At 71.9% G+C, this 56,358-nt stretch carries 54 protein-coding genes and 1 pseudogene (1 of these 55 running past the window's edge); 12 read left to right on the top strand and 43 right to left on the bottom strand.

Annotation, left to right across the window (positions count from 1 at the left end; all coding sequences use genetic code 11):
• The 3 genes in view from LZ495_RS19385 to LZ495_RS19375 are tightly spaced (at most 10 nt apart) and all read left to right on the top strand, a layout consistent with a single transcriptional unit that may run on beyond the window.
• Positions 1-384, top strand: the 3' end of a protein-coding gene (locus LZ495_RS19385; RefSeq protein ID WP_235053609.1) for an NACHT domain-containing protein. 2,307 nt of this gene lie to the left of the window's left edge; the window shows 384 of its 2,691 coding nt (coding positions 2,308-2,691); its start codon lies off the left edge, out of view; the stop codon is at positions 382-384.
• Between the two features lie 10 nt (positions 385-394).
• A complete protein-coding gene (locus tag LZ495_RS19380) occupies positions 395-1,255 on the top strand; it encodes a sterol desaturase family protein (protein WP_235053608.1) in 861 nt (286 codons plus the stop codon).
• Positions 1,252-1,980, top strand: coding sequence for a lysoplasmalogenase (locus LZ495_RS19375; RefSeq protein ID WP_235053607.1), 729 nt, complete (start codon positions 1,252-1,254; stop codon positions 1,978-1,980). Before LZ495_RS19380 ends, LZ495_RS19375 begins: the two co-directional genes overlap by 4 nt.
• 38 nt (positions 1,981-2,018) lie before the next feature.
• On the opposite strand, the gene LZ495_RS19370 is transcribed toward LZ495_RS19375, so the two are convergent.
• From LZ495_RS19370 to LZ495_RS19360, 3 genes are all read right to left on the bottom strand, one after another.
• Positions 2,019-2,399, bottom strand: a complete 381-nt coding sequence (locus tag LZ495_RS19370) for a tetratricopeptide repeat protein (protein ID WP_235053605.1) — start codon at positions 2,397-2,399, stop codon at positions 2,019-2,021.
• 99 nt (positions 2,400-2,498) lie between these two features.
• On the bottom strand, positions 2,499-3,281 hold the full coding sequence (locus LZ495_RS19365; RefSeq protein WP_235053604.1) for an SDR family NAD(P)-dependent oxidoreductase: 783 nt from the start codon (positions 3,279-3,281) through the stop codon (positions 2,499-2,501).
• A gap of 55 nt (positions 3,282-3,336) precedes the next feature.
• Positions 3,337-4,086, bottom strand: a complete 750-nt coding sequence (locus tag LZ495_RS19360; RefSeq protein WP_235053603.1) for a TetR/AcrR family transcriptional regulator — start codon at positions 4,084-4,086, stop codon at positions 3,337-3,339.
• A gap of 172 nt (positions 4,087-4,258) precedes the next feature.
• Here LZ495_RS19360 and LZ495_RS19355 point away from each other — a divergent pair, with 172 nt between their 5' ends.
• Positions 4,259-6,412 carry an MMPL family transporter gene (locus LZ495_RS19355; RefSeq protein WP_235053602.1) on the top strand — a complete coding sequence of 718 codons (2,154 nt, stop codon included), beginning with the start codon at positions 4,259-4,261 and terminating at the stop codon, positions 6,410-6,412.
• Positions 6,413-6,530: 118 nt separating this feature from the next.
• A complete protein-coding gene (locus LZ495_RS19350) occupies positions 6,531-7,352 on the top strand; it encodes an AMP-binding protein (RefSeq protein ID WP_235053601.1) in 822 nt (273 codons plus the stop codon).
• Here LZ495_RS19350 and LZ495_RS19345 read toward each other — a convergent pair.
• Both LZ495_RS19345 and LZ495_RS19340 read right to left on the bottom strand, forming a co-directional pair.
• Positions 7,321-7,572 (bottom strand): DUF397 domain-containing protein, encoded by a 252-nt coding sequence (locus LZ495_RS19345; protein WP_235053600.1) that lies wholly within the window; start codon positions 7,570-7,572, stop codon positions 7,321-7,323. The two genes, LZ495_RS19350 and LZ495_RS19345, sit on opposite strands and share 32 nt — an antisense overlap.
• Before the next feature lie 62 nt (positions 7,573-7,634).
• Positions 7,635-8,489: a helix-turn-helix domain-containing protein gene (locus tag LZ495_RS19340; protein ID WP_235053599.1), complete on the bottom strand. Its 855-nt coding sequence runs from the start codon at positions 8,487-8,489 to the stop codon at positions 7,635-7,637.
• 153 nt (positions 8,490-8,642) lie between these two features.
• Here LZ495_RS19340 and LZ495_RS19335 point away from each other — a divergent pair, with 153 nt between their 5' ends.
• Positions 8,643-9,053 (top strand): ATP-binding protein, encoded by a 411-nt coding sequence (locus LZ495_RS19335; protein WP_235053598.1) that lies wholly within the window; start codon positions 8,643-8,645, stop codon positions 9,051-9,053.
• A 175-nt stretch (positions 9,054-9,228) separates the two neighbouring features.
• On the opposite strand, the gene LZ495_RS19330 is transcribed toward LZ495_RS19335, so the two are convergent.
• The gene (locus LZ495_RS19330; protein WP_235053597.1) at positions 9,229-11,757 is read right to left on the bottom strand and encodes an ATP-dependent Clp protease ATP-binding subunit; all 2,529 of its coding nucleotides are present in this window, start codon (positions 11,755-11,757) and stop codon (positions 9,229-9,231) included.
• Positions 11,758-12,260: 503 nt separating this feature from the next.
• Between LZ495_RS19330 and LZ495_RS19325 the strand changes: the two genes are divergently transcribed.
• The gene (locus LZ495_RS19325) at positions 12,261-13,100 is read left to right on the top strand and encodes a hypothetical protein (RefSeq protein WP_235053596.1); all 840 of its coding nucleotides are present in this window, start codon (positions 12,261-12,263) and stop codon (positions 13,098-13,100) included.
• Between the two features lie 72 nt (positions 13,101-13,172).
• Here LZ495_RS19325 and LZ495_RS19320 read toward each other — a convergent pair whose 3' ends face one another.
• The 4 genes from LZ495_RS19320 to LZ495_RS19305 form a co-directional block, all read right to left on the bottom strand.
• Positions 13,173-13,517, bottom strand: coding sequence for a histone-like nucleoid-structuring protein Lsr2 (locus LZ495_RS19320; RefSeq protein WP_235053594.1), 345 nt, complete (start codon positions 13,515-13,517; stop codon positions 13,173-13,175).
• A gap of 220 nt (positions 13,518-13,737) precedes the next feature.
• Positions 13,738-14,241 (bottom strand): amino-acid N-acetyltransferase, encoded by a 504-nt coding sequence (locus LZ495_RS19315; RefSeq protein WP_235053593.1) that lies wholly within the window; start codon positions 14,239-14,241, stop codon positions 13,738-13,740.
• A 179-nt stretch (positions 14,242-14,420) separates the two neighbouring features.
• Positions 14,421-15,731 (bottom strand): DUF11 domain-containing protein, encoded by a 1,311-nt coding sequence (locus LZ495_RS19310; RefSeq protein ID WP_235053591.1) that lies wholly within the window; start codon positions 15,729-15,731, stop codon positions 14,421-14,423.
• A 205-nt stretch (positions 15,732-15,936) separates the two neighbouring features.
• On the bottom strand, positions 15,937-16,308 hold the full coding sequence (locus tag LZ495_RS19305) for a BlaI/MecI/CopY family transcriptional regulator (protein ID WP_235053590.1): 372 nt from the start codon (positions 16,306-16,308) through the stop codon (positions 15,937-15,939).
• 573 nt (positions 16,309-16,881) lie between these two features.
• On the opposite strand from LZ495_RS19305, the gene LZ495_RS19300 reads away from it, so the two are divergent.
• Positions 16,882-17,817: a M23 family metallopeptidase gene (locus LZ495_RS19300; RefSeq protein WP_235053589.1), complete on the top strand. Its 936-nt coding sequence runs from the start codon at positions 16,882-16,884 to the stop codon at positions 17,815-17,817.
• 209 nt (positions 17,818-18,026) lie between these two features.
• Here the strand turns inward: LZ495_RS19300 and lysX are convergent, their stop codons facing one another.
• The 13 genes and pseudogenes from lysX to LZ495_RS19235 form a co-directional block, all read right to left on the bottom strand.
• A complete protein-coding gene (lysX, locus tag LZ495_RS19295) occupies positions 18,027-19,544 on the bottom strand; it encodes a bifunctional lysylphosphatidylglycerol synthetase/lysine--tRNA ligase LysX (protein WP_235053588.1) in 1,518 nt (505 codons plus the stop codon).
• A gap of 224 nt (positions 19,545-19,768) precedes the next feature.
• Entirely contained in the window at positions 19,769-21,388 is a 1,620-nt protein-coding gene (locus LZ495_RS19290; protein WP_235053586.1) for an LAETG motif-containing sortase-dependent surface protein, read from the bottom strand.
• Between the two features lie 298 nt (positions 21,389-21,686).
• A complete protein-coding gene (locus tag LZ495_RS19285) occupies positions 21,687-22,142 on the bottom strand; it encodes a hypothetical protein (protein ID WP_235053584.1) in 456 nt (151 codons plus the stop codon).
• 115 nt (positions 22,143-22,257) lie between these two features.
• Positions 22,258-23,493, bottom strand: a complete 1,236-nt coding sequence (locus LZ495_RS19280; protein WP_235053582.1) for an LPXTG cell wall anchor domain-containing protein — start codon at positions 23,491-23,493, stop codon at positions 22,258-22,260.
• Between the two features lie 175 nt (positions 23,494-23,668).
• A complete protein-coding gene (locus LZ495_RS19275) occupies positions 23,669-24,454 on the bottom strand; it encodes a type III pantothenate kinase (protein ID WP_235053580.1) in 786 nt (261 codons plus the stop codon).
• A gap of 91 nt (positions 24,455-24,545) precedes the next feature.
• Complete coding sequence (nadC, locus tag LZ495_RS19270) at positions 24,546-25,427, bottom strand: carboxylating nicotinate-nucleotide diphosphorylase (RefSeq protein WP_235053578.1); 882 nt, start codon at positions 25,425-25,427, stop codon at positions 24,546-24,548.
• A complete protein-coding gene (locus tag LZ495_RS19265; RefSeq protein WP_235053577.1) occupies positions 25,424-27,061 on the bottom strand; it encodes an L-aspartate oxidase in 1,638 nt (545 codons plus the stop codon). The genes nadC and LZ495_RS19265 overlap by 4 nt, the downstream gene beginning before the upstream one ends.
• Before the next feature lie 107 nt (positions 27,062-27,168).
• Positions 27,169-27,564 (bottom strand): annotated as a pseudogene (panD, locus tag LZ495_RS19260) (aspartate 1-decarboxylase); the annotation flags it as partial.
• Complete coding sequence (gene panC, locus LZ495_RS19255; protein WP_235053576.1) at positions 27,561-28,484, bottom strand: pantoate--beta-alanine ligase; 924 nt, start codon at positions 28,482-28,484, stop codon at positions 27,561-27,563. The pseudogene panD and the gene panC, both read right to left, overlap by 4 nt.
• Entirely contained in the window at positions 28,484-29,422 is a 939-nt protein-coding gene (locus LZ495_RS19250) for a Rossmann-like and DUF2520 domain-containing protein (protein WP_235053575.1), read from the bottom strand. The genes panC and LZ495_RS19250 overlap by 1 nt, the downstream gene beginning before the upstream one ends.
• Before the next feature lie 60 nt (positions 29,423-29,482).
• Positions 29,483-29,938 carry a hypothetical protein gene (locus LZ495_RS19245; protein ID WP_235053572.1) on the bottom strand — a complete coding sequence of 152 codons (456 nt, stop codon included), beginning with the start codon at positions 29,936-29,938 and terminating at the stop codon, positions 29,483-29,485.
• Positions 29,939-30,079: 141 nt separating this feature from the next.
• On the bottom strand, positions 30,080-31,303 hold the full coding sequence (locus LZ495_RS19240) for a cytochrome P450 (RefSeq protein ID WP_235053571.1): 1,224 nt from the start codon (positions 31,301-31,303) through the stop codon (positions 30,080-30,082).
• A gap of 11 nt (positions 31,304-31,314) precedes the next feature.
• Positions 31,315-31,776 carry a 2,4'-dihydroxyacetophenone dioxygenase family protein gene (locus tag LZ495_RS19235; RefSeq protein WP_235053570.1) on the bottom strand — a complete coding sequence of 154 codons (462 nt, stop codon included), beginning with the start codon at positions 31,774-31,776 and terminating at the stop codon, positions 31,315-31,317.
• A 171-nt stretch (positions 31,777-31,947) separates the two neighbouring features.
• On the opposite strand from LZ495_RS19235, the gene LZ495_RS19230 reads away from it, so the two are divergent.
• Complete coding sequence (locus LZ495_RS19230; RefSeq protein ID WP_235053569.1) at positions 31,948-32,814, top strand: SDR family NAD(P)-dependent oxidoreductase; 867 nt, start codon at positions 31,948-31,950, stop codon at positions 32,812-32,814.
• 58 nt (positions 32,815-32,872) lie between these two features.
• On the opposite strand, the gene LZ495_RS19225 is transcribed toward LZ495_RS19230, so the two are convergent.
• From LZ495_RS19225 to LZ495_RS19215, 3 genes are all read right to left on the bottom strand, one after another.
• Complete coding sequence (locus LZ495_RS19225) at positions 32,873-33,568, bottom strand: response regulator (RefSeq protein ID WP_235053568.1); 696 nt, start codon at positions 33,566-33,568, stop codon at positions 32,873-32,875.
• Positions 33,569-33,576: 8 nt separating this feature from the next.
• On the bottom strand, positions 33,577-34,884 hold the full coding sequence (locus LZ495_RS19220) for a sensor histidine kinase (RefSeq protein ID WP_235053567.1): 1,308 nt from the start codon (positions 34,882-34,884) through the stop codon (positions 33,577-33,579).
• A gap of 204 nt (positions 34,885-35,088) precedes the next feature.
• The gene (locus LZ495_RS19215) at positions 35,089-36,270 is read right to left on the bottom strand and encodes a sensor histidine kinase (protein WP_235053565.1); all 1,182 of its coding nucleotides are present in this window, start codon (positions 36,268-36,270) and stop codon (positions 35,089-35,091) included.
• A gap of 77 nt (positions 36,271-36,347) precedes the next feature.
• Here LZ495_RS19215 and LZ495_RS19210 point away from each other — a divergent pair, with 77 nt between their 5' ends.
• Positions 36,348-37,334, top strand: a complete 987-nt coding sequence (locus LZ495_RS19210; RefSeq protein WP_235053563.1) for an SAM-dependent methyltransferase — start codon at positions 36,348-36,350, stop codon at positions 37,332-37,334.
• Positions 37,335-37,451: 117 nt separating this feature from the next.
• Here LZ495_RS19210 and LZ495_RS19205 read toward each other — a convergent pair whose 3' ends face one another.
• From LZ495_RS19205 to LZ495_RS19195, 3 genes are read right to left on the bottom strand one after another with little or no spacing between them, the layout of a single operon-like run.
• Positions 37,452-38,690 carry a CaiB/BaiF CoA transferase family protein gene (locus LZ495_RS19205; protein ID WP_235053561.1) on the bottom strand — a complete coding sequence of 413 codons (1,239 nt, stop codon included), beginning with the start codon at positions 38,688-38,690 and terminating at the stop codon, positions 37,452-37,454.
• A 36-nt stretch (positions 38,691-38,726) separates the two neighbouring features.
• Complete coding sequence (locus tag LZ495_RS19200) at positions 38,727-40,100, bottom strand: PH domain-containing protein (protein ID WP_235053559.1); 1,374 nt, start codon at positions 40,098-40,100, stop codon at positions 38,727-38,729.
• Positions 40,101-40,113: 13 nt separating this feature from the next.
• Positions 40,114-40,602 (bottom strand): PH domain-containing protein, encoded by a 489-nt coding sequence (locus LZ495_RS19195; RefSeq protein ID WP_235053557.1) that lies wholly within the window; start codon positions 40,600-40,602, stop codon positions 40,114-40,116.
• Between the two features lie 81 nt (positions 40,603-40,683).
• Here LZ495_RS19195 and LZ495_RS19190 point away from each other — a divergent pair, with 81 nt between their 5' ends.
• Positions 40,684-41,835 (top strand): NADH-quinone oxidoreductase subunit D, encoded by a 1,152-nt coding sequence (locus LZ495_RS19190; protein ID WP_235053556.1) that lies wholly within the window; start codon positions 40,684-40,686, stop codon positions 41,833-41,835.
• Between the two features lie 76 nt (positions 41,836-41,911).
• Here LZ495_RS19190 and LZ495_RS19185 read toward each other — a convergent pair whose 3' ends face one another.
• The 4 genes from LZ495_RS19185 to LZ495_RS19170 form a co-directional block, all read right to left on the bottom strand.
• Entirely contained in the window at positions 41,912-43,564 is a 1,653-nt protein-coding gene (locus tag LZ495_RS19185; RefSeq protein ID WP_235053555.1) for a hypothetical protein, read from the bottom strand.
• Positions 43,565-43,668: 104 nt separating this feature from the next.
• Positions 43,669-44,589, bottom strand: coding sequence for an ABC transporter substrate-binding protein (locus tag LZ495_RS19180; RefSeq protein WP_372498600.1), 921 nt, complete (start codon positions 44,587-44,589; stop codon positions 43,669-43,671).
• 40 nt (positions 44,590-44,629) lie between these two features.
• Positions 44,630-45,304, bottom strand: coding sequence for an ABC transporter permease (locus LZ495_RS19175; RefSeq protein WP_235053554.1), 675 nt, complete (start codon positions 45,302-45,304; stop codon positions 44,630-44,632).
• Positions 45,301-46,104 carry an ABC transporter permease gene (locus tag LZ495_RS19170; RefSeq protein WP_235053643.1) on the bottom strand — a complete coding sequence of 268 codons (804 nt, stop codon included), beginning with the start codon at positions 46,102-46,104 and terminating at the stop codon, positions 45,301-45,303. The genes LZ495_RS19175 and LZ495_RS19170 overlap by 4 nt, the downstream gene beginning before the upstream one ends.
• A 151-nt stretch (positions 46,105-46,255) precedes the next feature.
• Here LZ495_RS19170 and LZ495_RS19165 point away from each other — a divergent pair, with 151 nt between their 5' ends.
• Positions 46,256-47,422 carry an ABC transporter ATP-binding protein gene (locus LZ495_RS19165; protein ID WP_235053641.1) on the top strand — a complete coding sequence of 389 codons (1,167 nt, stop codon included), beginning with the start codon at positions 46,256-46,258 and terminating at the stop codon, positions 47,420-47,422.
• Positions 47,423-47,451: 29 nt separating this feature from the next.
• Here LZ495_RS19165 and LZ495_RS19160 read toward each other — a convergent pair whose 3' ends face one another.
• The 10 genes from LZ495_RS19160 to tilS form a co-directional block, all read right to left on the bottom strand.
• The gene (locus tag LZ495_RS19160) at positions 47,452-48,150 is read right to left on the bottom strand and encodes a polysaccharide deacetylase family protein (RefSeq protein WP_235053553.1); all 699 of its coding nucleotides are present in this window, start codon (positions 48,148-48,150) and stop codon (positions 47,452-47,454) included.
• 154 nt (positions 48,151-48,304) lie between these two features.
• Positions 48,305-48,799, bottom strand: coding sequence for a DUF3180 domain-containing protein (locus tag LZ495_RS19155; protein WP_235053552.1), 495 nt, complete (start codon positions 48,797-48,799; stop codon positions 48,305-48,307).
• Positions 48,796-49,326 carry a 2-amino-4-hydroxy-6-hydroxymethyldihydropteridine diphosphokinase gene (gene folK, locus LZ495_RS19150; RefSeq protein WP_235053639.1) on the bottom strand — a complete coding sequence of 177 codons (531 nt, stop codon included), beginning with the start codon at positions 49,324-49,326 and terminating at the stop codon, positions 48,796-48,798. The genes LZ495_RS19155 and folK overlap by 4 nt, the downstream gene beginning before the upstream one ends.
• A gap of 23 nt (positions 49,327-49,349) precedes the next feature.
• Complete coding sequence (gene folB, locus LZ495_RS19145; RefSeq protein ID WP_235053638.1) at positions 49,350-49,709, bottom strand: dihydroneopterin aldolase; 360 nt, start codon at positions 49,707-49,709, stop codon at positions 49,350-49,352.
• 263 nt (positions 49,710-49,972) lie between these two features.
• Positions 49,973-50,452, bottom strand: a complete 480-nt coding sequence (locus LZ495_RS19140; RefSeq protein WP_372498599.1) for a nuclear transport factor 2 family protein — start codon at positions 50,450-50,452, stop codon at positions 49,973-49,975.
• Positions 50,449-51,243, bottom strand: coding sequence for a dihydropteroate synthase (gene folP, locus LZ495_RS19135; RefSeq protein ID WP_235053634.1), 795 nt, complete (start codon positions 51,241-51,243; stop codon positions 50,449-50,451). The genes LZ495_RS19140 and folP overlap by 4 nt, the downstream gene beginning before the upstream one ends.
• 197 nt (positions 51,244-51,440) lie before the next feature.
• Positions 51,441-52,049 carry a GTP cyclohydrolase I FolE gene (folE, locus tag LZ495_RS19130; protein WP_372498598.1) on the bottom strand — a complete coding sequence of 203 codons (609 nt, stop codon included), beginning with the start codon at positions 52,047-52,049 and terminating at the stop codon, positions 51,441-51,443.
• 2 nt (positions 52,050-52,051) lie between these two features.
• Positions 52,052-54,118 carry an ATP-dependent zinc metalloprotease FtsH gene (gene ftsH, locus LZ495_RS19125; protein WP_235053550.1) on the bottom strand — a complete coding sequence of 689 codons (2,067 nt, stop codon included), beginning with the start codon at positions 54,116-54,118 and terminating at the stop codon, positions 52,052-52,054.
• Positions 54,119-54,473: 355 nt separating this feature from the next.
• Positions 54,474-55,040, bottom strand: coding sequence for a hypoxanthine phosphoribosyltransferase (gene hpt / locus LZ495_RS19120; RefSeq protein WP_235053549.1), 567 nt, complete (start codon positions 55,038-55,040; stop codon positions 54,474-54,476).
• A 101-nt stretch (positions 55,041-55,141) separates the two neighbouring features.
• The gene (tilS, locus tag LZ495_RS19115) at positions 55,142-56,122 is read right to left on the bottom strand and encodes a tRNA lysidine(34) synthetase TilS (RefSeq protein ID WP_235053548.1); all 981 of its coding nucleotides are present in this window, start codon (positions 56,120-56,122) and stop codon (positions 55,142-55,144) included.
• Between the last annotated feature and the right edge of the window lie 236 nt (positions 56,123-56,358).

The raw sequence follows: 56,358 nt of genomic DNA, 5'->3' as shown, positions 1-56,358 counted from the left end.
CCCTGGCTCTCCGTCATCGGCGACGACGAGTCCCTCGCGTTGGCCGCCACGGTTCCAGGTCTGCGCTGCCTCATCGTCGAGCTCCCGCCCCACCCCGGCGACATCGCGCCGATTCGCCGGATCAGGTCGCTCCGGGCCGTGCACTTCGTCGGTCCCGACCGCGCGGTGAAGGTCATTGCCGGCCCGGTCGCCGATATACCGACCGAAGGTGTGCACTTCAGCATTCTGGAAACGGGCCGACGGGGCGAGCTCGTGCTGACCGACCGCTTCAACAAGGTCGTCGCGAGCTTGGTGACCAGCAACCAGATGACCGTGGCCCGGCACGGGCTCTCGCCGCAGGCACCCTCGCGAGGCCCTCTTCCCAGGCCCCCTACTCGCGAGTAATCTCCGCGTCATGGACCTCACGACCTACGCGATCCCGGCCTTTGTGCTGCTGCTTGTCGTGGAGATCCTCGCGTACCGGTTCGCGCCCGACGAGGAGCAGCGGGGGTACGCGGCCAAGGACACCGCGACGAGCCTGTCCATGGGCATCGGGAGCATTGCCGCCAACCTCGGCTGGGGAATCCTGGCGCTGCTGCTCTGGGACGTGCTGTTCGGCGTGACGCCACTGGACGTGCCGGGGACCTGGTGGGGTTGGGCGCTCGCGGTGCTGGCGGTGGACTTTTTCTACTACTGGGAACACCGGGCGATGCACGAGATCCGGCTGCTGTGGGCGAGCCATGTCGTGCACCACTCCAGCCGGCACTACAACTTGTCCACAGCCCTGCGGCAGAGCTGGACGGGGGCGCATCACCTGGTGTTCATGGCACCGGTGGCGCTGCTGGGGTTCTCGCCCGCGATGATCTTCGCGGCGTACTCGGTGAACCTGATCTACCAGTTCTGGATCCACACCGAGCGCGTCCACAGGCTGTGGAAGCCGATCGAGTACGTGTGGAACACCCCGTCCCACCACCGGGTGCACCACGGCTCCAACAAGCAGTACCTCGACCGCAACTACGGGGGCATCCTCATCGTGTGGGACCGGCTCTTCCGCTCCTTCGAGCCGGAAGGCGAGAAGGTCGACTACGGCCTGACGAAGAACATCACGACCTACAACCCGCTGCGGGTCGCGGTCCACGAGTACTGGGCGATCGGGCATGACGTCCGGCACGCCGCGGGCTGGCGCGAGCGCTTCGGGCGGGTCTTCCGCGGGCCGGGCTGGAGTCCCGCGCCGCGGGCCGAGGCCCTGCCGGAGCCTGCGGAGGCGGCCGCGTGAAGAGTCTCGTACGCCGGGCGGTGAAGCGGGTCTGCTCGGAGCCGCGGCTGCTGCTCGGGGCCTATCTCGCGGTGGGTGCGGTCGACTCGGTGCTGGCCGCCGTGGACGCGGAGTCCGGGGTGCGCTGGGTGACGAAGCCGCTGCTCATGCCGCTGCTGGCCGGCTACGTCGCGGCGGCCGCGCGGCCCGGGGCCGATCTGAAGCTGCCGCTGGCCGCGCTGGCGGGCGGCTTCGCGGGTGATGTCGGGCTGCTGACCGGGGACGACAAGCTGTTCCTGGCCGGGATGGCCGGGTTCGCGGTGGGGCATGTCGCGTACCTGAAGTCGTTCGCGGACGCGGGCGCGCACCGGGTGCTGGCCGCGAAGCCGTGGGTGCCCGCCGGGTACGCGGCCGCGTGCGCCGGGATGCTCGCGGTGCTCGGGCCGCGGCTGGACGACCTGCTGGTGCCGGTGGCCGGCTACAGCCTGCTGCTGACCGCGGTGGCCGCGGCCGCGGCGGGGTCGGACCGGCGGACCGCGCTCGGCGGCGCGCTGTTCCTGGCGTCCGACACGGTCATCGCGCTGGACCTGGCCGGGCTGGATCTGCTGCCCGGGCAGGACGCCGCGATCATGCCGCTCTACATCGCGGCCCAACTGCTGCTGATGAGCGCGTGGACGCAGGACGAGCGGCGGGCACGGGAAGAGGCGACGGCGGACGTGATGTCCACCGCCGCCTCGCGCGACTGAATCGTCAGCCCCCCGGTCAGTCCCAGGTCAGTCCCGGGTCAGTCCTGGGTCGGCGCCGGGGTGTGGCGCCACGCTGCGGTGATGTACTCCGGCTCGGGGCACATGGCCGCCGCAAGGCGCAGGTACGGGCCTGCCTCGTCGGCACGGCTGGCGCGCTCCAGCGTGCGCCCGAGCGCGTGCAGCGCCCACGCGTCGCGCGGGTCGAGGTCGATCACGCGCCGGAGCGTGGCCTCGGCGCGGCGCAGCTGCGCGGAGCCGAAGTACGCCTGGGCCGCGAGCAGCTGGACGGAGAGGTTGTCCTGCTCCGCCGCCAGGTGCGGCTCGATCAGCTTGAGGGCGCCGAGCGGGTCGCGGGCGTCGACGAGTTCCTGTGCCCAGCGGTAGTTCTCCACGGTCATGCCGGACATCTGCGTCGTCACGATTGCGCTCCTTTCGGCGTCCGGAAGATCAGGACATGCGTGTCAACCGAACCGCAGGCGGGCTTGTTCCCGCCACCGGTTTGCGGCCGGGCCGGCGCCTCAGCGGGCGGTGAAGCCGCCGTCCGCGGTGTGGATGCCGCCGGTGATGAAGCTCGCCCGGTCGGAGAGCAGGAACGCGACCAGTTCGGCGATCTCGGCGGGGCGGCCGAAGCGGTCCATCGGGTGCTGGGCGCGCATCACGGCCTTGGCGTCGTCGTCGAAGCCGCCGAGGAGCGGGGTGTCGACGCAGCCGGGGGCGACCGCGTTGACCCGGATGGCGCGGTCCGCGTACTCCAGGGCGGCGCAGCGGGTCAGGCCGACCACCGCGTGCTTGGCGGCGACGTACGGTGCGGCGCGGTCGATGCCGACCAGGCCGTGGACCGAGGAGATGTTGACGATCGCGCCGCCGTCGCCGTGCTCGAGCATCGCCGGGATCTGGTGGCGCATGCCGAAGAAGACGCCGTCCAGGTCGACGGCGAGCACCCGGCTCCAGGCGTCCGTCGGGTAGTCGGCGAGTTCGGCGACCGGTCCGCATATGCCCGCATTGTTGACCGCGAGGTGCAGGGCGCCGAAGGCCTCGACGGCGGCGGCGACCAGAGCGGCGGACGATTCGGGCCGGGTGACGTCGACGCGCATCGCGCGGGCCCGGCCGCCCGCGTCGTTGATGCGGGCCGCGGTACGGGCCGCGCCGACGTCGTCGATGTCGGCGACCGCCACGTCGGCCCCGCCCGCCGCGAGGCGGATCGCGACGGCCGCGCCGATGCCCGAGGCCGCGCCGGTGACCAGGGCGGTGCGCCCGGCGAACTCGGCGCGGCCGGCCAGGCCCGCGGTCTCAGTGCCCATAACGGCAACGATGGCCCGGCCTCCCGGAGCCGACATCCCGTGTGAGCCGAACGGGTCAGGCCGCGGAGGTGTCCAGGTTCGTCAGGATGCCGTGGAAGACGACGTCGAACACCCGCTCCACGGCGGCTTCACGGGCCCTCTTGTCGAGGCGGCTGAGGTCGGTCTCGAGCAGCAGGGTCGAGATGCCGTGCACCGCCGCCCACATCGCCACGTCGGTGAACGCCCGGCGCCCGGCGGCCAGTTCGCCGGCCTCGACCAGCTCGTCCAGGGCCTCGGACATCGACATGTACGAACTGTTCCGCTCGGTCAGCGGCGGCGCCTCGGACACCGGGTCGCCCTCGGGCATCGGGGCGTCCGCGTACTGCCGGAAGATGAGCCGGAACAGGCCCGGCTCCTCCAGCGCGAAGCGCACATAGCCGCGGCCCACCGCGCGCATGCGGCGGACGGCCTCCTCGCCCCGGTCGGCGCGCGCCGGCTCATCGGTGAGGCGGGCGGCGACCTCGGCGTCCATCCGGGCGCCGGCGCGCTCCTTGACTGCCTCGACCAGGTCGCGGTGGCTTTCGAAGTGCCGGTACGCCGCGGTCGAGGAGACGCCGGTGGCGCGCGCCGCCTCGCGCAGCACGATGGCCTCGGGGCCGCCGGTCCGGACCATCTCCAAGGCCGCGTCGACCAGGGCGTTGCGCAGGTCCCCGTGGTGGTACGCGCGGCGGCCGGGCGCCTTCGCACCGGGCTTCGTACCGGGCTTCGCGCCTGTTCCGCCGCCGGTCTCCGCGCCGCCGCCGGGCGCTTGCGCTCGTGGACTCACCGCATCCCTCCGAACCTGATCAGGACACCCATGTTGACAGCGCCAACATTGAATGCCAAGTTATCAGTGACAACATTGTTGACGGCATAAACATTGCTTGTCCGGCACCGGCTCCGGCCGGCCGCCGTCCGTACGGCCCGTCCCTTGCCTGCCCGCACGGAAGGCCCTCCTCATGCTCGAACGCATCGGCACCATCGCCGCGTACCGCGCCCGCACCGTTCTCGCCGTCTCCCTCGCCCTGCTGATCGCCGCCGCGGTGGCCGGCTTCGGCGCCTTCGGCGTGCTCAAGTCCGAGGGCTTCGAAGACCCCGGATCCGACTCGTACCAAGCCGGTGAAGTGATCCGCGAGAACTTCACCGGCAGTCCCAACCTCGTCGTCGAAGTGCGGTCCCGCGGCCAATCCGTGGACGACCCGGCGGTCGCCGACGCGGGCCGCCGCATAGCGGGCGCCCTCGCCGTCGAGCCCGGCTACTCCGGGGTGGTCTCGTACTGGTCCACCGGCGCCCCCGGGCTGAAGTCCACCGACGGCACCAAGGCGCTGATCCTGGCCCAGGCCCCCGACGACGTCGACGCGCTGCCCGCCTCGGTGCAGGCCGCGGCCGGCGGCGCTCTCGGCCCGGACGGCGCGGTCACCGTCAAGCTCGGCGGCGACAGCCCGCTCGCCCCCGAGGTGAACGCCCAGGTCGGGAAGTCCCTGGCGATCGCCGAGGCGATCGCGGTGCCCATCACGCTGCTGCTCCTGGTGCTCGCGTTCGGCAGCGTGGTCGCCGCACTCGTGCCGCTGGCGATCGGATTCGTCGCCATCATGGGCACGTTCGGCGAACTGTTCGTGCTCGGGCAGCTCACCGACGTGTCGATCTTCTCGATCAACCTCACCACCGCACTCGGCCTCGGCCTGGCCATCGACTACGGCCTGCTGATCGTCGCCCGGCACCGCGAACTCGTGCACGGCGGAGCCTCGGTGCCCGACGCGGTGGTCGAGACGGTCCGCACCGCGGGCCGCACGATCGTCTTCTCCGCGGCGACCGTGGCCGCCGCGCTGGCCGTGCTGCTGGTCTTCCCGATGTACTTCCTGCGGTCCTTCGCCTACGCCGGCATCGGCGTCGTGCTGATCTCCGCACTCGGCGCGCTGTTCGTCGCCCCGGCCCTGCTGGCCGTGCTCGGCCCGCGCGTCGAGGCCGGGCGGATCCGCGGCATCCGCGGCGTGCAGGGTGCCGAGACGCCGTTCTGGGGCAGGCTCGCCGGTGCGGTCGCCAAGCGTCCCGCCCGCGCCGCGCTGCCGGTGCTCGCCGTGCTGCTGGTCGCCGCGTCCCCGCTGCTCGGCGTCACCTTCGGCACGCCGGACGAGCGCGTCCTGCCCAAGGACAGCGCGATCCACCAGGTCGGCGACTCGCTGCGCGAGGACTACCCGGGCAACGACACGCACACCGTGACCGTGGTGGCCGACGGCAGCACCGGCGGCCTGCCCCAGTACGCGGCCGAGCTCTCCGCGCTGCCCGGCGTCACCCGCGTCGACACGGCGTCCGGCTCCTTCGCCGGCGGCCGCTCGGCCGTCGGTGCGCCGCACCCGGAACTGGCCGGCCCCGAGGCGCAGATGCTCTCCGTGGTCACCTCGCTCGACCCGAAGTCCGACGCGGTCCAGGACCTCGTCCGCGACATCCGCGCGGTGCCGGAACCGGACGGCGCCCGGGTCCTGGTGGGCGGTGACGACGCCGAACTCGTCGACACCAAGGCGGCGATCGCGGACCGCATCCCGCTGGCCGTCGGCCTCATCGCGCTGTCGACCTTCGTGCTGCTGTTCCTGTTCACCGGCAGCATCGTGCAGCCGCTGCGCGCCCTGGTCCTCAACGGGCTCAGCATCGCCGCCGCGATGGGCATCACCGTGTGGGTCTTCCAGGAAGGCCACTTCGCCGGCTTCCTCGGCTTCACCCCGATGCCGATGGACACCTCGATGACCGTGCTGCTGTTCTGCATCGCCTTCGGACTGTCCATGGACTACGAGGTGTTCGTGATCAGCCGGATCAAGGACCTGCACGAGGCCGGCTACTCCGACACCGAGGCGGTCACCCGCGGCCTGGCCCGCACCGGCCGCATCGTCAGCACCGCGGCCGCGCTGCTCGCGGTCACCTTCCTGGCGTTCGTGAGCAGTTCGGTCAGCTTCCTGCAGCTGTTCGGGCTCGGTGCGGCGCTGGCCATCCTCATCGACGCGACGCTGGTCCGCGGCATCCTGGTGCCGGCCACCATGAAGTGGCTCGGTCCGGCGGCCTGGTACTCGCCCAAGCCGATGCAGCGCGCGTACGAGAAGGTGGGCGTGAGCGACGGCTGACCGGCGGCCGGGCCCGCGCAGGCGCCCGGCCGACCCCACGGCAACACCCCCGAGAGGGCCGCGGATTGCTCCCGCGGCCCTCTCCCTTTCGCACCCGTGCACGACTACCGTGGGTGCAATGCCGCACAACACAGAGGTGGCCGAGGCTCGCCCGCGCCGGAGCGACGAGACGCTGGACTGCCTGCTGCGCGACCGCGTCGCGGTGCACCCCGAGGACCCCGCGGTCGCCGATCCCCCCGACATGCGCGCCCGTACCGGTCGCCCGCCGCAGCAGTGGACCTGGGCCCGGCTCGACCAGGAAGTCGACCGGCTCGCCGCCCTGCTGCTCGGCCACGGAGTGCGGCGCGGCGACACCGTGGCCCTGCAACTGCCGCCCGGCGCCGAACTGGTGCAGTCCGTGCTGGCCTGCTGGCGGATCGGCGCGGTGGCCATGCCGCTGTCCGTCAGCCTGCGGGACCGCAGCCTCACCTACCGGGCCCGGCGCACCGGCGCCCGCACCATCGTCACCAGCACGCGCATAGGCGGGCACCGCCCGGCCGCCGCGGCGGTCGCGCTGCCGTGCTTCCCGGCGGTGCTCGCCTGGGGGCCCGACGTCCCGGCCGGCGCGGTCGACCTGGACGCCGCGGCACCTGCTCCCGACGAGCCCGCAGCGTACCTGTCCCGGACCGGCATCGGGCCGGGCGACCGGGCCGCCATGCTGTGGACCGCCTGCGACGGCGAACTCCCTTACCTGCACCGCGATCTGCAGGTCGTCCCGCAGCCGGACGCGGCCCCCGCCGGGGAGCCGGACGCCGCCTCGCTCACCAACACCACCGGGCTCACCTGCCCGGCCGGATTCCGCGACGTCCTGCTCCCGTGGCTGCACAGCGGATGCCGCCTGGTTCACCCCGAAGAGGGAACTTCAGACCTCACAGGAAGCAGTCGAATTCCCCGGCCTTGACGCCCGCGATGAATGCCGCGAGTTCGTCGTACGTGTAGCAGAGCGCGGGACGGCCGACGTCCTTGGAATCGCGCAGCGCCACGCCGCCCGGGATCCCGGCGAGTTCGACGCATGCGCCGTTCTGGTGCGAGAAGGTCGACTTCACCCAGTCGGCTTCGCTCAGCGCACCGGAAGCGGCGGCATCGTAGAGCGCCGCGGCCGAAACGGCCGGAACGGGCATGTCGGCGAGGGCAGTACGGGAACTACGGGCAGTACGAGAAGTACCGGCAGAGCTGTTGGGCATTACACACTTTCTGCTCGCTCAAGGATCAGCGCGAGGGAATCGCCCGGCGACAGGGCAGCCTGCTCGATTCGGCCGAACAGCCGGTGGTACCGCTGGACTTCACGCTGCGAATCGCGAGGAATCATACCGGCGATACCCTCCACGAACGCGACTTCGCCGTCAGCCGGATCGGTGAATCCGAGGAGTGCGAATCCGGTCGCGTGCGCCGCGCGCGCCCCCGCTTCGAACGGCACCACCTGGAACACCACGTTGGGCAGCCGGGCCAGTTCCGCGAGATGGCGCATTTGCGTGCGCATCACACCGCGGCCCCCGGTGTCGAAGTGCAGCGCCGCCTCGGAAACGATGCCGTGGTACCGCAGCACCGGTTCGGCGCGCAGCCGGCGCTGCCGGGCGAGCCGTACCGCGACCAGGCTTTCGACCTGTTCGGCGGCCAGCGGATTGATACCGGCGTCCATGATCGCGGCAATGTAGTCGGCGCACTGCAGAAGTCCGCCGATCACCATCGGCTGATACTCGCGTTCGACCGTGGCACTGTCCTCGAAGGCCACGAACTCCTCGAGATGCGCGTTCATCACATCGGCATACTCGCGCCACCAATGCCGCGGACGCTTGCCGACCACCAACTGCTCCAGCTCCGACTGCACCTGCGCGGGCACTTCGTACAGCCGGCACAGCGTCGCCAGATCATGGGGCGTCACATAGGCGCGGGCGAGCTCCATGCGGCAGATCTTGCTGACATCCCCGCGGATGGCCTCGGCGGCGGCGATGCGGCTGATCCCCCGGTCCTCGCGGAGTCTTCGCAGCTCCTGGCCCAGACGCTTGCGCTTGAGGGCGTGGAGGGAATCGATGGCCACATCGGCTCCTCTCGGAACTTGCGCGCTCTTACTTGCATATGCGGATTCATCGGTGCTTCACTCATCTTGAACACCCTGTGCTCTCGAGTCAACACAGAGAGCTATATCAACGCGATGCACCTCAGTCGCACCGCGCGGCCCCCAGGGAGAGCTGTGCACGCCACCGCCGCGTATTCGGAGCCCGTCTATATCGTCCGGCTGCCGTCCGTGCCGAGCTCGGTGGCCACCGCCCGGGAACACGTCGAAGCACTGTGCCGCAAGTTCGGCCTGGACAGCTTCGGCCCGGTCCAGGTGGTGTCCGAGCTGGCCGGCAACGCGGTGGAGCACGCCGGCATGTGCGGCGGGCTGGAAGTCTGGGTCTCGGTCGGCCCCGGCTACCTGTGGATCGAAGTGGTCGACTTCGCCCCCGAATTCGTCCCCGATCTCGACCACGTGCAAGAGCCGGACGACGAGCAGGAGCGCGGCCGCGGCCTGCTCATCGCGCGGACCCTCGCCGAGCGCATCGAGGCGCTGGTCCTGGGCGACCGCAAGGCGCTCTGCGCCTGCTTCCCGGTTCCCGTGTAAGCCCTCCCTATACGGGCGCCGCGGGCAGTTGCCGGGTGCCCCGTGCGTACGCGTCCCCCTGTCGTACGCGCGCCGGCCCCGGCAACGGCGAAGGGCCGCCCCCGGTTTCCCGGGGGCGGCCCTTCTGCTTCGGTCTGCTTCCGCTCAGCCCTGCCTCGGGCTCAGCCGGTCGGGCTCAGGAGGCCTCGCCCTTGGTGAGGTCCGGGCCGGAGCCCGCGGCCTCGACCGGCGGGGCGTCCGGCAGCGCCGCCTTCTCCTCGCCGACGAAGGTGAACTTCTCCTCGTCGCCGTCGCCTTCGGTGCCGACCACCACGATCGAACCGGGCCGCAGCTCCGCGTACAGGATCTTCTCGGACAGGGTGTCCTCGATCTCCCGCTGGATCGTGCGCCGCAGCGGACGCGCGCCCAGCAGCGGGTCGTAGCCCTTCTTGGCGAGCAGCTTCTTGGCCGCCGGGGTGAGCTCCAGGCCCATGTCCCGGTCCTTCAGCCGCTCGTCCACCTTGGCGATCATGAGGTCGACGATCTGGATGATGTCGTCCTCGGACAGCTGGTGGAACACGATCGTGTCGTCGACACGGTTCAGGAACTCGGGGCGGAAGTGCTGCTTCAGCTCCTCGTTGACCTTGGCCTTCATGCGGTCGTACCCGGTCTTGACGTCCGAGTTGCCGGTGAAGCCCAGGCCGAAGCCCTTCGAGATGTCCCGGGTGCCCAGGTTGGTCGTCATGATGATGACCGTGTTCTTGAAGTCGACCACGCGGCCCTGGGAGTCGGTCAGGCGACCGTCCTCCAGGATCTGCAGCAGCGAGTTGAAGATGTCCGGGTGGGCCTTCTCGACCTCGTCGAACAGCACCACGGAGAACGGCTTGCGGCGCACCTTCTCGGTGAGCTGCCCGCCCTCTTCGTAGCCGACGTAGCCGGGAGGCGAACCGAACAGCCGCGACACGGTGTGCTTCTCGGAGAACTCCGACATGTCGAGCTGGATCAGCGCGTCCTCGTCGCCGAACAGGAACTCGGCCAGCGTCTTGGACAGCTCGGTCTTACCGACACCGGACGGGCCGGCGAAGATGAACGAGCCACCGGGACGCTTCGGGTCCTTCAGGCCGGCGCGAGTACGGCGGATCGCCTGGGAGAGCGCCTTGATGGCGTCCTTCTGGCCGATGACCCGCTTGTGCAGCTCGTCCTCCATGCGGAGCAGACGGGCCGACTCCTCCTCGGTGAGCTTGAAGACCGGGATGCCGGTCGCGGTGGACAGGACCTCGGCGATGAGCTCCTCGTCCACCTCGGCGACGACGTCCATGTCGCCGGCCTTCCACTCCTTCTCGCGCTTCGCCTTGTCGGCAAGGAGGGTCTTCTCCTTGTCGCGCAGCGCGGCGGCCTTCTCGAAGTCCTGCGCGTCGATCGCGCTTTCCTTCTCCCGGCGCACGTTCGCGATCTTCTCGTCGAACTCGCGCAGGTCCGGCGGCGCGGTCATGCGGCGGATGCGCATCCGGGAACCGGCCTCGTCGATCAGGTCGATCGCCTTGTCCGGCAGGAAGCGGTCCGAGATGTACCGGTCGGCCAGGGTCGCCGCGGCGACCAGCGCGGCGTCGGTGATCGAGACGCGGTGGTGCGCCTCGTACCGGTCGCGCAGGCCCTTGAGGATCTCGATGGTGTGCGACAGCGACGGCTCCGCGACCTGGATCGGCTGGAAGCGGCGCTCGAGCGCGGCGTCCTTCTCCAGGTGCTTGCGGTACTCGTCGAGCGTCGTCGCACCGATGGTCTGCAGCTCGCCGCGGGCCAGCATCGGCTTGAGGATGCTCGCCGCGTCGATCGCGCCCTCGGCGGCGCCCGCACCCACCAGGGTGTGGAGCTCGTCGATGAACAGGATGATGTCGCCGCGCGTGCGGATCTCCTTGAGCACCTTCTTCAGGCGCTCCTCGAAGTCGCCGCGGTAGCGGGAGCCCGCCACCAGCGCACCCAGGTCGAGCGTGTACAGCTGCTTGTCCTTGAGCGTCTCGGGCACCTCGCCCTTGACGATCGCCTGGGCGAGGCCCTCGACGACGGCGGTCTTGCCGACGCCGGGCTCGCCGATCAGCACCGGGTTGTTCTTGGTGCGGCGGGACAGCACCTGCATGACCCGCTCGATCTCCTTCTCACGCCCGATGACCGGGTCGAGCTTGCCCTCGCGGGCAGCCTGCGTGAGATTGCGGCCGAACTGGTCGAGCACGAGCGAGGTGGACGGCGTGCCCTCCTGCCCGGCACCGCCCGGGGAGGCGGTCTTCTCGCCGGAGTAGCCGGAGAGCAGCTGGATCACCTGCTGGCGGACCCGGTTGAGGTCCGCACCGAGCTTGACCAGGACCTGGGCGGCGACGCCCTCGCCCTCGCGGATCAGGCCCAGCAGGATGTGCTCGGTGCCGATGTAGTTGTGCCCCAGCTGGAGCGCCTCGCGCAGCGAGAGCTCCAGGACCTTCTTGGCACGGGGAGTGAAGGGGATGTGGCCGGACGGGGCCTGCTGGCCCTGGCCGATGATCTCCTCCACCTGCTGGCGGACCGCCTCGAGCGAAATCCCGAGGCTCTCGAGCGCCTTGGCGGCCACGCCCTCACCCTCGTGGATGAGGCCGAGGAGGATGTGCTCGGTTCCGATGTAGTTGTGGTTGAGCATCCTGGCCTCCTCTTGGGCCAGGACGACAACCCGCCGCGCGCGGTCGGTGAACCTCTCGAACATCGTTATCGCTCCTCAGAGCGGTCGTGCAGTTCGGGGACGGTCCCCTCCCTGTCCTTCCGCATGCTAGTCCCGCACGCGGGACCGCTCACTTCGTCCACAAGGACGTGCGACCCACGTGTTGCGGGCCGCGCCGGACACCTAGTCAAACCTGATAGTGCGGGGCAGTGTTCCCCCGAACCAAGCAGAGTGACCGATTGCGAGTACGCCAGAAGCGAACGCGGCTCCGACGAGGCGTTTCCGACGGCCCGAGCCCGGCCGGCCGGCACCCCGTTCCACCCCGTCCCGCATCGCATCCTCGCCCCCTCCCGTGCGGTCCTGCCGGGCTCATACCCAGGGCGGCACCCCGCATACGCCCGGCGACCGCCATCCGGACGGGGAAACGCCGCAGGTCGCGCAGCTTCCCCCGAGAGAGGGACGGGCAAGGTTACAGTTGGCGTGAATACATAGCGCAATCGGTCGATCACCTCTCGTAACCGGAGTCTTCCCCCGGAGTTGAACACGCTATGGCAGCGACACTCCTTTTCGCCCCTCGCTCGGCCGCGATGACCCCCGGGCCGGTCGACGAGGCGCTCTGGTACGCCGGTGCGCTGGGCTGGCCGGTGCTGCCCGGAGCCGCGCTCGGCGCGCCGCCCCGGACCGCCCCTGCGGTCCCGGGACCCACTGTCCCGCACCCGGCACCCGATCCTGCGGACGCGGGGACTGCGGCAGGCGCGCCGGGCGGCACAGCCTGCGCGCTCGCGGCGGCCGACCGGACCTGGCCGACCGATCCGGCCGACCCGGCAGAACCAAACGGCATGGCCCAGGGGACCACCGACACCGCGGCCATCGTGCGGCAGTGGGCCGCGCGGCCGCGTGCCGTGCGGCTCGCCACCGGGGTGCACTTCGACGTCCTGGACGTGCCCGGCGCGGCCGGCACCCGGGCGCTGCGCCGCGCGGAGCGCATCGGGCTCCCGCTCGGCCCGGTGGCGGCGACCGCGGCCGGGCGCGTGCAGTTCTTCGTGGCGCCGGGCGTCGCGGAGGACCTGCCCGGGCTGCTCGACTGGCTGGACTGGTCCGGCGTGGGCCTGGACCTGCGCGCCTTCGGAGCCGGGGACTCCGTACCGGCCCCCTCGCCGTGGCCTGCCACCTGGCTGGCGCCGTGGCCGCGGGACTGGGAGTCGGCCCGCTGGCTGCGCGCCCCGGCGGCCTCCCGGCTGCGCTGGGCGCCCGGTGCGCGGGCCGAGACCCTGATGCGCGTGGACGTGCGGTTCCCGGACGTCACGCGGCTGCTGAGCGGGCTTGCGGACGCCTGCCAGCACGTGCGGCTGCTGCCCGGCCAGCGGCACGCGGCGGCGTCCGCCTGAGGGTGCCCGGGATGCGCAAAGGGCGGCCGCCCGCTCGCGCACTGCGAGAAGGGGGCCGCCCGATGACGTCGGTCAGGCGTGCGCCTTGTCGTACGCCTCGCGGATGTGGGCAGGGACCCGTCCGCGCTCGCTGACCTCGTAGTCGTTCTCCCTCGCCCACTGGCGCACCAGCGCCGTGTCGGCCGCGCTCGTGCCGGCCGACTTGGCCGTCCCCCGCGCGCCCCGGCGGCCCGCGGCGCGGCCCCCGGTCTTGCGTGCGACCTGCACGTACGGAGCCAGCGCAGAGCGGAGCTCGCCGGCATTCGCTTCGCTGAGGTCGATCTCGTACGAGACACCGTCGAGGGCGAACGTCACCGTCTCGTCGGCCTTCCCGCCGTCGAGGTCGTCCACGAGAAGAATCTGGACCTTCTGTGCCACCGGTTTCCCTTTCATCGGGAGGGATCGCCACCAACCATGAAAAGGAAACCGCTTTTCCCGGAAAAATTCAAACCCGGGGAAGCGGAACCGAACGCCCCGGCAATGCGTTTGAGGCTGGATAGGAGATCTACCGGACAGTTCCGTGCGGTTGCCCGCGCGCATGGTGATCCGGCGCCCGGGCAAACGGAACTGCCGGGGCGCACACCGATCTACAGCCGGACTACAGGTGAAGCAGCATCCGCGTGTTGCCCAGCGTGTTGGGCTTCACGCGTTCCAGGTCGAGAAACTCCGCGACGCCTTCGTCATACGAACGAAGCAGTTCACGGTAGACGTCCTGATCGACCGGGGTGGCCTCGATCTCCACGAAGCCGTGCCGCGCGAAGAAGTCGACCTCGAAGGTCAGGCAGAATATCCGCCGCACGCCCAGCCAACGGGCCGTCTCCAGCAACTTCGCGAGAACCCGGTGGCCCACACCGTACCCGCGGCACGAGGTGTCGACGGCAAGAGTGCGGACCTCGGCAAGGTCCTCCCACATCACGTGCAGCGCACCGCAGGCGACCACGGCACCGTCCCCGTCGCGTTCCGCGACCCAGAACTCCTGCACGTCTTCGAACAGTGTCACCGTCGGCTTGTCGAGCAGGATGCGCTTGCCCGCGTAGTCGTCCACCAGCCTTCGAATGGCCGTGACATCCGAGGTTCTGGCCCGGCGGATCGTGACTTCCATGGGGGGAAGGTATCGCGATCGGCGGCAACCGCGGCGGCCGCCCCGGGTCATCGCGCGTGGACTGCCCGGAATGCGGACACATGCTTAGGCCGACTTAGGCCGAGTTAGCCGACAACCGGACGACAACTGGTGGGCAACCTGTCCGGTCGGTTTTGCAGGTGACCGGAACCGCTGCGGAATCACCCCATTCGGGAGGCGATTCGGGTACTCGAACACGCCGAGTCCGGATCGTCGGGGCAGGGGCTCGCGACGGCCGGTGCAGGATCCGCGGAAGCCACGAAATCCGAGCGGCCGGACATCACGGTGCCGGCCGCGGGATCCGGGACGCGGACCGCCAGGGTGAGCGTCGCGGTGCCGCCCGCGGCAATCCGGCCGGTCGTCCAGACACCGGTGGCCGTGTCGTACGTGCCCTGCGTCATCGCCCCCCAGAGCAGCGGGGCGCCGGCCGGGAGGCTGTTGCGGACCCGGGCGAAGAGGGCGGCGGCGTCCCCGCTGTCGGTGACCGCGACGGTGTGCGTGAGCGTCTGGCCGGGCCGCGCCTCGGTGGCGTCGACGGTCCGGGCCAGGCTCAGGCGCGGCTTGCCGAACCGCAGCTCGGCGCAGGCCGAGGCGGGGTCGTCCGGGCAGCGCTGCGCGGCGGGGACGTCGACCTCCGAGGTGGGCGGCGGGGGCGGGGGGGTCGGGGTCGGGGTCGGGGTGGCGGTGTCCGGCGGCGGGGTCGTCGGGGCGGCCGGGGTCGGGGGCGCACTCGTAGGCGGTGCCGTCGTGGGCGGAGCGGTGGTCGGCGGGCGCGAGGTCGGCGGCTTGGTGGTCGCCGGGGGCCTCGTGGATGCCGGAGGCCTGGTGCTCGGCGGCCTACTCGTCGCCGGGCGCGTGGACGGGGGCCTGCTGGTCGGCGGCTGGGACGGCACGGAGGCGGCGGTCGCGGACGGGCTCGGCACGGGGCCGGCCGGCGTGGACACGGACGGGCTTGCCGCAGGGCTTGCGGCGGGGCTGCCCGAGGCTTGCGGGGACACGCTCGCGGACGGCCCGAGCGCCCGGGCCCGGGTGCGCGGCGACGTCACCGTCACGCGGATCTGCGGGGCCGGCGCGCCCGCACCTCCCGCAGTCGCCTCGATGCGCCAGACGAGCACCGCTTCGCCGGCCCCGGGTGTGCTCGGCACGGTCCAGACCCCGGCGGTCGCGTCGAAGCCGCCGCGCGAGGGGTCCGCGCCGACGGTGCGCAGCCCCTCGCCGAGCCGGCCGGCGACCGTCACGCGGTCGCCCGGGCGGGTGCCCGACATGGCCAGCCGGACCACCGCGGTGACAATCTCGCCGTCCGCCGCGACCGGCGTGCCGAGGGTGAGGTCGAGGGCGAAATGCGGGCGGGCGTCGCGCGCCGCGGCCACCGCAAACTGCACCGCGGCCAATGCGGTCGCGGTCACCAGTGCCGTGCACATCGGCAATGCGGCGCGGCGTGCGCGCCGGTTCGCCAGGATGTTGCGGATCACCGGCGCCACCTCGTTCCCTGCGTCCCGCTGCTTCCCCACCGGACCAGTAGTCCGATAAGCGGGCAATTCACCCTCAGGAAACCGTGATCCCTTTAGGGGAACACGGTGGCGCCGACACTCCGAATATCGCCCGATTTCACCCGTGCGGCCCAGTCGGCCGACAGCCGGGTGCCAGTCGCGCGATCAGTCCGAGATCGGCCCGGGATCAGTCGAGTGGATCTTGAATCCACGGTTCGGCGGCACCGCGGATTTCCTCCGGAAGGGCGACCCGCAGCGCATCGCGGAGGATGTCGGTCTGCTCCGGGCTCATGCCCTCGACAAAATGGACCAATGCCCCGGCGCGCGCTCCCCCGGAAAGCCAGTCGTCGCGCATCAGCGCGGCCGTGTGCGCCTCTCGGGAAAGCACCGCTTCGTAGCGGTACGCCCGCCCGTCGAGATCGCGGCGCAGCACACCCTTCTTGTGCAGTTTGTCGAGAACCGTCATGACCGTCGTATAGGCGAGGTCGCGCTCCGGCAGCAGCAGCTCCCGCACCTCGCGCACCGCGAGCGGACCATTGGCCGCCCACAGGCGCAGCATCACTTGCTCCTCGAGCTCTCCGAACCGGGGCATCGGGGGCGACCTTTCCGGCCGAAAATTCGCGACGCATGTCGGGTTTGGCGCGAATCAAACCTGCGGGAATTGTGACGTGCCGCACACGCGTTTTCGGAAGTCCTATGCAGCATCGTAGCCGCCTCGACCCGGCAAAGCCGACATATCGCACGCTTTCCGCGTCACCGCCCCGTCACTACTATCCGGCGTCGTAGTGACCGCCCGGTGACAAGCTGGCTTCGCGTTCTGCCCGGGTGTTACCACTGATGAGCCGACATCGGATGCCGGGCAGCCCACCCGGGCCGGCCCCGCGCAGTCCAGCGCAGCGCACCGGTCGGCCGACTCGTACGAGGACGCATCCACAGCGACGTGGGCGCGGACGACTCGCCCGAGTCCGTCCCGCTCCGCCGCGGGTCACGGGCCGCCGGCTTCACCCCGAAGCCGGACGCGCCGACCGCGGCCGCCCACCGTGGCCTCACCGGCCCTGTCCAGGGTGCGTCCCTGCCCCAACGGCTTGTCCGTACGGGGGCGCGAGCATGCCGTCGAACCCCTGAGGTACTTGTGTCGAACACCGCTGACAGCTCCCGCACGCCCAAGACCCGCGCCGACCGAGTGCGGGCCCTGCGTCCCTCCCGGCCCGTCGTCATGGTCGCCGGGCTTGCCGCGCTGGCCTCCGCGACCGGTGTGGGCATCGCCTCCGGCCAGACCGAGACCGACACCACGCACGTGGCGGCGGTCGCCGCGGTCGCCGACGGCGGCACCGACCAGGCACTCGCGGACCGCGCGAACGACGTCGCGGCCCGCGGCTCCGAGCGCGCCGCCCTGGACGCCCCCACCGGGCAGGCCGCCCGCGACGCGCTCGGCACCCCGGCCGCCCAGGCGCTCGCCGCCCAGCAGGGCGAGCAGGCCAAGGTCCGGCTGGCCGCGCAGGCCGAGGCGGACCGCGTGGCCGCCGAGCAGAAGGCGGCCGCGGACAAGGCCGCCGCCGACCAGGCCGCCGCCAAGGCCGCGGCCGACCAGGCTGCCGCCGCTGCTTCCGCGGCTCCGGCCCAGGCCTCGGCGGGTGCGCCGGCCGCCGCACCGGCCGCTTCGGGCTCGGACTACGTCCGCCCGGTGCCGGGCGCCGGCCACGGGAGCTACGGCCGCTCCGGCTCGCTGTGGTCGCACGGCCACACCGGCGAGGACTTCGCCGCGGGCTCCGGCACCTCGGTCAAGGCGGTCACCTCCGGCACGGTCGTCAAGACCGGCTGGGGCGGCGCGTACGGCAACGAGGTCGTCATCAAGCACCCGGACGGCAAGTACAGCCAGTACGGCCACCTCTCGAAGTTCTCGGTGTCCGCCGGCCAGACGGTGACCACCGGTCAGCAGATCGGCCTGTCCGGCTCGACCGGCAACTCGACCGGCCCGCACCTGCACTTCGAGATCCGCACCGGCCCGGCGTACGGCTCGGACATCAACCCGATCGCGTACCTGCGGTCCAAGGGCGTCAGCATCTGACGCTTCGTCATGACAACGCAGCAGGGCGGGTGTTCCGGAAATCCGGAGCACCCGCCCTGCGGCGTTTGCGGGTAACGGCCAACGGCCGCGGGGTCAGTCGTCCTGCGAACGGCGGGAGTCGGTCCCGCGGAAGATGGTCACCATCACGCCGATGAACATGGCGAGCACGACGGCCGACGGGATCAGTGCGGCAAGAGCGTCCATGGCAATTACTCCGGCTTCACGAGCGGGAAGAGGATGGTCTCGCGGATGTTGCGGCCGGTGAAGGCCATCACCATGCGGTCGATGCCCAGGCCCAGGCCGCCGCTCGGCGGCATGGCGTATTCGAGCGCCCGCAGGAAGTCCTCGTCGAGCTGCATCGCCTCGGCGTCGCCGCCGGCCGCGAGCATCGACTGCTCGGTGAGGCGCTTGCGCTGCTCGATCGGGTCGACCAGCTCCGAGTACGCGGTGCCCAGCTCCATGCCGAAGCCGATCAGGTCCCACTTCTCGGCCACGCCCGGGATGGTGCGGTGCTGGCGGGTCAGCGGCGAGGTCTCGATCGGGTAGTCGCGCACGAAGGTCGGCTGCACGATGGTGTGCTCGACGAGCTCCTCGAAGAGCTCCTGCACGAGCTTGCCCTGGCCCCAGGCCTTGTCCCACTCGATGCCGCGCGCATCGGCGAGCTTGCGCACCTGCTCGATCGGCGTCTCCGGGGTCAGCTCCTCGCCGACCGCCTGGGAGACCGAGCCGTAGACGGTGATCTGCGGCCACTCGCCGGAGATGTCGATCTCCTTGCCGTCCCACTCGAAGACGTGCGAGCCGAAGACCTGCTGCGCGGTGTACTGGTACACCTCGCGGGTGACCTCGGCCATGGTGTTGTAGTCGCCGTACGCCTCGTACGCCTCGAGCATCGTGAACTCGGGGTTGTGCGTGGAGTCCGCGCCTTCGTTGCGGAAGTTGCGGTTGATCTCGTAGACCTTCTCCGCGCCGCCGACCACGAGCCGCTTGAGGTACAGCTCGGGGGCGATGCGCATGAACAGGTCCATGTCGTACGCGTTGATGTGCGTGACGAAGGGACGCGCCGTCGCGCCGCCGTGGATCGGCTGCAGCATCGGGGTCTCGACCTCGAGGAAGTCGCGCGCGTTGAACCAGGTGCGCACGGACCGCACGATCTCGCTGCGGGTGCGCAGGATCTTGCGGGACTCGTCGTTGACGATGAGGTCGACGTACCGCATGCGCACGCGCGCCTCGGGGTCCGTCATGCCCTTGTGCTTGTCCGGCAGCGGGCGCAGGCACTTGGAGGTGACCGCCCAGCTGTCCACCATGACCGACAGCTCGCCGCGCTTGGAGGTGATGACCTCGCCCTCGACGCCGACGTGGTCGCCCAGGTCGACGTCGGTCTTCCAGGCCGCCAGCGACTCGGCGCCGACCTTGTCGAGCGAGACCATGACCTGCATGTCGCCGCTGCCGTCGCGTAGCGTCGCGAAGCAGAGCTTGCCGCCGGTGCGGTACAGGACGACGCGGCCGGTCAGGCCCACCCGCTTACCGGTCTGGGTGTCCGGCTCCAGGCCGGGGAACTCGGCGCGGAGCTCGGCGACCGTGGTGGTCCGGGGGAACCCGACCGGGTAGGGGTCGATCCCCGACTCCCGCATCCGGTCGAGCTTCTCGCGGCGGACCCGCATCTGCTCGGGGAGGTCGTCGGCCTGCTCGGAGGTGGGCGCTGCGTTCGCCTGGGCGTTCTCGGTCACGGGCCAAGGCTACCTGCGGGCCGAGCCGGGTCCGTACTCGAATAGAGGTGTCGCGGTCAAGCACCCGCAGGCGGCGCGGTCGGGTGCGCCTCCGCGTCGCCGCCCTTCCGCCGCCGCGCCACCGCAAACGCCGGCCGCGACGAGCAGCCGCCTTCGAAGCAAAACGCAGGGCGCGGGGCCGAACGACGGCCCCGCGCCCTCTGTGTTTCGTCCGTGAGCGTTCGCTAGGCGGCCGCGCCACCCGCGTTGCGGCGGCGGAGGACCACGAAGATGCCGCCCGCGGCGAGCAGGAGCCCGCCGCCGATGCCGGCGATCAGCGGCGTCGACGACGAACCGCCGGTGTCCGCGAGGTCCGGGCCGTTGTCACCGGGGTTCGGCAGCGGGAGCGGGATCGCCGGGCCGCCCGGGTTCGGGAGCGGCTTGCCGGTCGGGTTCAGCACCAGCGCGGCGGCGTTGTTCGCCGGGTTCTTGTCACCGGTCCCCCGCGGCACCATGTACAGGCCGCCGACCGCGTCCGGCACCACCTTGTCGATGCGCAGCTCGAACGGCAGGTCGATCTTCTCGCCCGCGAACGCCACGCCGCGGACCCAGCAGACGTACGCCGGACCGTCCCACTTCTCGTGGCCGGGGAACAGCGGGTCGCCCATGTCGGTCTCGTCGCCCTTGAGCAGGTGGCAGTCCTCGGGGGCCTTGACCACCGAAGCTCCGGCCGGGATCTCGACCTTGAGGCGCGCGAACGGTTCGTCGATGATCCCGGTGTCCTGGCGCCCGGGGCCTTCGTTCTTGACCGCGACGGCGGCCTTGACGACCTCGCCCTGCTTGCCGGCCGCGGTGACCTGCGGGACCGCGAGGTCCGCGCTGCTGTCGACCGAGTACTGCGTCATCCCGTAGTTGTTGTACGGGTCGAGGTCGGGCGCGATGCTGCGCGCGGCCGGCTTCTTGACCAGTTCGAGCTTGCGGCCGGTGCCGGGCTTGAAGTCCGCCCAGTCCGTGGCCCGGTCCCAGGCCTTCTGGGAGAACGGCTCGATGCCGTGGGACGTGAACTCATGCAGCGCGTCGGCACCGACGGTGAACTTATAGAGCCCCGGGATGGAGTACTTCTCGCCGATGGCCACCGGGGTGTCGATGCGGCAGACCGCCTGCTCGATCACGTTGCGGTACTTGTCCACCGCGTACACGCAGTTGGAGAACCGCTCGGCGGCGTCGAGCCCGGTGGTGTTGGCGACCGAGACGATGACGCCGGGGACGGCGAGCGTTCCCAGGTTGGCGCCTTCGAGGTCGGACGAGATCGCACTGCCGATCTTCAGGTTCCGGCCGTCCGGAACCTCCTCCAGCGTCAGGTCGGAGCCGCCGACGACCACGTCGGTCTCGGTGCCCTCGACCTTGGTGCCGGTCGCCGACGCGGTCAGCTTCACGGTGCCCGACTGGCCGTTCTTCGCCCCCGCGGCCGCCTTGATCGGGACCTGCGGGACGTACGGGTAGCTCGTCCCCGGGGTGGCGCACTCGGCGACCAGACCGGGCGTGAGCACCTTGCAGGACCAGGTGTTCAGCTGCGAGAAGTCGAGCTCCGCGATGCCTTTGAGATCCGACCCGTCGATCTTGTACGTGAAGTCGGTGAGGCGGCGGTCGATGCCGGACTGGCCGTCGGACCAGTAGCGGAAGTAGGAGAGCGTCCGGTCCGCCTCGCCCGGCGAACCGGGCAGCGGAAGGGCGAGCTCCAGGGGGCCTTCGATGGACATCGTCGGGTTCTCGGCCTGCGCAGGGACCGCGGCGACGCCGATGACCATGGCCGCAGCGCTCGCGGTGAGGACCGCGGGGCGCAGCAGGGAGCGGAAGACAGACATGAAACCTCGTGACTTCGGGGACGTGGGAATGCCGGTACCGAAGAGCCGTTCAGTCCGGGATGCACACACGGGTCGGCTCGTCAGCTGCGGCCGCAACGGCACGAAGGCACGCTGAACACACGGCACGATTCATCGGATCCCCCGCGGAATGAACCACTGGCCCGCGAGCCTACTGTCGCCGAGGGATTCCCAAACAACCGGATAGATAACGCTTCGGTGAACTGACGCCCAGTCAACGCCCCACCCCACAGAGTCAGTTACGAACTGCCCAACGTCGCGCGCCCATTGGCGTGCCCGGTCAGGCGCCTCGGGTGCGGGCCTTTTCGGCCAGGCGGGAGTCCAATTCGGCGTCGGCCAGGCGGGTGCAGCGGTCCAACAGGGTTCGGCGGCGGGTGCGTTCGGCGGTGCCGATGGGCATGTCGGCCAGGCTGCGGAGGGCTGCAAGGTCGGCCGCGGTCGGGGTGTGGCCGTACGCCGCCACCGCGCGTTCCAGACCGCTCAGGTAGGTCGCGGCCGAGCCAGGGAGGGCGGCGCGCTGCCGGGACAGTTCCGCGAGGTTGAACGCCCGATGGCGGTCCCGTTCCGCCTCGGCCTCGGCGATCGCGCGGTCCAGGAGCCAGAAGTCCACCGGCGCCGGCTCCCCGCGCCGCTCCGGAGCCGCGCCGGCCTTCATCGCGGCCAGCAGCGCCCGCCGCAGCAGCCTGACCTCGGCCATGCTGAACGCCAGCCCGTGGTCTCCGTGCGGCGTCGGCATATCTGCACTGTACGGGCTGGTCAGCCGCCTGTCGGGCTGCCATTCCGTGCGCGGCGCTGTCAAGGGGCAGGGCCATCGGCCCCGCCCCTCCACAGCGGTGTCATCAGTCGGCGTGTCAGGCCGCGGTCACGCCGCCTTTGCGGCGCCGCGCGACGAAGAACGCAGCCCCCGCGACAAGCAGCAGCCCGGCCCCCGCCCCAGCAATGAGCAGCGTGGACGAGGACCCGCCGGTGTTCGCCAGCTCCGTGCCCGGGACCTCTGCCTGGTTCCCGGCAGGGGCGCCGCTCGTCGTCCCGCCGGTCGTCGCACTACCACCCTGGGACGCGCTGCCGGAGCCCGGCGGCGGCGTCGGCACCGGCACCGGCACCGGCTGGGGCTTTGCCCCTGGAACCAGGGCAATGGTGGCCACGTCGTTGGTCTGGTTCTTGTCGAAGGCCGACGGGAACAACGTCACCTTGATGACCGCGTCAGCGGGCACCGACCCCACGAAGTGGATCTTCGTGCGGAATGCGGATGAAGCGGCATCCGCCGCCATGCTGCACGTCAGCCAGACGCCGTCGGGAGACCCGACGCCAGGCACGTGGCCCTTGGGCCAATTGCAGTCGCGGGGCCCATCGGAGACGTAGGTGACTCCCTTGGGCAGGTCCACGCGCGCCCGCAGCCAAGGGCCAGGGCCCGCATAGAACTTGCCCGGGCCGGTGTTGGTGACCGTGAAGGAGACATCCGTGCCCTTGTCGGTCCTCGTCACCTCTCCGTCGGCGATCGCCAGATCCGCAGGCACTGTTGTCGTGACGTACAACTGCGCAAATCCGCTTGTCAGCGAAGTCTCGGGGAGCGGACCACCCGGACGTTCGGCGAAGCGCATTTCGGCGGTGCCACTTCCGGGAGTGAACTGCCCGTCGGTGTAAGTGCGGTACGCCTGTTCGTCCCAGGGCACCACGCCGAACGAGGCCGCAGCTGTGGTTGCATCAGCCGCCAACTTCAGTTTCACCGGTTGTGCGGGTCGGTAGGCCACACCCTCTGCGATGTGCTGCTCGACTACGCACACCGCGAGCTCGTAGGCAGCCCCCGGTCCACTGCGCGGCTTCCCGTATACGCAGTTGCTGTAGTTCTCGGCGGTCGTGAAGTCCGGCCCCAAGCTGGCCACGACTATGAACTTGTCGATGCTTCCCCCGTCGGCGACGAAGGTCAAAGGCGCGTCGAGCGTCGCACCGGGCTGCACACCGTCGATCCGGTCGACCGTCTCGGTGCGAATCGTCGGCTGAGCAGCAGTGGCTGTGCCGGTACTGAGACCAAGCGAGGCGGTGGCGGCCGCCAGGGCAGCGACAGCAGCTGTTCTACGGAAACGCATAGGACCTCACGAATACTTGGGACGTGAGGCGCGAGCCTAGTGGTCTGCACCATCCGATTCTTTGGCGGGGCAGAACGGTTCTGCGAGGCGTGACGCTGCGTCAGTTGCCGGTGCACCGAGAGTCTGATGGCGCGGGGCACCGGCAGGTGACGTGTTGGGGTCGTCGGCCGAAGAGTCAGGCGCCCGCGTTGCGTTCGTAGACCATGCGGAGGCCGATGAGGGTGAGCCAGGGTTCGTGGACGTCGATGACGGAGGCTTCGCCGAGGACCAGGGTGGCGAGGCCGCCGGTGGCGACGACGGTGACCGACTCGGGGTCGTCGGAGAGTTCCGCGGCCATGCGCTTGACGACGCCGTCGACCTGGCCGGCGAAGCCGTAGAGGATGCCGGCCTGCATGGCCTCGACGGTGCTCTTGCCGACCACGCTGCGCGGGCGCATGAGCTCGATCTTGCGGAGCTGGGCGCCGCGGGCGCCGAGGGCGTCGACGGAGATCTCGATGCCGGGGGCGATCGCGCCGCCGATGTACTCGCCCTTGGCGCTGACCGCGTCGAAGGTGGTGGCGGTGCCGAAGTCGACCACGATGCACGGGCCGCCGTAGAGCTTGATGGCGGCGAGGGCGTTGATGATGCGGTCGGTGCCGACTTCCTTGGGGTTGTCCATGAGGACGGGTACGCCGGTCTTGACGCCGGGTTCCACGACCACCGCGGGGATGTCCCCGTAGTAGCGGCGGAACATGTCGCGCATCTCGTGCAGCACCGAGGGCACGGTCGAGCAGACGGCGATGCCGTCGACCCCGCCCGCGCCGATCAGCGGGTGCTGGCCGAGCAGGCCCTGCAGCACCACCGCGAGCTCGTCGGCGGTGCGCCGCGCGTCGGTGGAGATGCGCCAGTGCTCGACGATTTCGTCACCGTCGAACAGGCCGAGCACGGTGTGCGTGTTGCCTACGTCGATCGTCAGGAGCATCGTCGCGTGTCCTTGGCTGGGGCGGTGGGGTGTCACAGGGGCGGCGGGGGCGGCGGAAGTGTGCACAGTACCTGGCTGGGAGAGCGGTCGGTCAGTCGCGGAGGTCGACGCCGATGTCGAGGATCGGGGCGGAGTGGGTGAGCGCCCCCACGGCGAGGTAGTCGACCCCGCTGGCGGCCGCCTCGTACGCGGTGTCCAGGGTCAGGCCGCCGCTGGATTCCAGCCGGGCCCGGCCGCCGACCAGCGCGACGGCTTCGCGCAGTTGGGCGGGGGCCATGTTGTCGAGCAGGATCAGGTCGGCCCCCGCGTCGAGGACCGGCGGGATCTGCTCCAAATGGTCGACCTCGACCTCGACCGGCACGTCGGGGAAGGCCGCGCGCACCGCGCGGAAGGCCTCCGCGACGCCGCCCGCGGCGACGACGTGGTTGTCCTTGACCATCGCCGCGTCGGACAGCGACATGCGGTGGTTGACCCCGCCGCCGCAGCGCACCGCGTACTTCTCCAGCGCGCGCAGGCCCGGGGTGGTCTTGCGGGTGTCGCGGATCGCCGCGCCGGTGCCCGCGACGGCGTCCACCCAGGTCCGGGTGAGGGTCGCGATGCCGGACAGGCGGCACAGCAGGTTGAGCGCGCACCGCTCGGCGGTGAGCAGGTCGCGGGTCGCGCCGGTGGCGGTGAACAGGACCTGCCCGGGGGCGATGGGGTCGCCGTCCGCGACGAAGCGCTCGATCACCACGTCGTCGCCGCAGACCGCCTCGACGACCGCCTCGGCCACCGGGATGCCGGCCGCGACGCCCGCGCTGCGGGCGGTGAAGTCGGCGTGCCCGCGGGCCTCGGCGGGCACCGTGGCCACCGAGGTGACGTCGACGCCGCCGTCGAGGTCCTCGGCCACCGCGGCGCGCACGAGCGCCTCCACCGCGGCCGGGTCGAGGCCGGCCTTGGCCAGGCGGGACGTCAGGTCAGGAGTGAGCGTCACGGCGTCTCCTTGGGCTCGTACGGCACGTACTTCAGGTCGAGTCGGCCGTCGGCCATGGTGGTCGTCAGGTGGCCGCGCCAGTCCTTGTCGTCGGCCTCGGGGAAGTCCTCGCGCCAGTGGCAGCCGCGGGTTTCCTCGCGGTCGTACGCGGTGGCGGCGAGCGCGCCGGCCACCGTGTGCAGGTTGGTCGCCTCCCACGCCTCGGTGCACGGGTCGGCACCGGTACGCACCGCCAGGTCGGCCAGTACGCGCGTGGTCTCGCGCAGGCTGTCGCGGCTGCGCAGCACGCCCGCGCCCGCGGTCATCGCGCGCTGCAGGGGGGCGCGTACGCCCGGGTCCAACAACGCGGCCTCGCCCGCGGGTTCGGCCGGTTCGCGGCGCGGCGGCAGGTCGCGGAGCAAGTCCGCGGCGATGCGCTCGGCGAAGACGAGGCCTTCGAGGAGCGAGTTGGACGCCAGCCGGTTCGCGCCGTGCACGCCCGTGCACGCCACCTCGCCGCACGCGTACAGGCCGGGCACCGACGTACGCCCGTCCAGGTCGGTGCGCACGCCGCCGCTCGCGTAATGCGCGGCGGGCGCGACCGGGATCAGCTCGGTCACCGGGTCGATGCCGTGCGACCGGCACGAGGCCAGGATGGTCGGGAAGCGCTCCGCCCACATCTCGGCGCCGAAGTGCCGCCCGTCCAAGTACATGTGCTCGGCGCCGGTTTCGGCCATGCGCCGCATGATGCCCTTGGCCACGATGTCCCGCGGGGCCAGCTCGCCGAGCGGGTGACGGCCCGTCATGAACCGTACGCCGTCGGCGTCGACGAGGTAGGCGCCCTCGCCGCGCACCGCTTCGGAGACCAGCGGCTGCTGGCCCTCCGCGCCCGCCCCGAGCCACAGGACGGTCGGGTGGAACTGCACGAACTCCAGGTCCGCGACCTCGGCTCCGGCACGCAGCGCGAGCGCGACGCCGTCGCCGGTGGACACGTGCGGATTGGTGGTCGAGGAGAAGATCTGGCCCATGCCGCCCGCGGCGAGGACCACCGCGCGGCCGTGCACCGCCCCCACGCCGTCGCGGGCGCCTTCGCCCATGACGTGCAGGGTCACGCCGCAGGCCCGGCCTTCGGCGTCCTGCAACAGGTCCAGCACCAGCGCGTGTTCGATGACCTCGATGCCGGCCTCGTGGACGGCCTGCACGAGCGCCCGCGATATCTCCGCGCCGGTGGCGTCGCCGCCCGCGTGCGCGATGCGGTTGCGCAGGTGGCCGCCTTCGCGGGTGAGCAGGATGTTGCCGTCGGCGTCCCGGTCGAACTCGGCGCCCACCGACATCAGCCGGCGGACCGCGCCCGGCCCTTCGGAGACGAGGACGCGGACGGCCTCCTCGTCGCACAGCCCGGCGCCGGCCACCAGGGTGTCCTGCATGTGCTGCTCGGGGGTGTCGCCCTCGCCCAGCGCGGCCGCGATGCCGCCCTGCGCCCAGCGCGTGGAGCCTTCGTCGAGGACGGCCTTGGTGACCACCAGGACGCTGCCGGCCGCGCGGGCGCGCAGCGCGGCGGTCAGCCCGGCGACGCCCGAGCCGATCACGATCACGTCGGCGTACGTCGCCCAGCCGGGCGCCGGCGCGGCCAGGCGGGTCGGGTAGGTGGTCACCGGACGGTCTTCTTCGCGGGCTTCTTGGGTGCGGAGGCCTTCCTGGCCGCCTTGCGCGCGGCCTTGGCCGATGCGGCCTCGGCGGCCCGCGGCTCGGGCACGTCGCCGCGCACGAGCTCGCTGCCGGACGGCACCTCGGCCGGGTCGTGGCCGGTCCCGGTGATGCGGTTCTCGCCGTCCACGAACACCACGCGGGGCTTCATGTCCCGCGCTTCCTCGTCGGTGACCTGCGCGTACGCGATGATGATCACCAGGTCGCCGGTGTGCACGAGGCGGGCCGCGGCCCCGTTGATGCCGATGATGCCGGTGCCGCGCGGCCCCGCGATCGTGTACGTCTCCAGGCGCGCGCCGTTGTCGATGTCGACGATGTGGACCAGCTCGCCGGGCAGCAGGTCGGCGGCGTCGAGGAGGTCCTCGTCGATGGTGACCGAGCCGACGTAGTGCAGGTCCGCCTGGGTCACGGTGGCCCGGTGGATCTTGGACTTGAACATCGTGCGCATCATGACCGTGCTCCTGCGATGACCAGGGGGACATTGTCGATCAGGCGGGTCGAGCCGACCCGGGCGGCGACGGCGAGGACGGCCGGGCCGGTGTGGTCCGCCGGGACCTCCGCGAACGTCGCGGGGTCCACCAAGGCGAGGTAGTCGAGTTCGAGCGGGGGTTCGGCGGCGGCGGCCGCGGCCAGGACCGCGGCGGCGACGTCGCGCACCGCGGCCGCGCCGTACTCCGCCTCGGCCGCGCCGGCGCGCAGCGCGCGGCTCAGGGTGAGGGCGGTGACCCGGTCGGCCTCGCCGAGGAAGCGGTTGCGGCTGGACAGCGCGAGGCCGTCGGGCTCGCGGACGGTCGGCACCCCGACGATCTCCACGTCGAAGTTGAGGTCCGCGACCATGCGCCGGATCAGCGCGAGTTGCTGCGCGTCCTTCTCGCCGAAGAACGCGAAGTAGTCCACTCCGGCACCGGGCGAGGCGATGTGCAGCAGCTTGGCGACGACCGTGAGCATGCCGTCGAAGTGGCCAGGGCGCGACGCGCCTTCCAGCACCGTGCCCACCGGTCCGGCCGAGACGCGCACCGAGGGTTCGCCGTGCGGGTAGACGTCCTCGACCGAGGGCGCGAACACCGCATTGGCGCCTGCCTCGTGACAGACGATCAGGTCGTCGTCGAGGGTGCGCGGGTAGCGGTCCAGGTCCTCGTTCGCGCCGAACTGCAGCGGGTTCACGAAGACGGTCACCACCACGACGCCGTGCTTGCCGACGCGTTCGCGGGCGGCGCGGATGAGCGCGGCGTGCCCGTCGTGCAGCGCGCCCATGGTCATCACGACGGCCCAGCCCTGGCTTTCCAGGGCCCATTCGTCGCGCAGCTCGGCCAGCTTGCTGCGGTCGCGCACCAGCAGCGGCTTGTGCTTGCGGTGTCCGAACAGCGCCATCACGCACCGCCTTCCGCGAGGACGTCCAAGAGCGCCTCGGCCGATTCCGGCTTCAACATCCCCGCGGTCAGCGCGCGGTCGGCGGTCAGCCGGGCCATCGCGATGTACGCCGCGAGCGCTTCGGGGGCGACGCGGCGCAGTTCGGCCACGTGCGCCGCCACGGTGCCCGCGTCGCCGCGGGCCACGGGGCCGGTCAGGGCCAGGTCGCCGGACCGCAGCGCGTTGTCCAGCGCGGCGCCGAGCAGCGGGCCGAGCATCCGGTCCGGGGCGCGCACGCCGGCCGCGGCCAGCAGGTCGCGGGACTGCGCGACCAGGGTGACCAGGTGGTTCGCGCCGTTGGCGAGGGCCACGTGGTAGAGCGGCCGGGCGCTTTCGTCGATCCATTCCGGCTCGCCGCCCATCTCGACCACGAGGGCCTCGGCGACCGGCCGCAGCACCTCGGGGGCGGTGACCCCGAACGAGCAGCCGACCAGCCGCTGGACGTCCACCGAGGTGCCGGTGAACGTCATGACGGGGTGCAGGGCGAGCGGCAGCGCACCGGCGCGCGCGGCGTCCTCCAGGACGCCCACGCCGAAGCGTCCGGAGGTGTGCACGAGGAGCTGGCCGGGCTTGAGCGCACCGGTGGCGGCAAGGCCGCCGACCAGGTCGCGCAGCGCGTCGTCCGGGACGGTCAGCAGCACCAGATCGGCGCGCGCGATGACGTCCTGGGGAGTGGTGAGCGGTACGCCGGGGAGGAGCTCCTCGGCCCGGCGCCGGGAGGCGTCCGAGACGCCCGAGGCGGCCACCACGTGGTGCCCGGCGAGGGCGAGCGCGGCGGCCAGCGGCGCACCGACGCGGCCGGCGCCCACGACACCGACCGCGAGGCGGGCGGGTCGGTCCGCGGGGTCCGCGGGGCGGGGCCGCCGTTGGGGTACGGCGAGGGGGTCGTTGTCGTTCACGATGGCCTTCCGTTCCAGTCCGCGGTGGGTACCGGACGAGTACTGGCCTGATCAGCGTACTCAGGTGGGGGGCGGGCCGAATCGCGGGTGGCCTCCGGGCCGGGGGATCCGTGCGGGGGCGTATGCCGGAACCATCGGCACCGGCACGTCGCGGCGCCCGCGGGAGAGGCTCGGGCCGCGCATGCCGATCGCGCCGAGGCCGGTCAGCACCAGTCCGGTGAGCAGCAGCGTCGCGGTGACGATGCGGGCCGCGAGCGCCGCACGGGGGCCGTTCTCGGTGCGCAGGGTGTACGAGGACGACGCGGACTGCGCGTCCGCGGCGGCCTGCCCTGCGCGGGTGCCCGCGTCGGCGGTGTCCGCGTGCCAGCCGGCGGGCTGGGCCGCGACCGTCTGCGCGGGGGTGTTCCGGGTGTCCTTCGCCGGGCCTCCGTCGAACGCTCCCGCAGCGGCGACAATGCCGACCGCGGATATCGCGAGCGCGGACCTGAGGGCCACACGAGCCATGAGCTTTCGCATGTGAACCTCCCGAACCAGGGGACCATATCGCCCGATATCGCGCATATCGGACTTTCAGGGATCCCCCGAGGTTCGGGAGGTCAATCACATGTGCCGCCGGTCGGCATGAACGGCCAGGTCAGAGGCCCATTCGGAGCCGGTTCAGGCGGTGCGGTACATCCGGACCGGCAGGGTCTTCAGGGCGTTGTTGAGGTTGGATCGGACCCGGGTCGGCTCGCCCGCCAGTTCGATCCGCGGGAACGAGGCGAACAGTTCCTCGAAGAACACCCGGCCCTCCAGGCGCGCGATGTGCACGCCCAGGCAGAAGTGCTCGGCGAAGCCGAACGACAGATGCGGGTTGGGGCGCCGCGAGATGTCGAAACTCTGGGCGTCCTCGAACACCTCTTCGTCGCGATTGGCCGAGGTGTAGTACATGGCGACCTTGTCGCCCGCCTTGATCTGCACGCCGCGCAGCTCGACGTCCTGCGTCGCGGTGCGCCGGAAGTAGTGCAGCGGGTTGGCCCAGCGCAGGATCTCCTCGACCGCGCCCGGCACCAGCGCGGGGTCCTGCCGCACCGCGGCAAGTTGCTCCGGATGGGTGAGCAGCGCGTGCAGCCCGGCGGCCAGCATCGTCTTGGTGGTGTCGTTCCCCGCCGTGACCAGCTGGACGAAGAACATCCCGAATTCGACGTCGGACATCCGCTTGCCGCCGAACTCCGACTCCAGGATCAGCGTGGTGAGGTCCTCGCGCGGCTCCTCGACGCGACGCTTCATGGCAAAGCCGATCGCGTACTTGGCCATCTCGATGGACGCCGCACCGGGGCCGTAGCCGTCCTCCTCGCCGCCGCCGACGTTCGGGTCCTGGCTGGTGGTGTTCCGCTCGGCGAGGCGGTGGATGTAGTCCCAGTCCTCGCGCGGCAGGCCCATCAGCTCGCCGATGACCTGGGTCGGCAGGCTGGAGGTGACGTCGTGCACGAACTCGACGACCCCCTCGGCCGGAAGCGTCGCGAAGATCTCCTGGGTGATCTCCCGGATCCGCGCCTCCATGCCGCCGACCACCTTGGCGGTGAAGGACTTCACCAGCGGCTTGCGGTACGCCCGGTGCTGCGGCGGGTCCATGGCCAGCAGCGAGCCGCGCAGCGCCTCCAGGCGGTCCTCCTCCAGGTTCTCCAGCACGATGCCCCCGCTGGCCGCGGAGAACAGGTCGGAGCGCTGCGAGACGAACTCGACGTCCGCGTGCTTGAGCACCGCCCAGTAGCCGGGCTCGCCGGGCATGTCCTGCCAGTAGAGCGGGCTGGTGCGGCGCAGCTCGGTGAACAGCTCGTGCGGGGCCCCGGCCACGTACAGGTCGGGGCTGTAGATGTCGCGCGCGGCGGCGGTGGTCATGCTGCTGCTCCTCAGGCGACCAGGACGTTCGGGCGGCCGAAGCCCTGGGCCTCGCACAGCGCGTAGTAGGCGCGCAGGGTGCCGGGGCCGTCGGTGACCGACTCGATGTTGCCGTCGTCGTCCAGGTTCAGGTTGCTGCCGTACATCTGGAACCAGACGCGGGTGTCCGGCTCCACGCAGGTGAGGGTGTGCACCGAGCCGGCGGGCTCGTACAGGAAGGAGCCGGCGCGGTTGGTGTAGTCGTACTCGGCGTACTTCCAGGCGCCGGCGGTGGTGTACGCGTACACCGGGCCGGTGTGCCGGTGGCGCGGGGCCTGGAAGCCGGCCTGGAAGACGTTCTCGACGATCCACAGGCCTTCCTGCGGCTTGACGCACACGACCTTCAGCTTGTTGCCGCCGCCGATCTCGACGAACGGCAGGTCGTCGGCGCCGACGTGGATCGACAGGTCGGGGCCCTCGGCGATGGTGGTCATGGGACTTCCTCCTGACACAGCTGACACGGCGTCATGTCTGTAACGGTGTAACAGCATGCCTCAGCGCGCCGTCGGTTTCGAGCACGGATTCCGGCGGGCAGGATGGGGCGGTACGCGCGCGGCGGGCACCAGGCCGGGGAACGGGCGCGCGGGCGGGAGGGATCGACGCGGATGGGCCGGGATCGGGAGCAGCGGCAGGGCCGGGCGAATGGCCTGCTGGAAGGCAAAGTGGCGGTGGTCACCGGGGGTGCGAACGGCATCGGCCGGGCGTGCTGCGAGCGCTTCGCGGAGGAAGGCGCCGACGTCGTCGTCGCGGACATCCTCGACGAGCTCGGCATGGACACCATCGCCGCGGTCGAGAAGAAGGGCCGCCGGGCGGCGTACATGCACGCCGACGCGAGCAGCCCGACCGACAACGAGACGGTGATGCAGCACGCCGTCGACCTCTTCGGCGGCATCGACATCCTGGTGACCGCGGCCGGCATCTCGACCGCCGACTACCGCAGCGACCGGCCCGAGGCGGTGGCCCGCAAGGCCGCCAAGCACGCCCGCGAACAACCCGACCCGATGCGGCGCTTCACCGAACTGCGGCTGTCCGAATGGCAGCAGGTGCTGGACGTGAACCTCACCGGCACGCTGCTCGCGGTGCAGGCCGCGTCCCGCGTCATGCTCGACCTCAAGCGGCGCGGTTCGATCATCACCATCGCGTCGATCGCGGCCAAGCACCCGGAGGCGGGCGCGCCCGCGTATTCGGTCTCCAAGGCCGGGGTGTGGATGCTCACCAAATACGCGGCGCGGGTGCTCGGCCCGGCCGGGATCCGGGTGAACGCGATCGGCCCGGGCTTCATCGAGACCAACATGACCGCGGTCGTCCGCGGGCTGCCGGACCTTGAGGAGCGCCTGCTCGCGAACGTGCCGCTGGGCCGGATGGGCACCGCGCGCGAGGTCGCGGACGCGGCGCTGTTCCTGGCCGGCCAGCAGTCGTCGTACTTCACTGGCGAGATGCTGCACCCGGACGGGGGCTTCTACACCGACTGACGCAGCCGGGCCGCGCGGCAGGCACCGCGCGGCCGGTCCCCGGTCCCTCGATCCCCGGTCAGGCGCCGCGGGCCCGGACCAGGCCGGTCTCGTACGCCAGCACCACCGCCTGCACGCGGTCGCGCAGCCCCAGCTTCATCAGGATGCGGCCGACGTGCGTCTTCACGGTCGCCTCGGACAGGAACAGGCGCTCCGCGATCTCCGCGTTGGACAGTCCCTGCGCGACCAGCAGCAGCACCTCGTGCTCGCGCTCGGTGAGCGACTCGACGGCCTCGGGGCGGGCGTCCGACTCGCTGGGCAGGATGGGCGCGAAGCGGTCCAGCAGGCGGCGCGTGGTGCTGGGCGCGACCACCGCGTCGCCCGAGGCCACCGCCCGGATGCCGGACAGCAGTTCGGTCGGCGGGACGTCCTTGAGCAGGAACCCGCTGGCGCCCGCCTTGATGGCCGCGAACGCGTACTCGTCGAGGTCGAAGGTGGTCAGCATGAGCACCTTCGGACGCTCCCGGCCGGCCGGCAGCTTGATGGTGTCGGGGCCGTCGCCGGCGATGCGGCGGCACGCCTCGACACCGTCCATGCGCGGCATGCGCACGTCCATCAGGACCACGTCGACAGCCGTCGACCGGAGCTTCTCGATGGCCTCGGCGCCGTTGCCGGCCTCGGCCACCACCTCCATGTCGGGCTGGGCCTGGAGCACCATGGTGAATCCGGTGCGCAGCAGTTCCTGGTCGTCGACCAGCATCACCCGGATGGTCATATCTGGCGTCAGGCTCCTTGTGCGGTGGGGGTGCCGGGGGCGGCGACGGGACGAGCGGGCCGCTCGGACCGCCGGGGCGTCGCGGGGGCCGCGGGTGCGGCCGCCGGTGCGGGCGGGCGGGCGGAGGCCGACGGGACCGTGCGCGGGGTGTCCGCCGCGTACGGCAGGACCACGCGGACCTGCCAGCCGCCGGACGGGGCCGGGCCGGTCTCCAGGCGGCCGCCGAGCATCGCGACGCGCTCGCGCATGCCGACCAGGCCGTGGCCCATGCCGTCGCCGGGTGCGTCGGCGCCGCGGCCGTCGTCGGTGATGGTCATCTCCAGGACATCTTCGCCGTAGCCGAGCACGACCTGTGCGTGCACCGCCGGACCGGCGTGTTTGCGGGTGTTGGTGAGGGCTTCCTGGACGATCCGGTACGACGCCAGCGCGACGCTCTTGCCGAGCTCGACCGGCACGCCCACGATGCGCAGGTCGACCGGCAGGCCGGCCTCGCGGACCCGGTCGACCAGGTCGCCGAGCTGCTCGACACCGGGCTGCGGGGCGTACGGGCCGCGCTCGTTCTCGGAGCGCAGCACGCCGAGGAGGCGGCGCATCTCGGCGAGTGCCTCGCGGCCGGTGGTCGAGATGGTGCCGAGCGCCGCGCGGGCGGTGTCGGGGGCGGCATCGATGGCGTATGCGGCGCCGTCGGCCTGCACGACCATGACCGACACGTTGTGCGCGACCACGTCGTGCAGTTCGCGGGCGATCCGGGCGCGTTCCGCGGCCGCGGCGACCTCTGCGTGCGCATCGCGCTCGCGCTCCAGGCGTGCGGCGCGGTCCTCCAGCTCGGCGTAGTAGGCGCGGCGGGTGCGCATCGAGTCGCCCAGCACCCAGCCGATGATCAGCATGAACGACACGAAGGCGAACCCGAGGAAGTTCTCCTTGAAGTCGGCGGGCTCGTCGGCGGGGAAGCGGATCGTCATGAGCGCCGGGCCCACCACGGCCATCGCCAGGCCGAGCCGCGACAGCCAGCGCGGCCCGGACTTCGCGGCGCAGTGCAGCACCACGATCATCGCGAGGTCCACGGGGTTGGGCAGCACGCCCAGGCCCAGTTGCAGGAGGCCGCCGGCCACCACGCCCACCGATGCGGCGACCAGGTGGACGCGGCGTATGGCCATCGCGGCGCACAGGACGAGCGCGACGAAACCCTCGGCGGCCGCCTCGGCGGGAGTGTTCGCGGCCATGGCGTAGAGCCCGCCCATGCCGAGCAGCACGAAGGCACCCGCCGCGTCCACCGCGAACGGGTGCCTTCTCAGCCACTCGTACACACTCTGCATGCCTTCGAGCCTAGGGACGCGCGGCCTGCCGGGCGTCCGCCTGCGTATGGAGCCGGGTCTACGACGCAGGTCGCACGTACTGCCCGGCCGGACGGCCGATGGTCCCGCGCGCCGTCCCCGCCCCAGGGCGGAGGGGGTGGGCCGGCGGCCCCTGGGGGATGCCCCCGGAAAGGCAGGCCGGGCCGGGGAACCGCCGGGCGCGGGCTACTTCTTGCCGTCGGGGCCGTTCAGGGGCAGCGATGCGGAGACCCGGTAGCCGCCGTCCGGCGAAGGGCCCGCGGTGAGGGTGCCGCCGAACATGGCGACGCGTTCGCGCATGCCGACGAGGCCGTGGCCCATGCCGTCGCCGGGCGCGTCCGCGCCGCGGCCGTCGTCGGTGATCTCCAGGCTCAGCGCGGCGTCGCCGTAGTGCAGGTGGACGGTGGCGGCCGCGTCGGGGCCGCCGTGCTTGCGGGTGTTGGTGAGGGCTTCCTGGACGATGCGGTAGACCGCGAGGGCGACGCCCTGGGCGAGTTCGGCGGGCACCCCGTCGACGCGCAGTTCGACCGGCAGCCCGGCACCGCGGACCTGGGCCATCAGGTCTTCGAGCTGGTCGACGCCGGGCTGCGGGACCAGGCCCTGGTCCTCGCCGGTGGAGCGCAGCACGCCGAGCAGGCGGCGCATCTCGGCGAGTGCCTCGCGGCCGGTCGCGGAGATCGTGCCGAGGGCGGCCCGGGCCCGCTCGGGGGCGGCGTCGATGGCGTACGCGGCGCCGTCGGCCTGCACGACCATCACCGACACGTTGTGCGCGACCACGTCGTGCAGTTCGCGGGCGATCCGGGCGCGCTCGCCGGCCGCGGCCACCTGGGCCTGGGCGTCGCGCTCGCGCTCCAGGCGGGCGGCGCGGTCCTCCAACTCGGCGTAGTACGCGCGTCGGGTGCGCATCGAGTCGCCCAGCACCCAGGCGATCACGAACGGGCCGGTGAGCAGCAGGAAGAGGATGACGGTGTTGGAGGTGCTCGTCTCGGGCTCGTCCCACCAGCGCGCGGCCGCGGCGCTCGGGGCCACGAAGCAGCCGGCCAGCGCGAGCCGCGAGGCCCACCGCGGGGCGTACGCCGCGGCGCCGTAGACGATCACCGGCATCGCGAAGTCCATCATCGCGGGCGGCACGTCGCCGGCCAGCTGGACGAACCCGGCGAGCCAGGTGGCCAGCAGTACCGTCACCGGCAGCACGCGCCGGAGCATCACGGCACCGCACAGCAGCACCAGGGCGGTGTACTCGGCGGCGGAGTTGCCGGGGAGAGGGTCGGTGAGGATCTCCAGCAGGCTCAGGGCCAGCAGGATCAGCGCCCAGGCCGAGTCGACGACCAGCGGCCGGGCCCGGAGCCACGCATAGATCCCCTGCACAAACCCACCCTAAGAGTTCGATCACCATCCCCCGGTACGGCCACACTGGGCGCGCGGGAGCGGTAGCGTCGTCGCCGATGAACACCTGGTCCTCTTGGCGGGACGCCACGCACCGCGCCCTCTACGGGACCGGCGGCTTCTATCTGCGGCCCGAGGGGCCCGCGGGGCACTTCCGCACTTCGGTGCACGCCTCGCCGCTGTTCGCCGGTGCGCTTGCCCGGCTGGCCCGGGCGGCCGGGCTGCGGACCGTGGTCGACATGGGCGCCGGGCGCGGGGAGCTGCTGGTCGCGCTGCGGCGCGCGGACCCGGCGCTGGAACTGCACGGCGTGGACGTGGCGGCCCGACCGGAGGCGCTGCCTCCCTCGATCGGGTGGTCCGCGGAGATCCCGGCCGGGCGGGCCGCACTGCTGGTCGCCAACGAGTGGCTGGACAACGTGCCGGTCGACGTCGTCGAGGTGGACGCGGACGGCGTGACCCGCATCGTGGAGGTCGAGTCCGGCACCGGGCGCGAGCGGCTGGGCCCGGAGGCGTCCGGTGCGGACGCCGCGTGGCTGGACCGCTGGTGGCCGGTCAAGGGCGCCGAGCCGGGCACCCGCGCGGAGATCGGCGCGCCGCGCGATGCCGCCTGGGCGGCGGCCGTGGAATCCCTGGACGGCGGCCTGGCGGTCGCCATCGACTACGGCCACGAGCGGGCGACGCGCCCCCCGCAGGGCACGCTCACCGGCTACCGGCAGGGCCGCATGGTGGCCCCGGTCCCGGACGGCACCTGCGATGTCACCTCGCACGTCGCGGTCGACGCCATCGCCGCCGCGGCCGAAGCGGCCGGCGCCGCGGGCACCTTGCACCTGACGCAGCGCCAAGCCCTGCACGCCCTGGGCGTCCGCGGCACCCGGCCGCCGTACGAACTGGCCCGCAGCGACCCGCGCGGCTACCTCAGCGCGCTGCGCGACGCCGGCGAGGCCGGCGAACTGACCGCGCGCGGCGGACTCGGCGACTTCCGCTGGCTCGTGCAGGGCGCCGGCACCCCGGTGCCCACTCCCCTGGCCGCCCTCGCCCGCGCCTGAGCGCGCCGCGTACCGCCCCTGGAGCCGGCCCGAACGCAGGTGTGGACGGTACGCAGTGCGCACCGTCCACAGGCTGTGGGCGCGGGCGTCCGGAGGGGACGCCCGCGGCCGGGTGGTTCAGCTCTTGCCGAGGACGCCCGCCTCGCGCAGTTCGGCGATCTTGGCGTCGTCGTAGCCGAGGAGGCTCTTGAGGACCTCGTCGCTGTGCTGGCCGATGGTCGGCGCCTTGAACGGCCGCGGCAGTTCCTCGCCCACGAAGTGGATCGGGCTGGAGAGCTGGTCGGAGCCCAGCTCCTCCTTCGGGAACCACGTGAAGCGGTGCTGGAACTGCGGGTCGTCCGCGATCGTCTTGGGGTCGTTGACCGGGGCGATCGGGGTGTTCGCCTCGTTGCCGAAGGCGAGCCACTCGAGCGAGGTGCGGGTCGCGAAGATCGCCCGCAGCTCGTCGCGCAGCTCGATGTTGCCGACCGCGTGGTCCGCGTAGGTCGAGCCGGGCCACTTCTCGAACAGCTCGGGGCGGCCGACCGCCTCGCAGAAGTTCTTCCACAGCGACTGCTCGGACGCCATGAAGAGGATGTAGCCGTCCGAGGACTTGTACATCTGGTACCGGACGCCCTCGGTCATGCCCGCAGTGCCCGGCAGGCGGCGGACGTAGTTGTCCGTCTTGTTGCCGGTGACCTCGGACTCGGGGCGCTCGTAGGCCTTGTAGGTCTCGCTGCGCAGCCAGTCCATCGCGGCGGCCGCGTCGGACTGCGCGATGTCGATCTGGCCGCCGACGCCGGTGGCGCGGGCCCGGATGATCGCGGCGAGCACGCCCAGCGCGCCGAACAGCGGACCGGCGTGGATGCCGATCGAGGCGTGCTCGGGGGTGAACGGGTGGCCTTCCTCGGTGAAGGCCGGCTTCACGACGCCCGCCCAGGTGTCGTACGCGACACCGTGCGAGGGCATGTCGCGGTACGGGCCGGTGGCGCCGTAGCCCGAGATCGTGCAGAAGACGATCTTGGGGTTGATCTCCTTGAGGTCCTCGAACCCGATGCCGCGCTTGGCGAGACCGCCCGGGCGCATGGCCTCGATGACCGCGTCGGCGTCCTTGACCAGTTCCTTGAACGTGGCCACGGCCTCGGGCTTGCGAAGGTCGAGCACCAGCGACTTCTTGCCGCGGTTGATGTGGAGATGCATCAGGGACGTGCCCTCGATGATCGGCCACGTCATGTCGCGGATGTAGTCGCCGTTCGGCGGCTCGATCTTGATCACTTCGGCGCCGAGGTCGACCAGGGCCGAGGTGATCGCGGCGGGGCCCAGCATCGAGCATTCGATGATCCGGACTCCGGCCAGCGGCGCTGGCACCTGACTCATCGTGACCTCCCGGGGAATATGACGATGCGTCAGATATTAGCGATCGATCCTTTCAGGGGAACCCCCTGAGAGCGACGACCACCTGTGAGGCCCCTCTCCTCGGCGTCCGATCCGGGAGCGTTCGGCCTGTTCGTCGACCAGCCGGGAGGCCTCCTCGGCATCGCGCAGCGGGGCCGTCACCCGTACCGGGCCCGGGGTGGAGTCCAGGTGCACGGTGGCCAGGCCGAGCAGCCGTTCGAGCGGTCCCTGGGTGCGGCGCACGCTCTGCACTTTTGCGTGCGGAATCACATCGGTCTCGCGGCGGAAGACCCCGCGGCGGGCCACGAAGACCTTCTCGTCCGCACCGCACGCCATCTTCCGGCGGCGTACGGGGCTGTGCCAGCGGGCCCGCGCGGGCACTGCCGTCAGGGGGACGGCGTCCACGTCCACGCCGGGCAGGATCCGGCCGAGCACGCCCAGCGCCACCTCGCGCGGGGCGACCGGCAGCAGCGTCGACTCGTGGTTCTCGCTGCCGTCCTCGCTGCCGCCGCCGTAGCCGGCCACGTTGACCTCGACCCGCACCCACCCCTTCGCCCGCCACAGCCACGGCTGCACCAGGCGCACCGCCTGCACGCGGCCCGGCGGCACGGTCTGGTGCCGGTGCTCGATCAGGCCGTGCGCGAGGCGCAGCCCGTCCGGCGACTCGGACACCGTGAAGTCGAAGTAGCGCAGCACGCGGCCCACGGTGAACTGCCAGGCCAGGATGAACAGCGGGATGAAGCCGAGCAGCAGCGCCATGTTGCCGGTCGCCACGCCGCCGACGATCAGCCCCAGCGTGGGCAGCAGGAAGAGCCAGGACGCGAACGACAGCAGCACCGAGCCGATCAGCACCGGCATGGGCACCACGACGAGCGGGCGCTCCGGGGCCTCCCCCGCGTCCGGCCGCACGCCCGCGGCCCGGGCCAGCAGCTCGGCGCGCAGCACGGCGGCATCGCTCTCCCGCAGATAGGCGAGCGAGCCTTCCGCCGAGTCGCCGCCCGCGACCTGCAGCTTCAGCTCGGCCAGGCCCAGCAGGCGGGCGATGAACGGACGCACCACGTCCACCGCCTGCAGCCGGCCCAGGTGCACGTGCCGGGTCCGCCGGAACAGCACCCCCGAGTCGATCCGCAGGTCGTCGTCCTCGATCCGGTACACCGTGAACGCCCAGGTCAGCAGCCCCCACAGCAGCGCCACGAGGAAGACGCAGCCGGCCACGATCACACCCAGCCGGGTCTCCTGGGTGCGCGCGGCATGCTGCCCGAAGATCGCGATGACCACCGCCATCGCCTTCCAGCCGCGGGCCACCGGGGTCAGCGGATGCAGGCGCCGCGGTTCGGCGTTGTCGGGCACCGCCCCGCCGGGCACCGGCCCGGACTGCTGCTCCACGGTCATCGGCGCGCCGCCTCTACAGACCCGCCGAGCGCGCCTCGCCGCGCTCGGCCAGCCGGTCCCGCAGCCGCGCGGCCTCTTCCGGGGGCAGCCCGCGGATCACCGCGTCGGTGGCCGCCGACGCGGTGTGCAGCGTGATCGTCGCGATGCCGAAGCGGCGCTCCACCGGGCCCGCGGTCACGTCCACGAACTGCATGCGGCCGTACGGCACGACCACCAGCCGCCGGAACTGCACGCCGTGCGCGATGAGCAGGTCGTCGGCGCGCTCCGCGTACCGCCAGGACCGCTGGTTGCGGCGCAGCGCCACCACGCCCCACCCGGTCGCGACCAGCAGCCCGGCCGCGATCAGCGCGCCCAGCCAGGGCGCCACGAAGATCCAGGCCAGCACCCCGCCCGCGACCGCGAGCGGCACCAGCACCGCCACGAGCAGGAACCTCCGCACCCGGAACAGCTGCTCCGACACCGGATGCCACGGCTGCTCGGGCGGCGCGAGGGCGTGATCCATGCCCTCAGCGTAGGCGGCCGCTCTCGGAACCGACGCCGCACAATCCGGGCAGCCCTGGGAATCCCTGGCAAAATCTGCGGTATGACTCAGGCCACCGTGGGCGTCGGGATCGGCGCGGATCAACTCGACACCACCGACATGGTGCTCAACATCGGTCCGCAGCACCCTTCGACCCACGGGGTGCTGCGCCTGCGGCTGGTGCTGGACGGCGAGGTGATCGTCAGCGCCGAGCCGATCATCGGCTACATGCACCGCGGCGCCGAGAAGCTCTTCGAGGTGCGCGACTACCGGCAGATCCTGGTGCTGGCGAACCGGCACGACTGGCTGTCCGCCTTCGCCAACGAACTCGGCGTGGTGCTGGCCGTGGAGCGCATGCTCGGCATGGAGGTGCCGGAGCGTGCGGTGTGGGCGCGGACGCTGCTCGCGGAGCTGAACCGGGTGCTGAACCACCTGATGTTCCTCGGCTCGTACCCGCTCGAACTGGGCGCCATCACCCCGATCTTCCACGCGTTCCGGGACCGCGAGGAGATCCAGTCGGTCATGGAGGAGATCTCCGGCGGCCGCATGCACTTCATGTTCAACCGGGTCGGCGGGCTCAAGGAGGACCTTCCGGCCGGGTGGCTGGGCCGCACCCGGCACGCGGTCGCCGAGGTCCGCTCGCGGCTGCCGGTCCTGCAGGACCTCGTGCACGGCAACGAGATCTTCCGGGCCCGCACGCGCGGCGTCGGGGTGCTGAGCCCGGAGACCGTGCACGCGTACGGGGTCAGCGGGCCGATCGCGCGGGCCTCGGGCGTGGACTTCGACCTGCGCCGCGACGAGCCGTACCTGGCGTACGGCGAACTGGCCGACGTGCTGCGGGTGGTGACGCGCGAGGAGGGCGACTGCCTGGCCCGCTTCGAGTGCCTGCTCGACCAGGTCGCGGTCTCGCTCGACCTGGCCGACGCGTGCCTGGACCGGCTGGAGCAACTGCCGCCCGGGCCCATCAACTTGCGGCTGCCCAAGGTGCTCAAGGCGCCCGAGGGCCACACCTACGCGTGGACCGAGAACCCGCTCGGGCTGAACGGCTACTACCTGGTCTCGCGCGGGGAGAAGACCCCGTGGCGGCTCAAGCTGCGCTCGGCGTCGTACAACAACGTGCAGGTGCTGTCGGAGATCCTGCCGGGCTGCCTGATCGCGGACATGGTGGCGATCCTCGGCTCGATGTTCTTCGTGGTGGGCGACGTCGACAAGTAGGGCGCCGGACGCCGGATACGCAGGAGGGCCCGGCAGCCGCACGGCTGCCGGGCCCTCCTGCGTCGCGGTGCGGCGGTCAGGCGTGCTTCCGGGTGTCGACGATGCGCGGCAGCATCTCGGTGTCGTCGTGCGCGGTCAGGTCGACGGGGATCGCCCGGCCGGTCCGCGGCTCGTGCGTGACCAGCGGGCGGGCCGGCTCGAATACGGCGGTCTCGAAACGGGACCCGGCGGCGGCGTCGCGGGCCGGGCGGGCCGGGCGCTCTTCGGCGGCCGCGGCGGTCTCGGCGGCCTTGGTGCTTTCGGCGCCGTCCGCCTCGCCGGCGGCCTCGACGGCTTCGGCGGCCTCCAGGGCCGGCATCACCGGGGCGGCGGGCAGCTGGCGGCCGAAGAAGTCGAACGCGCCGCCGCTCTCCGCCTTGGCCATCCGCTCCTTGGTCGCGTTCAGGGTGTCGGCGACGTCGCGGACCACGCGGGCGACGGCGTCGTCCGCGGGCAGCGCGGTGACCGCGGGCTCCAGGGCGTCGATGCCGAGGTCGAGGTCGGGCGCGGGCACGGCAGGCTCGACCGGCGCAGCCGGGGCGGCGAGTTCGGCGGCGCGCTGGAACGGGAGCAGCTCGCCGGCCGGCACCTCGGCGACCGGGGCCGCATCGCGCGGCGGCGGGAACTGCTCAGCCGGCAGCGGCGGTTGCGGCGCCAGCGGGGCAGGCCTGGGGTCCTGGGGGCCGAACAGCGAGGCGGCGTAAGCCGGGACGAGCCCTTCCACGGCGATCGGGCGGCGGCGCACGCCGGGGATCACCGGTGCGGCAGGGAGTTCGACGGGGGCCTCGACGTGGGCCTCGACAGGCGTCTCGATGCTTGCCGTGGCGGGCAGTTCGGCGGCCGGCCGCACGGGCACCGGTGCAGGTGCCGGTTCCGGAGCCGCGGTCGGTACGGCCTGCAGGGCAGGCGCAGCGGCCACCGGACGGACCGGCGCGGGGACCTCGGCCGCGACGGGCCGGGCCGCCGGCTCTCGGATCGGCTCCGCCACCGGCTCGACCTGCGGCTCGACCTGTAGCTCGGCAACAGGGGCGGCGATCGAGGCCGCAGGCTGCGCCGCGATCGAATCAGCCGTACCGCGGCCGGAGTTCTCCAGCCCGGCGAGGGCGGCAGCGCCGCGGACGAACAGTTCGCGGGTCAACCGCACCGGGTCCGGCGCGAGGGCGGCCAAGCGGGCCTCGTACCGGTCGGCGCGCAGTGCCAGCTCCTCGGACCGCGCGGCCAGTTCGCCGGCCCGGACAGAAAGGTCGTCGACGCGGGTCTGCAGCGCCTTCGCGCGGGCGGTCTGGACGTTCGCCCGGGTTTCGTACTCCTTGGCGCGCCCCTCGGCCTTCGCGAGCCGGGCACGCAGTGCGTCGGACTCGTCGCGGGCGGTGGCCAGTTCCCGCTCCTGCTCGGCGGCCTGCTGCCGGGTCGCCTCGTGCGCGTCGCGCTCTTCGGCGGCCGCCTCGGCCAGCCGCTCGCGCTCGCGGCGGCGCTGCGCGAGGTCCTCGCCGTAGCCGCGCCGGCTCTGCCACAGCAGGCCGAGCAGCCCGAGGGCCGAGACAAGGGCGCATCCGACAGCGGCGCGCAATATGCCGCCGCTTCTGCCTGCCACCGCGATCAAGACCGCGACCAGCGCGGGCGCGAGTGCCGCAGAGAGCACGGATATGCGCAGCAGGGCGGAGGACTGGCGATGGCGTCCACGAGGCATGGTGCGACCTTAACGCGGACGCATGTCTCAATGCATGGCGGCACACCGGCTACTGACGACGTATCGACAAATCAAACCTCAATATTCGGTAAGGCCAGGACCGGTCAGATCAAGCCTTTCTCCGTCAAATAGTCATGCACTACCGTCGCAGGGCGGCGCCGCTGCTGGTCGACCTTGCGGTTGAGACCGGCCAGATCCTCGGTGGTGAGGACGGGCGCGAGCCGGTCCACGATCGGCAGCACCTGCGCCGCGTCGCCCCGGTACGCCACCGGCACGATGTTGTCCGCGTTCTGCAGCTTCTTGTCGTCGGCGAGCAGCACCAGGCCGTACGACTCCAGGGTGGCGTCGGTCGTCGTCACCAGGACCATGTCGTCGCGGCCGTCCTGCACGGCCTGCTTGGCCGCCGCGGTGCCGACGCCCAGCGGGTCCACGCCGGACACCTTGATGCCGTACGTCTGCTCCAGGCCCGGCGCGCAGAAGGGCCGCACATTGCACTCCTCGCCTGCCGCGATGCGTACCTCGATACCCGAGGCGCCCAGGTCGGACAGCGTCTCGAGGTTGTGCTCCGCGGCGAACTCGCGGGTCACCGCGAAGGCGTTCTGGTCCACGGCGAGCGTCGGGACGCCCAGTGCGAGGTTCTGCGAGGCCGCGAGCGCGGTGAGTGCGGCCATCGTGGTGTCCAGATCGGGCGAGGCGACCGGCGGGGCGTCCGGCCCGTTCTCCTTGCGGTTGAGGAACTCGGCGAGCGTGGCCGCGTAGTCCGGGGCGAGCGCGACGTCGCCCTTGGACAGCGCGGGTTCGAGGAGTTCGCGGTTCATGACGGTCTTGATGCTCGCCTCGACGCCGCCGGCCTCCAGCAGCTGGCGGTACATCTCGGCGAGGATCCGGCTCTCGGTGAAGCCCTGGGAGCCGATCGTGACTCCGCCGCTCTGCTCGCCGAGTGCGGCATCGAGCAGCCCGCAGCCGGTCGCGGACACTCCGGTCAGCAGCGCCGCGCAGACGGCGGCGGCCAGTCGGAAGCGCACCCGCGCCCCGCTCCGCAAAAGCCCGCTCCGCACGGTCCGCTCAGCTCCCCTCGCCCTGCCGGGGCGTCCGGGCCACGATCTTCTGCAGCACCGTGAAGACCCCCTCCACCACCAGCGCGAGCACCGCCACCAGGAACGCACCGGCCACCACCTGCCCCTGGTCCTGGAGCTGGAAGCCCGCCGTGACGATGCGGCCCAGCCCGCCGCCCGCGACCAGCGCGGCCAGCGTCGCGGTGGCCACCACCTGCACCGCGGAGGTACGCAGCCCGGTCACCACCAGCGGCAGCGCGAGCGGGAGTTCGACGCGCCACAGGGTCTGCGACCCGGACATCCCCATGCCCGCGGACGCCTCGACCAGATCGCGGTCCACACCGCGCATGCCGACGTACGCGTTCGTCAGCACCGGCGGGATCGCGAACAGCACCAGCGCGACGACCGTCGAGGCGGTACCCATCCCCAACGGGCTCAGGCCCAGCAGCGCCAGCACCGCGAACGTGGGCACCGCACGGCCGATGTTGGAGATGTTGACGGCCAGCGCGCCGCCCTTGCCGATGTGCCCCAGCCACAGCGCCACCGGCAGCGCGATCGCCGCGGCGATCGCGAGGCAGCCCACGGTCAGCAGCACATGCTCGGTGAGGCGCTGCCAAATACCTCCGCTGCCGGTCCAGTTCGACCCGTCGGTCAACCAGTCCCAGGCATCCCCGATGACGTTCACGCGACCGCCTTGGGCCGGGCGTGCGTGTCGTCGATGCCGACGTCGGCGACCGGCCCGGGGACGAACTCCCGCCTGCGCCGGCGGCGGCGCGGAGTGCGCTGCCACGGCGTCAGCATCCGCTGCACGAGCAGCAGCACCAGGTCGAACGCCACCGCAAGCAGCACGCACAGCACCGAAGCGGTCAGCACCTGCGCCTTGAACTGCGTGTCGATGCCGGTCTGGATGAGGTTGCCCAGGCCGCCCGAACCGACCACCGAACCGACCGTCACCAGCGCGACGGTCGACACCGTGGCCACCCGCACACCGGCCATCACGGTCGGCAGCGCGAGCGGGAGTTCGACGCGGAGCAGCAGCCGGGTCGGCCCGTACCCCATGCCTCGAGCCGCCTCGATCGCGTCCGCGGGCACCGCGCGCAGCCCGGCGAGGGTGTTGCCGACCAGGATCGTCAGCGAGTACAGCACCAGGCCGATGACCACCGTCGAGGCGTCCAGACCCGTGAACGGCTGCAGGATCGCGAACATCGCCAGCGACGGGATCGTGTAGAGCACCGTCGTCGTGCCGATCACCGGCAGGCCCATGGCCGGCCGGCGCCGCACCAGCAGGGCGAGCGGGAACGCGATGAGCATGCCGATCACCACCGAGACCACGGTCAGCACGACATGCTGGCGCAACGCGGTGGCGATGTCCGGCCAGTACTCGCGTACGTACTCGCCGCAGATCCACGCGTTCTGTTCGAGGCAGTCCCCCGAGGCCGAGTCCGCGGTCGCCGCCGATGCAGGTACCGATGCCGTTGCCGTCACCACGCGCCGCCGGTACCCGCGGACGCCCGGTTCACACCCGCTCGTTCCGGTACGGCGGCATGCCGGAGCACCGCGCGGGGTACCCGAGCCCGGACCGTACCCGGGAGGCCTCCGCATGCCCCGCACCGGCGAGACCGCCGAACGCCCCGCCATGATCCGGCTGGACCGCGTCGCCAAGCGCTACCCGGACGGCACCGCGGCCGTCGAGGATTTGTCGCTGGACGTCGCGGCCGGCGACCTGGTGACGCTGGTCGGGCCGTCCGGCTGCGGCAAGACCACCACCATGAAGATGGTCAACCGGCTCATCGAGCCGACCTCCGGGCGCATCTTCGTGGACGGCGAGGACATCACCCGCCGCGACCCGGTCAAGCTGCGCCGCGGGATCGGCTACGTCATCCAGTCCGGCGGACTGCTGCCGCACCGCACGGTGCTCGACAACACGGTCACCGTGCCCACCCTGCTGCGCTGGGACCGCGCCAAGGCCCGGGCGCGCGGCCGCGACCTCCTCGACCTGGTCGGGCTGGCCCCGGACACGTACGGCGACCGCTATCCGCACCAGCTCTCCGGCGGGCAGCGCCAGCGTGTCGGGGTGGCCCGCGCGCTGGCCGCCGACCCGCCCGTGCTGCTGATGGACGAACCCTTCGGCGCGGTCGACCCGGTGGTGCGCGAGCGCCTGCAGACCGAGTTCCTGCGGCTGCAGGGCGAGCTCAAGAAGACCGTGCTGCTGGTCACCCACGACATCGACGAGGCGGTCCGGATGGGCGACCGCATCGCGGTGTTCGCACCCGGCGGCCGCGTCGCGCAGTACGACACCCCGCTCGCCGTCCTCGGCACCCCCGCCGACGACTACGTCGCCGACTTCGTGGGCACCGACCGCGGCCTCAAGCGCCTCGCGGTCACCCCGATCACCCGCGACGACCTCGAACTGCCGCCGGTCGTCCGCCTGGACGACCCGCTGCCGCAGGCCGCCGAGCGCCTGCGCGCGGCTGGCTCGCGCTGGGCCGTGGTGCTCGACGCGGACGGCGACCTGCACGGCTGGATCGACGACCGCGAACCGATCGGCGGCACCGGCACCGTGCGCGACCGGGCCCGCCGGATGGACGCCTGGGTGCCGTTCGGCAGCTCGCTGAAGGCCGCGTTCGGCGTGATGCTGCAGTACGACGCGGGCTGGGTCGCGGTGCTCGACGGCGACCGGTTCCTCGGCGTGCTGACGCCGGGGCGGCTGCACGAGGCGCTGCGCCGGTCGGTGGGCGCCGAGGAGGCCGGCATCGACCCCGAGCGCGTGGTGCTGGAGACCATCGACACGATCGGCGACTGACCGCCCGGCACCCGCCGGGCCGGCCGGCGTCAGCGCTTCGCGTACACCGCGCCCTTGGCGAGCCTGCGGTTCCCGAGCAGCTCGGACACCGTCACGAAGGTGTAGCCCCGCTTGGCGAGCGTGTCGAGGATCCGCGGCGCCGCGGCGGCCGTCGTGGCGTGGATGTCGTGCATGAGCACGATCGCCCCGGGCCGGGCCTGCGCGATCACCCGCGAGGCGACCACCGAGGCGTTGCGGTCCGCCCAGTCCCGGGTGTCGATGCTCCACATGATCAGCGGCGCCCCGACCGCACTGCGCACCTTCGCGTCGTGGGCCCCGTACGGCGGCCGCATCAGTGCCGGCGTGCGGCCGGTCGCCCGGCGGATCGCCGCGGCACTGCGCGCCACCTCGGTCCGGATCTTCGCGGGCGACAGCTTGCGCAAGTCCTTGTGGGAGTACGTGTGGTTGCCGATCTCGTGCCCGCCCGCCGCCACCCGCGCGGCCATCGCCGGGTGCCTGGCAGCCTGCGCGCCGACCATGAAGAACGTCGCCTTGGCCCCGCGGGCCCGCAGGTGCGCGAGGAGCGCGCCGGTCGAGGCGGCCGCCGGGCCGTCGTCGTACGTCAGTGCGATGCACTTCAGCCGGGCGCAGTCCACCGCCCGCGCCTGCGGGGCCGCGGACGCGCTCGGCGTCCCCCCGGCCAGCAGCATGAGCAGGCCCGTCACCACGGCAACCGACTTGGCCCGCATGGCGCATCATCCCCGTGGGTGCGACGACGGCCGCCTTGCCGCGGCCTCGCGGAGAGTTACCCGGCGGATGCGAAAAGCAACCGGCCTGCCGCGCCGGGTGCGGAATTCACCCGGGTGGCAGGCCGGTCGGCGGAGAGAAGGGGATGCGGGCGGGTCAGCGCGACGGGGACGCCGAGCGGCCGCCGCCCGGCTGCTCCGGGTCGTCCGGCACCCGGCACACGCGCTCCAGGAACAGCGCGGCCAGCACCAGCAGCAGCGCGGCGGCGACCGAGAAGCCGCACCGGGCGGCCTGCTCGCGGCGCGCGTCGTTGTCCAGGTGCAGCCACAGGAACAGGCCGTAGCCGCCGTAGAGCCCGCCGATCAGCGCGGCGACCAGCGCACTGGCCTTGGCGAAGACCACCGCGCGCGCCGCGGTCAGCGGGTCCACCGGCTTGGCGTCCACGCGGCGCTCGCGCTGGGCCTTGAAGCGGGCCCGCAGCGACAGGCCGGTGGCCAGCGCCACCACGGCAAGCAGCAGCAGCACGAACGGCGCGAGCACCGGCACCCCGGGCGGCGTGCCGCGGGTCAGCCACAGGTCGACGGCGCCGTACGACAGCGCTCCGGTGGCCGCAGCCAGACCGAGCAGCAGGGCGGGACGCGTCGGCTTCACTCCGGAAGCCTCAGCTCCAGGTCGTCCCGGCGCACCACGCCGGCCATGCTCAGTTTGGCCAGCAGGTCGGCGGCCCGGCCGTGTCCGGGCAGCTCCGCGGCGGGGTCCGCGTCCACCCAGGGGGCGAGCACGAAGGCCCGCTCGTGGGCCCGCGGGTGAGGGATCGTCAGGTGCGGGTCGTCGGACACCTTGTCGGCGTACACGATGATGTCGACGTCCAGGGTGCGCGGCCCCCAGTGCTCGGTGCGCACCCGCTGGAAGGCCTCTTCGACCGCGTTGGCGCGCTCCAGGAGCATCTCCGGGCTGAGGAACGTGTCGACCAGGACCACCGCGTTGAAGTACTCGGGCTGGTCCTCGGGACCGCCCACCGCCTCGGTGACGTACAGCGGCGAGACGACGTTGACCCGGATGCCCGGGGTGTCGGCGAGCGCATCGATCGCGCCCTGCAGGTTGTCTCTGCGGTTGCCCAGGTTGCTGCCCAGCGCCAGCACCGCGCGATGCGGGCCGCTGAGGGCCTGCATCCGCATGAGCGTGTCCGTCCCCAGATCCGTCACACACGACTCCGAACAATCGTCACGGTCACATCGTCGAACGGCACGGTGATCGGTGCGTCGGGCTTGTGCACGACGACCTCCACCTCCTCGACCTGCTTGTGCGCCAGGCACGCGTCGGCGATCCGCTGCGCCAGCGTCTCGATGAGGTTCACCGGCTCGCCCTGCACGACGGCCACGACCTCCTCGGCGATGACGCCGTAGTGCGCGGTCAGCTCGAGATCGTCGCCGTCGGCCGCCGGTCGCGTGTCGATGCCCAGCACCAGGTCGACGATGAAGGTCTGGCCTTCCTCACGCTCGTGGTCGAACACCCCGTGGTGCCCCCGGGCCTTCAATCCCCGCAACGCGACGCGGTCCAGCATCAGGTCGCCCTCCTCGGCGCACTACTTCTTCTCCGGCGCACTCGGGGGCATCTCGATGGTCTTCGATCGCCTTGGTGCCCTACGAATGTACCCAGGCAAGCCGACACGACTCCCCGGGTGGGGTGCCGTAAGCCCTGCCGGGACAAGCTGCTACACGGGACACAACCGGCTCCCGTGCTCCACTCTTCCCGACGCACCAGGGCATACGCCGCGTTGCACGACGAGGGCGGGCAGCCCGGACCGCTCCGGGCCGGCCGCCGTCAGAGCTCGTCGTCGCCGTCGGCCTCGGCGAGCACCGGGGACGCGTGGTGCAGCCACAGCCGCCATTCGCCGCGCTGCCGGCGGAAGATGTTGGTCACCACCGCCTGGCCGCCCGCGAAGCCGGCCTCGTCGCCGCCGTCCTCCTCGCCCATGCCGGTCAGCAGGCTCGCGGTGCACGACAGGATCGCCACCTCGCCGTCCAGCGTGACCTGCACGTCGGTGAGGAAGAACTGCACGTAGCTGGTGTTCGCCATGATCAGCGCGTACGACCGCAGCACCTCGGTGCGCCCGCGCAGGACCGGCCAGCCCGGGTGCACGCAGGTGATGCTCTCGGCCTCGGGGCCGTCCGCCCATATGGCGCCGAGCCGGTCGAGGTCGCCCTCTTCCACGGCCGTCCACAAGGCGAGGTTGAGATCGCGCACCTCGGCCTGGGCGGGCGACATCAGCTCGTCCTCCGGGCCGTTCATCGGGCCGTTCACAGGGCCGCCTGCCAGGCCGCCGCCACCAGAACCGCGTCACGCGAGGCCGGAACCTCGTGCACCCTTACCCCCCAGGCCCCGGCGGCCGCCGCAAGGGCGGTCACCGCGGCGGTCGCGTCGTCACGGCCGCGCGGCGGGCGCAGCCCCTGGTCGTCGGCGAGCAGCCGACCGAGGAACGTCTTGCGGGAAGCCGCGACCAGGAGCGGACGCCCCAGGCCGGTGAGCACTTCCAGGTGCGCGAGCAGCGCCCAATTGTGCTCGGCGTTCTTCGAGAATCCCAGACCCGGATCGAGAATGACCGACTCGGGATCCACTCCGGCGGCCACCACGCGGTCCATGCGCTCGGCCAGTTCGGCCCGGACCTCGGCCACCACGTCGTCGTAGTGCGCCTTGTCCTGCATGGTCCGGCTGTGCCCGCGCCAGTGCATCACCACGACCGGCACGCCGGCCTCGGCGACGAATGCGGCCATCGCCGGATCGGCCAGGCCGCCGCTCACGTCGTTGACCACCGCGGCCCCGGCCTCGACCGCGGCCCGGGCCACCTCGACCCGCATGGTGTCCACGCTGACCAGGGCACCGGCCCCGGACAGCTCGCGGACCACTGGGACGACCCGGCGCAGTTCCTCGTCGAGCGGCACCCGCTCGGCGCCCGGGCGGGTCGACTCGCCGCCGACGTCGATCAGGTCGGCGCCCTGGGCGATCAGCGCATGGCCGCGCTCGATGGCCTCGGCCGGATCGAACCAGAGCCCGCCGTCCGAGAAGGAGTCGGGAGTCACGTTGACCACGCCCATGACCGCGCAGCGGCCGAAGTCCGGCAGTCCCCGCACGGTGGGCGGCCTCGCATCCCGTTCCAGGCCTCGGCCGGCGGCGCTCCCTTCGGGCTTGGTCGTCGCTGTCATGGCCCCCAGCGTAGGGGCTGAGCACGGCCAGTCGGCCCAGGCGGTGCCGGTGCGCCGCGCGGCGCGTCACCCGGTCGCCGGGCCGCCGGTCAGCGCTGCAGGATCAGGCTCATCGCCTCGGCGCGGGTGGCCGCGTCGAGCAGCTGGCCGCGGACCGCCGAAGTGACGGTCTTGGCACCGGGCTTGCGGATCCCGCGCATGGTCATGCACATGTGCTCGCACTCGAACACCACGATGACGCCGCGCGGCCGCAGGATGCGGACCAGGGCGTCGGCCACCTGCGTGGTGAGCCGCTCCTGGACCTGCGGGCGCTTGGCGAACACGTCGACCAGCCGGGCCAGCTTGGACAGCCCGGTGATCTGGCCGTCCTCGGACGGGATGTAGCCCACGTGGGCGACCCCGTGGAAGGGCACGAGGTGGTGCTCGCAAGAGCTGTACACCTCGATGTCCTTGACCAGCACCATCTCGTCGTGGCCGAGGTCGAAGGTGGTGGTCAGGACGTCCTCGGGGTTCTGCCGGAGTCCCGCGAATATCTCGCGGTACGACCGGGCCACCCGGGCCGGGGTGTCCTTGAGGCCTTCGCGGTCGGGGTTCTCCCCGACCGCGATCAGCAGCTCGCGTATCGCCCGCTCGGCGCGGTCCTGGTCGAACTCACCCACGGCGCCGCCGCCGTCGAGGGTGACCGGGTCGATCGTCACGTTCAGTTCTCCGCAGCGTCGGACGGACCGTCGGACACGCCGGTGCCCGCGGTCCCGGTGGAACCGGTGGTGGCCGCCTCGCCACCGTTGAGCGTGCCGTTGCCGTTGCCCGAGCCGTTGACGGTCAGTTCCTTGGGGGTCATGACCGGCGGGCGGCTGGACGGCTGGCGGCGGCTGGAACCGGTCCACGCCGGACGGGCCGGGCGCTTGGTGACCGGGGCGAAGATCGCCGCGACCTCGTGGCGGTCGAGGGTCTCCTTCTCCAGCAGCTCGAGGACCAGGTTGTCGAGCACGTCGCGGTTCTCGACGAGGATTTCCCACGCCTCGTTGTGCGCCGACTCGATGAACCTCTTGACCTCTTCGTCGACGATAGCCGCGACCTCTTCGGAGTAGTCGCGCTGGTGGCTCATCTCACGGCCCAGGAACGGCTCGGAGCCGTCGGTGCCGAACTTGATGGCGCCCAGGCGCTCCGTCATGCCGTACTGCGTGACCATCGCGCGGGCCAGACCGGTGGCCTTCTCGATGTCGTTCGAGGCGCCGGTGGTCGGGTCGTGGAAGACGAGCTCCTCCGCCGCGCGCCCGCCCATCATGTAGGCCAGCTGGTCGAGCATTTCGTTGCGCGTGGTGGAGTACTTGTCCTCCTCCGGGAGGACCATGGTGTAGCCGAGCGCGCGGCCCCGGGACAGGATCGTGATCTTGTGGACCGGGTCGCTGTTCGGCAGTGCGTGCGCCACCAGGGCGTGGCCGCCCTCGTGGTACGCGGTGATCTTCTTCTCCTTGTCGCTCATGAGGCGGGTCCGCTTCTGCGGACCGGCGACCACGCGGTCGATCGCCTCGTCGAGCGACTTGTTGTCGATCAGCTTGCCGTTGCCGCGCGCGGTGAGCAGCGCGGCCTCGTTCAGCACGTTGGAGAGGTCGGCACCGGTGAAGCCGGGGGTGCGCTTGGCCACCGCGCGCAGGTCGACGTCCTCGGTGACCGGCTTGCCCTTGGCGTGCACCTTGAGGATCGAGAAGCGGCCCTCGAGGTCGGGGCGCTCGACCGCGATCTGCCGGTCGAAGCGGCCCGGGCGCAGCAGCGCGGGGTCCAGGATGTCGGGCCGGTTGGTGGCCGCGATCAGGATCACGCCGCCCTTGACGTCGAAGCCGTCCATCTCGACCAGCAGCTGGTTGAGGGTCTGCTCGCGCTCGTCGTGGCCGCCGCCCAGACCCGCACCGCGGTGCCGGCCGACCGCGTCGATCTCGTCGACGAAGACGATGGCCGGGGCGTTCGCCTTGGCCTGCTCGAACAGGTCGCGGACCCGGGAGGCACCGACACCGACGAACATCTCGACGAAGTCCGAGCCGGAGATCGAGTAGAACGGCACGCCGGCCTCGCCGGCCACCGCGCGGGCCAGCAGCGTCTTGCCGGTTCCGGGCGGGCCGTAGAGCAGCACGCCCTTGGGGATCTTGGCGCCGACCGCCTGGAACTTGGCGGGCTCCTGGAGGAACTCCTTGATCTCCTGGAGCTCCTCGACGGCCTCGTCGGCTCCCGCGACGTCGGCGAACGTCGTCTTGGGGGTGTCCTTGGAGATCAGCTTCGCCTTCGACTTCCCGAAGTTCATCACCCGGGAGCCGCCGCCCTGCATCTGGTTCATCAGGAACAGGAAGACGATGACGATCAGCGCGAACGGGAGCAGCGAGAAGAGGATGCTGACCAGCGCACTCTGCTTGCCGATCTTGACCGTGTAGCCGTCCTTGATCTTGCCCTCGGCGGCCTTCTGGGTCAGCAGATCGGCGATGCTGTCGCCCTGCTGGTCGTTCAGGTACGACGACTTGATCTTGGAGCTGCCGTCGATCTTGATCGGCTTGCCGTCCGGGCCGTCCTTGAGGGACAGCTCGACCGCCTGGTCGTTGCCGCCGATGATCTTGGCGCTCTTCACCTGGTCGTTGTTGATCGCCTGGATCACGGTGCTGGTGTCGACACCCTTGTAGCCGCTCGACCCGCCGACGAGCTGCATCAGGACGAAGACAGCAAGTACGGCCAGCACGACCCACATGATCGGCCCGCGGAAAATGCGCTTGACGTCCATTCATGCGGGGCTATAGCCGCCCCGTCCCTCCTGCCAGCTCCATACCCGAGGACCTGATGGCCCCGGGTTCACTGCTCTGTCCGGTGTCGCCCACGAAGTGTCACTGCGTATGAAGGTACACCGGAGGTCGGCGCGGCACCGCGCCGCGCGTCGCCCATGGGCGGCGCGGCGCGGAGCCGACTCCTACCGACCCCTCCAACGTGGGGGGTGCGTTCCGTTGTTCCCGAAAGTCGCGTTCACCGTTCCCGCCGTGCGCGCGCGGTAACCGGAATCGCTCGGACCGGGTGGCCGGGGGTGCCCCGAAGCGGCGTACGGGCGGCGCCGGTCCGGCTCGGGACCGGCGCCGGACCGGGCGTCAGTGCGGCTTCGCGCCGGAGTACACGTGCTCCGCGAGGGTGCCCACGAACGGCAGGTTGCGGTAGCGCTCGGCGTAGTCCAGGCCGTACCCGACGACGAACTCGTTCGGGATGTCGAAGCCCAGGTACTTCACCGGGATGTCGACCTTGGCGGCCTCGGGCTTGCGGAAGAACGCGCAGACCTCGAGCGAGGCCGGGCCCCGCGAGGCGAGATTGGCGAGCATCCAGGACAGCGTGAGCCCGGAGTCGATGATGTCCTCGACCACCAGGATGTCGCGGCCCGCGATGTCGGTGTCGAGGTCCTTGAGGATGCGCACGACGCCGGACGACTTGGTCCCGGAGCCGTAGGAGGAGACCGCCATCCAGTCCATCTTGACCGGCGAGTGCATGGCCCGGGCCAGGTCGGCCATCACCATGACGGCGCCCTTGAGGACACCCACCAGCAGGACGTCGCGGCCTTCGTAGTCGCGGTCGATCTGGTCCGCCAGCTCGCGCAGCTTGGCGTTGATCTCGTCCTCGGTGACCAGCACGCGCGCGAGGTCGGTGCCCATGTCTTTCTCGTCCACCAGTGCTCTTCCCTACGAGTGTCCTGTGCAGTCCCCGAGGCGGGGCCTCCGGCGCGAAAGCCGGGCGGTCCGGGGTCCGGCGTGATCCGGCGGACCCAGACTCAAAGCTGCGAGGGTCGGTGGAAGAGAAGCTTTCCACATCGCCTGCGTATCTCCACGCCGCCCGGCAGGTTGATGGGGCCCTGCCCGCGCCACGAGATGACCAGGCGCTCGACCATGTCCACGTGCCGGGCGAACAGGTCGCCGGGCGGCGAGCCGACGCTGATCGCCTTGCGGCGCAGCACCCGGCGGCGTACCGCGGCGGGCAGTTCGGCCAGCGCCTCGACGTCGAGGCCGCCGTCCTCCAGGGTCAGTTCGGCCTGCACGCGGTCCGCCCAGGCGTCCAGCGCGTCCGCATCGTCGCGGAACAGCCGGGCGGTTCGGGCCAGCGACTCGCTGATGCCCGGACCGAGCGCCTTCTCCAGGACCGGCAGGACGTCGTGCCGCACCCGGGCCCGGGTGTACGCCGGGTCCGCGTTGTGCGGGTCGTCCCAGGTGGCGAGGTCCAGCGCGACGCAGGCCGCGCGGGTGGTGTCGCGGTCGATGCCGAGCAGCGGCCGCCGGTAGTGCCCTATGACCGCGGGCATCCCGGCCAGCGAGCGCGCCCCGGAACCGCGGGCCAGCCCGAGCAGGACGGTCTCCGCCTGGTCGTCGAGGGTGTGCCCGAGGAACACCGCGCGGGCCTGGTGCCGGGCCGCTGCGATGTCGAGCGCCTCGTAGCGCGCGGTGCGGGCCGCAGCCTCGGGCCCGCCGCGCCGGCCGACCCGGACACCGAGTGCCTCGACCGGGTCCAGGCCCATCGCACGCAGCCGGCCCACCAGGTCGACGGCCCGGCCGGTGGAACCCGGCTGCAGGCCGTGGTCGATGGTGATGGCGCCGGCCCGGATGCCCGCGCGCGAGGCCTCGAAAGCGGTGGCCGCGGCGAGCGCGAGCGAGTCCGCTCCGCCGCTGCAGGCCACCAGGACCAGATCGCCTGGGCTCATCGAGCGCAGCACGTCACGGACGGCGACCCGGGTCGCGGCGACAGCAGGATGCGGACCCACGCTCTACCTCCTGGGGGTGCACGGCGCTCGGCGCGGGCCGTGTGAGCCGGGCCGCGCAGTGCGCGATCCCCGGCCGACGCAGGCGGCGGTGCGACCCGGAATCCGCTGAACGTGCTTCAAAGCTACGGCACGCACTGGACCGACTGCGTGAAGCTTGCGGAGTGTCGCACCGGAAAGTAGTCGTGCGGATACTCTGAGTGGATCCCGATATCGCGTGCCTGCTCGGCCTGCCCGGC

The sequence above is a fragment of the Yinghuangia soli genome, assembly GCF_021502675.1.
Taxonomy (GTDB): Bacteria; Actinomycetota; Actinomycetes; order Streptomycetales; family Streptomycetaceae; genus Yinghuangia; species Yinghuangia soli.
This window is presented reverse-complemented; position numbering and strand designations above follow the sequence as displayed.

Coding starts and splice junctions, on each gene's coding strand:
- LZ495_RS19380 (WP_235053608.1), top strand. CDS start 395: ATGGACCTCACGACCTACGCGATCCCGGCCTTTGTGCTGCTGCTTGTC.
- LZ495_RS19365 (WP_235053604.1), bottom strand. CDS start 3,281: ATGGGCACTGAGACCGCGGGCCTGGCCGGCCGCGCCGAGTTCGCCGGG.
- LZ495_RS19355 (WP_235053602.1), top strand. CDS start 4,259: ATGCTCGAACGCATCGGCACCATCGCCGCGTACCGCGCCCGCACCGTT.
- LZ495_RS19350 (WP_235053601.1), top strand. CDS start 6,531: ATGCCGCACAACACAGAGGTGGCCGAGGCTCGCCCGCGCCGGAGCGAC.
- LZ495_RS19345 (WP_235053600.1), bottom strand. CDS start 7,572: ATGCCCGTTCCGGCCGTTTCGGCCGCGGCGCTCTACGATGCCGCCGCT.
- LZ495_RS19330 (WP_235053597.1), bottom strand. CDS start 11,757: ATGTTCGAGAGGTTCACCGACCGCGCGCGGCGGGTTGTCGTCCTGGCC.
- LZ495_RS19325 (WP_235053596.1), top strand. CDS start 12,261: ATGGCAGCGACACTCCTTTTCGCCCCTCGCTCGGCCGCGATGACCCCC.
- LZ495_RS19315 (WP_235053593.1), bottom strand. CDS start 14,241: ATGGAAGTCACGATCCGCCGGGCCAGAACCTCGGATGTCACGGCCATT.
- LZ495_RS19305 (WP_235053590.1), bottom strand. CDS start 16,308: ATGCTGCGCCTGTGGGCGGCCAATGGTCCGCTCGCGGTGCGCGAGGTG.
- LZ495_RS19290 (WP_235053586.1), bottom strand. CDS start 21,388: ATGTCTGTCTTCCGCTCCCTGCTGCGCCCCGCGGTCCTCACCGCGAGC.
- LZ495_RS19285 (WP_235053584.1), bottom strand. CDS start 22,142: ATGCCGACGCCGCACGGAGACCACGGGCTGGCGTTCAGCATGGCCGAG.
- LZ495_RS19280 (WP_235053582.1), bottom strand. CDS start 23,493: ATGCGTTTCCGTAGAACAGCTGCTGTCGCTGCCCTGGCGGCCGCCACC.
- LZ495_RS19275 (WP_235053580.1), bottom strand. CDS start 24,454: ATGCTCCTGACGATCGACGTAGGCAACACGCACACCGTGCTCGGCCTG.
- panC (WP_235053576.1), bottom strand. CDS start 28,484: ATGGCGCTGTTCGGACACCGCAAGCACAAGCCGCTGCTGGTGCGCGAC.
- LZ495_RS19245 (WP_235053572.1), bottom strand. CDS start 29,938: ATGCGAAAGCTCATGGCTCGTGTGGCCCTCAGGTCCGCGCTCGCGATA.
- LZ495_RS19240 (WP_235053571.1), bottom strand. CDS start 31,303: ATGACCACCGCCGCCGCGCGCGACATCTACAGCCCCGACCTGTACGTG.
- LZ495_RS19235 (WP_235053570.1), bottom strand. CDS start 31,776: ATGACCACCATCGCCGAGGGCCCCGACCTGTCGATCCACGTCGGCGCC.
- LZ495_RS19230 (WP_235053569.1), top strand. CDS start 31,948: ATGGGCCGGGATCGGGAGCAGCGGCAGGGCCGGGCGAATGGCCTGCTG.
- LZ495_RS19225 (WP_235053568.1), bottom strand. CDS start 33,568: ATGACCATCCGGGTGATGCTGGTCGACGACCAGGAACTGCTGCGCACC.
- LZ495_RS19220 (WP_235053567.1), bottom strand. CDS start 34,884: ATGCAGAGTGTGTACGAGTGGCTGAGAAGGCACCCGTTCGCGGTGGAC.
- LZ495_RS19210 (WP_235053563.1), top strand. CDS start 36,348: ATGAACACCTGGTCCTCTTGGCGGGACGCCACGCACCGCGCCCTCTAC.
- LZ495_RS19205 (WP_235053561.1), bottom strand. CDS start 38,690: ATGAGTCAGGTGCCAGCGCCGCTGGCCGGAGTCCGGATCATCGAATGC.
- LZ495_RS19200 (WP_235053559.1), bottom strand. CDS start 40,100: ATGACCGTGGAGCAGCAGTCCGGGCCGGTGCCCGGCGGGGCGGTGCCC.
- LZ495_RS19195 (WP_235053557.1), bottom strand. CDS start 40,602: ATGGATCACGCCCTCGCGCCGCCCGAGCAGCCGTGGCATCCGGTGTCG.
- LZ495_RS19190 (WP_235053556.1), top strand. CDS start 40,684: ATGACTCAGGCCACCGTGGGCGTCGGGATCGGCGCGGATCAACTCGAC.
- LZ495_RS19185 (WP_235053555.1), bottom strand. CDS start 43,564: ATGCCTCGTGGACGCCATCGCCAGTCCTCCGCCCTGCTGCGCATATCC.
- LZ495_RS19165 (WP_235053641.1), top strand. CDS start 46,256: ATGATCCGGCTGGACCGCGTCGCCAAGCGCTACCCGGACGGCACCGCG.
- LZ495_RS19160 (WP_235053553.1), bottom strand. CDS start 48,150: ATGCGGGCCAAGTCGGTTGCCGTGGTGACGGGCCTGCTCATGCTGCTG.
- folK (WP_235053639.1), bottom strand. CDS start 49,326: ATGCGGATGCAGGCCCTCAGCGGCCCGCATCGCGCGGTGCTGGCGCTG.
- folP (WP_235053634.1), bottom strand. CDS start 51,243: ATGGGCGTGGTCAACGTGACTCCCGACTCCTTCTCGGACGGCGGGCTC.
- ftsH (WP_235053550.1), bottom strand. CDS start 54,118: ATGGACGTCAAGCGCATTTTCCGCGGGCCGATCATGTGGGTCGTGCTG.